The 43,958-nt window shown below is 65.6% G+C and carries 43 protein-coding genes (1 of these 43 running past the window's edge); 28 read left to right on the top strand and 15 right to left on the bottom strand.

Features of this window, described 5'->3' with window-relative positions:
- Positions 1 to 48: 48 nt before the first annotated feature.
- A complete protein-coding gene (gene aspA, locus A9975_RS13145; RefSeq protein WP_183033140.1) occupies positions 49 to 1,476 on the bottom strand; it encodes an aspartate ammonia-lyase in 1,428 nt (475 codons plus the stop codon).
- Positions 1,477 to 1,814: 338 nt separating this feature from the next.
- Between aspA and A9975_RS13140 the strand changes: the two genes are divergently transcribed.
- The 3 genes from A9975_RS13140 to A9975_RS13130 all read left to right on the top strand — a co-directional run bounded on the left by A9975_RS13140 (position 1,815) and on the right by A9975_RS13130 (position 5,721).
- Positions 1,815 to 2,936 carry an asparaginase gene (locus A9975_RS13140; protein ID WP_183033139.1) on the top strand — a complete coding sequence of 374 codons (1,122 nt, stop codon included), beginning with the start codon at positions 1,815 to 1,817 and terminating at the stop codon, positions 2,934 to 2,936.
- Positions 2,937 to 3,137: 201 nt separating this feature from the next.
- A complete protein-coding gene (locus A9975_RS13135) occupies positions 3,138 to 4,103 on the top strand; it encodes a LysR substrate-binding domain-containing protein (RefSeq protein WP_183033138.1) in 966 nt (321 codons plus the stop codon).
- Positions 4,104 to 4,677: 574 nt separating this feature from the next.
- Positions 4,678 to 5,721, top strand: coding sequence for a rod shape-determining protein (locus A9975_RS13130; RefSeq protein ID WP_150991758.1), 1,044 nt, complete (start codon positions 4,678 to 4,680; stop codon positions 5,719 to 5,721).
- Positions 5,722 to 6,046: 325 nt separating this feature from the next.
- Here the strand turns inward: A9975_RS13130 and ggt are convergent, their stop codons facing one another.
- The 4 genes from ggt to A9975_RS13110 all read right to left on the bottom strand — a co-directional run bounded on the left by ggt (position 6,047) and on the right by A9975_RS13110 (position 11,011).
- Positions 6,047 to 7,912, bottom strand: a complete 1,866-nt coding sequence (gene ggt / locus A9975_RS13125; RefSeq protein ID WP_183033137.1) for a gamma-glutamyltransferase — start codon at positions 7,910 to 7,912, stop codon at positions 6,047 to 6,049.
- 29 nt (positions 7,913 to 7,941) lie between these two features.
- Positions 7,942 to 8,814 (bottom strand): MurR/RpiR family transcriptional regulator, encoded by an 873-nt coding sequence (locus A9975_RS13120; protein ID WP_183033136.1) that lies wholly within the window; start codon positions 8,812 to 8,814, stop codon positions 7,942 to 7,944.
- 296 nt (positions 8,815 to 9,110) lie between these two features.
- Positions 9,111 to 9,680, bottom strand: a complete 570-nt coding sequence (locus tag A9975_RS13115) for a cysteine hydrolase family protein (RefSeq protein ID WP_183033135.1) — start codon at positions 9,678 to 9,680, stop codon at positions 9,111 to 9,113.
- A 413-nt stretch (positions 9,681 to 10,093) separates the two neighbouring features.
- A complete protein-coding gene (locus A9975_RS13110; protein WP_183033134.1) occupies positions 10,094 to 11,011 on the bottom strand; it encodes an MBL fold metallo-hydrolase in 918 nt (305 codons plus the stop codon).
- A gap of 121 nt (positions 11,012 to 11,132) precedes the next feature.
- Between A9975_RS13110 and A9975_RS13105 the strand changes: the two genes are divergently transcribed.
- On the top strand, positions 11,133 to 11,582 hold the full coding sequence (locus A9975_RS13105) for a heavy metal-responsive transcriptional regulator (RefSeq protein ID WP_183033133.1): 450 nt from the start codon (positions 11,133 to 11,135) through the stop codon (positions 11,580 to 11,582).
- Positions 11,583 to 11,763: 181 nt separating this feature from the next.
- Here the strand turns inward: A9975_RS13105 and A9975_RS13100 are convergent, their stop codons facing one another.
- Positions 11,764 to 12,726, bottom strand: a complete 963-nt coding sequence (locus A9975_RS13100) for a hydroxymethylglutaryl-CoA lyase (protein ID WP_183033132.1) — start codon at positions 12,724 to 12,726, stop codon at positions 11,764 to 11,766.
- Positions 12,727 to 12,927: 201 nt separating this feature from the next.
- Between A9975_RS13100 and A9975_RS13095 the strand changes: the two genes are divergently transcribed.
- Positions 12,928 to 13,842, top strand: a complete 915-nt coding sequence (locus A9975_RS13095; RefSeq protein ID WP_183033131.1) for a LysR family transcriptional regulator — start codon at positions 12,928 to 12,930, stop codon at positions 13,840 to 13,842.
- A 21-nt stretch (positions 13,843 to 13,863) separates the two neighbouring features.
- On the opposite strand, the gene A9975_RS13090 is transcribed toward A9975_RS13095, so the two are convergent.
- From A9975_RS13090 to A9975_RS13080, 3 genes are all read right to left on the bottom strand, one after another.
- A complete protein-coding gene (locus A9975_RS13090) occupies positions 13,864 to 14,844 on the bottom strand; it encodes a tripartite tricarboxylate transporter substrate binding protein (protein WP_183033130.1) in 981 nt (326 codons plus the stop codon).
- A gap of 51 nt (positions 14,845 to 14,895) precedes the next feature.
- The gene (locus A9975_RS13085) at positions 14,896 to 15,756 is read right to left on the bottom strand and encodes an NAD(P)-dependent oxidoreductase (protein ID WP_183033129.1); all 861 of its coding nucleotides are present in this window, start codon (positions 15,754 to 15,756) and stop codon (positions 14,896 to 14,898) included.
- A 139-nt stretch (positions 15,757 to 15,895) separates the two neighbouring features.
- Entirely contained in the window at positions 15,896 to 16,609 is a 714-nt protein-coding gene (locus A9975_RS13080; RefSeq protein WP_183033128.1) for a GntR family transcriptional regulator, read from the bottom strand.
- A 421-nt stretch (positions 16,610 to 17,030) separates the two neighbouring features.
- On the opposite strand from A9975_RS13080, the gene A9975_RS13075 reads away from it, so the two are divergent.
- Positions 17,031 to 17,672: a 4-carboxy-4-hydroxy-2-oxoadipate aldolase/oxaloacetate decarboxylase gene (locus A9975_RS13075; protein ID WP_183033127.1), complete on the top strand. Its 642-nt coding sequence runs from the start codon at positions 17,031 to 17,033 to the stop codon at positions 17,670 to 17,672.
- Positions 17,673 to 17,785: 113 nt separating this feature from the next.
- Here A9975_RS13075 and A9975_RS13070 read toward each other — a convergent pair whose 3' ends face one another.
- On the bottom strand, positions 17,786 to 18,310 hold the full coding sequence (locus A9975_RS13070; RefSeq protein ID WP_220810720.1) for a TetR/AcrR family transcriptional regulator: 525 nt from the start codon (positions 18,308 to 18,310) through the stop codon (positions 17,786 to 17,788).
- 240 nt (positions 18,311 to 18,550) lie between these two features.
- Here A9975_RS13070 and A9975_RS13065 point away from each other — a divergent pair, with 240 nt between their 5' ends.
- The 13 genes from A9975_RS13065 (at position 18,551) to A9975_RS13005 (ending at position 30,712) form a co-directional block, all read left to right on the top strand.
- Positions 18,551 to 19,372 carry an alpha/beta fold hydrolase gene (locus tag A9975_RS13065; RefSeq protein ID WP_183033125.1) on the top strand — a complete coding sequence of 274 codons (822 nt, stop codon included), beginning with the start codon at positions 18,551 to 18,553 and terminating at the stop codon, positions 19,370 to 19,372.
- A 4-nt stretch (positions 19,373 to 19,376) separates the two neighbouring features.
- Positions 19,377 to 19,673, top strand: coding sequence for an extradiol ring-cleavage dioxygenase (locus A9975_RS13060; protein ID WP_174425342.1), 297 nt, complete (start codon positions 19,377 to 19,379; stop codon positions 19,671 to 19,673).
- A 20-nt stretch (positions 19,674 to 19,693) separates the two neighbouring features.
- Positions 19,694 to 20,533: a protocatechuate 3,4-dioxygenase gene (locus tag A9975_RS13055; RefSeq protein ID WP_183033124.1), complete on the top strand. Its 840-nt coding sequence runs from the start codon at positions 19,694 to 19,696 to the stop codon at positions 20,531 to 20,533.
- A gap of 43 nt (positions 20,534 to 20,576) precedes the next feature.
- Complete coding sequence (locus A9975_RS13050) at positions 20,577 to 20,921, top strand: non-heme iron oxygenase ferredoxin subunit (RefSeq protein WP_183033123.1); 345 nt, start codon at positions 20,577 to 20,579, stop codon at positions 20,919 to 20,921.
- Positions 20,922 to 20,940: 19 nt separating this feature from the next.
- On the top strand, positions 20,941 to 22,341 hold the full coding sequence (locus tag A9975_RS13045) for an aromatic ring-hydroxylating dioxygenase subunit alpha (protein WP_183033122.1): 1,401 nt from the start codon (positions 20,941 to 20,943) through the stop codon (positions 22,339 to 22,341).
- A complete protein-coding gene (locus A9975_RS13040) occupies positions 22,338 to 22,889 on the top strand; it encodes a 3-phenylpropionate/cinnamic acid dioxygenase subunit beta (protein ID WP_183033121.1) in 552 nt (183 codons plus the stop codon). The genes A9975_RS13045 and A9975_RS13040 overlap by 4 nt, the downstream gene beginning before the upstream one ends.
- Positions 22,890 to 22,891: 2 nt before the next feature.
- Entirely contained in the window at positions 22,892 to 23,695 is an 804-nt protein-coding gene (gene hcaB / locus A9975_RS13035) for a 3-(cis-5,6-dihydroxycyclohexa-1,3-dien-1-yl)propanoate dehydrogenase (RefSeq protein ID WP_183033120.1), read from the top strand.
- A 52-nt stretch (positions 23,696 to 23,747) separates the two neighbouring features.
- Positions 23,748 to 24,788 carry a nitronate monooxygenase family protein gene (locus A9975_RS13030; RefSeq protein ID WP_183033119.1) on the top strand — a complete coding sequence of 347 codons (1,041 nt, stop codon included), beginning with the start codon at positions 23,748 to 23,750 and terminating at the stop codon, positions 24,786 to 24,788.
- 54 nt (positions 24,789 to 24,842) lie between these two features.
- Complete coding sequence (locus tag A9975_RS13025) at positions 24,843 to 25,625, top strand: 2-keto-4-pentenoate hydratase (protein WP_183033118.1); 783 nt, start codon at positions 24,843 to 24,845, stop codon at positions 25,623 to 25,625.
- A 136-nt stretch (positions 25,626 to 25,761) separates the two neighbouring features.
- Complete coding sequence (locus A9975_RS13020) at positions 25,762 to 27,642, top strand: feruloyl-CoA synthase (protein ID WP_183033117.1); 1,881 nt, start codon at positions 25,762 to 25,764, stop codon at positions 27,640 to 27,642.
- 10 nt (positions 27,643 to 27,652) lie between these two features.
- Positions 27,653 to 28,612 (top strand): acetaldehyde dehydrogenase (acetylating), encoded by a 960-nt coding sequence (locus A9975_RS13015; RefSeq protein ID WP_370564525.1) that lies wholly within the window; start codon positions 27,653 to 27,655, stop codon positions 28,610 to 28,612.
- A gap of 23 nt (positions 28,613 to 28,635) precedes the next feature.
- Entirely contained in the window at positions 28,636 to 29,673 is a 1,038-nt protein-coding gene (gene dmpG, locus A9975_RS13010; protein ID WP_183033115.1) for a 4-hydroxy-2-oxovalerate aldolase, read from the top strand.
- On the top strand, positions 29,657 to 30,712 hold the full coding sequence (locus tag A9975_RS13005; RefSeq protein ID WP_183033114.1) for an FAD-binding oxidoreductase: 1,056 nt from the start codon (positions 29,657 to 29,659) through the stop codon (positions 30,710 to 30,712). Before dmpG ends, A9975_RS13005 begins: the two co-directional genes overlap by 17 nt.
- Positions 30,713 to 30,762: 50 nt before the next feature.
- Here A9975_RS13005 and A9975_RS13000 read toward each other — a convergent pair whose 3' ends face one another.
- Positions 30,763 to 31,386, bottom strand: coding sequence for a hypothetical protein (locus A9975_RS13000; RefSeq protein WP_183033113.1), 624 nt, complete (start codon positions 31,384 to 31,386; stop codon positions 30,763 to 30,765).
- Positions 31,387 to 31,511: 125 nt separating this feature from the next.
- Between A9975_RS13000 and A9975_RS12995 the strand changes: the two genes are divergently transcribed.
- The 4 genes from A9975_RS12995 (at position 31,512) to A9975_RS12980 (ending at position 34,431) form a co-directional block, all read left to right on the top strand.
- On the top strand, positions 31,512 to 32,510 hold the full coding sequence (locus tag A9975_RS12995) for a LysR family transcriptional regulator (RefSeq protein ID WP_183033112.1): 999 nt from the start codon (positions 31,512 to 31,514) through the stop codon (positions 32,508 to 32,510).
- A complete protein-coding gene (locus A9975_RS12990; RefSeq protein WP_183033111.1) occupies positions 32,507 to 32,875 on the top strand; it encodes a hypothetical protein in 369 nt (122 codons plus the stop codon). Before A9975_RS12995 ends, A9975_RS12990 begins: the two co-directional genes overlap by 4 nt.
- Before the next feature lie 74 nt (positions 32,876 to 32,949).
- Positions 32,950 to 33,327, top strand: coding sequence for a hypothetical protein (locus tag A9975_RS12985; RefSeq protein WP_183033110.1), 378 nt, complete (start codon positions 32,950 to 32,952; stop codon positions 33,325 to 33,327).
- A 72-nt stretch (positions 33,328 to 33,399) separates the two neighbouring features.
- A complete protein-coding gene (locus tag A9975_RS12980; RefSeq protein WP_183033109.1) occupies positions 33,400 to 34,431 on the top strand; it encodes a sensor domain-containing diguanylate cyclase in 1,032 nt (343 codons plus the stop codon).
- 28 nt (positions 34,432 to 34,459) lie between these two features.
- Here A9975_RS12980 and A9975_RS12975 read toward each other — a convergent pair whose 3' ends face one another.
- From A9975_RS12975 to A9975_RS12960, 4 genes are all read right to left on the bottom strand, one after another.
- Positions 34,460 to 35,371 carry an aldolase/citrate lyase family protein gene (locus tag A9975_RS12975; protein WP_183033108.1) on the bottom strand — a complete coding sequence of 304 codons (912 nt, stop codon included), beginning with the start codon at positions 35,369 to 35,371 and terminating at the stop codon, positions 34,460 to 34,462.
- Positions 35,368 to 36,024 (bottom strand): RraA family protein, encoded by a 657-nt coding sequence (locus tag A9975_RS12970; RefSeq protein ID WP_183033107.1) that lies wholly within the window; start codon positions 36,022 to 36,024, stop codon positions 35,368 to 35,370. The genes A9975_RS12975 and A9975_RS12970 overlap by 4 nt, the downstream gene beginning before the upstream one ends.
- Positions 36,025 to 36,033: 9 nt before the next feature.
- The gene (locus A9975_RS12965) at positions 36,034 to 37,386 is read right to left on the bottom strand and encodes an MFS transporter (protein ID WP_220810719.1); all 1,353 of its coding nucleotides are present in this window, start codon (positions 37,384 to 37,386) and stop codon (positions 36,034 to 36,036) included.
- Positions 37,387 to 37,768: 382 nt separating this feature from the next.
- Complete coding sequence (locus tag A9975_RS12960; protein ID WP_183033106.1) at positions 37,769 to 38,518, bottom strand: FadR/GntR family transcriptional regulator; 750 nt, start codon at positions 38,516 to 38,518, stop codon at positions 37,769 to 37,771.
- Positions 38,519 to 38,730: 212 nt separating this feature from the next.
- On the opposite strand from A9975_RS12960, the gene A9975_RS12955 reads away from it, so the two are divergent.
- The 5 genes from A9975_RS12955 to A9975_RS12935 form a co-directional block, all read left to right on the top strand.
- Complete coding sequence (locus tag A9975_RS12955; protein WP_183033105.1) at positions 38,731 to 38,898, top strand: hypothetical protein; 168 nt, start codon at positions 38,731 to 38,733, stop codon at positions 38,896 to 38,898.
- Between the two features lie 105 nt (positions 38,899 to 39,003).
- Entirely contained in the window at positions 39,004 to 40,266 is a 1,263-nt protein-coding gene (gene gabT, locus A9975_RS12950) for a 4-aminobutyrate--2-oxoglutarate transaminase (protein ID WP_183033104.1), read from the top strand.
- A 119-nt stretch (positions 40,267 to 40,385) separates the two neighbouring features.
- Complete coding sequence (locus A9975_RS12945; protein ID WP_183033103.1) at positions 40,386 to 42,113, top strand: thiamine pyrophosphate-binding protein; 1,728 nt, start codon at positions 40,386 to 40,388, stop codon at positions 42,111 to 42,113.
- A 26-nt stretch (positions 42,114 to 42,139) separates the two neighbouring features.
- Positions 42,140 to 43,393 carry a Zn-dependent hydrolase gene (locus A9975_RS12940; protein ID WP_183033102.1) on the top strand — a complete coding sequence of 418 codons (1,254 nt, stop codon included), beginning with the start codon at positions 42,140 to 42,142 and terminating at the stop codon, positions 43,391 to 43,393.
- Between the two features lie 36 nt (positions 43,394 to 43,429).
- A protein-coding gene (locus A9975_RS12935) for an aldehyde dehydrogenase (protein WP_183033101.1) crosses the window boundary here: on the top strand, positions 43,430 to 43,958 show its 5' end (the start). The gene runs 971 nt beyond the window's last position; the window shows 529 of its 1,500 coding nt (coding positions 1-529); its start codon is at positions 43,430 to 43,432; the stop codon falls past the right edge of the window.

The following is a 43,958-nucleotide window of genomic DNA, read 5'->3' as shown; positions in this document are numbered from 1 at the left end:
GGGCAGGGCGGGGCCGCGCTTCGCACCGGACGCGCCTTGCCCCCCGGATCAGCGTGCGCGGGGCGCCAGGCTCAGCGGGGTTGGCTGCGTCAGCACTTCCGGGCGCAGGATCTGGTCGAGTTCCTCCCGGGTCAGCAAGCCCTTTTGCAGCACGATCTCGTACACGCTGCCGCCGGTGGCATGGGCCTCCTGCGCCACGGCGGTGGCATTGGCATATCCGATGTAAGGGTTCAGGGCCGTCACGATGCCGATGGAGTTCTCGACCGTGGCCCGCAGGCGCTCTTCGTTGGCGGTGATGCCGTTGACGCAGCGCTCGGCCAGCGTCAGGCAGCCGTTGCGCAGATGGCTCACGCTCTTGAACAGGCTGTGCGCGATGATCGGCTCGAAGGCATTGAGCTGCAGCTGGCCGGCTTCGGCCGCGAAGCTGACCGTGATGTCGTTGCCGATGACCTCGAACGCGATCTGGTTGACCACCTCCGGGATGACCGGATTCACCTTGCCGGGCATGATGCTGGACCCTGCCTGCATGGCCGGCAGGTTGATCTCGCCCAGGCCGGCGCGCGGGCCGCTGGACAGCAGCCGCAGGTCGTTGCAGGTCTTGGAGAGCTTGACCGCCACGCGCTTGAGCACGCCGGAGAGCTGCACAAAGGCGCCGCAATCCTGCGTGGCCTCGATCAGGTTCGGCGCGGTCATCAGCGGAATGCTGGTGATCTCCTTGAGCCGCTTGAGGATCAGCGGCGCGTAGTCCGGGTGCGCGGTAATGCCGGTGCCGATGGCGGTGGCACCCATGTTGATCTCGCAGATCAGCAGGGCGGCCTCGCGCAGCCGTTCCTCGTCCTCGCCTAGCATCACGGCGTAGGTGCTGAACTCCTGGCCCAGCGTCATCGGCACGGCGTCCTGCAGCTGGGTGCGGCCCATTTTCAGGACATGCCTGAACTCTTCGGCCTTGCGCTCGAAGGCGCGCCGCAGCACGCCCATGGCATCCACCAGGCCCAGGATGCCGAACCAGGTGGCGATCTTGAGGGCGGACGGGTAGACGTCGTTGGTGCTCTGGCCAATGTTGACCTGCTCGTTCGGGTGCAGGTACTGGTACTCGCCCTTGTTGTGCCCCATCAGTTCTAGCGCGCGGTTGGCGATGACTTCGTTGGCGTTCATGTTGGTCGAGGTGCCGGCGCCGCCCTGGATCACGTCGACGACAAACTGATCGTGCAGCTTGCCGCCAAGCAGTTCCGCGCAGGCGGCGACAATGGCGTCGCAGCGGGGCTCGTCGAGCAGGCCCAGTTCGTGATTGGCCAGCGCGGCTGCCTGCTTGATGCAAGCCAGGGCCTTGATGAGCTCGGGGTAGATGGAGATGGGGGTGCCGGTGATCGGGAAGTTCTCTACCGCGCGCAGGGTGTGCACACCGTAGTAGGCATCGGCCGGGACCTCGCGATCGCCCAGGAGGTCATGTTCGGTTCTAAAGGTTCCAGCGGTCATTGCATTGCTCCTCGCAAATTTGCATCAGGGAGGAGTTGACTTTAGGTAATCCGCCGGCAGGTAGCGACCATGATGCGAATTTGTCATGGCGCGGCGCGAATTACTCATGCGGCCCCCGCGCTACCGGTAAGGCGCCCGGAGCGGCTGGAGCGCGGCGGGCGCAGGCCTCGCGGGGTGATGCTTTTTCCGCATACTTCGCCGCGAATTTTGCATCGCCCTATCAGGGCTTATACGGATACGGGCGCTTTTGGGTTGCCGTATCATCGCCCGCTCACCACCCATTATCACCATTTGGCGGGCACTTACCCAGCGCCTGATTCCAATGCATGGAGAACACCATGAAGCGTTTTGCACGTCTTAACACCCTCAGCGCCTTGCTGCTTGCCGCCAGCCTGACCGCCGGCGTTGCCCATGCCCAGCTTGCTCCTTCCGCCCCTGCCGCCGGCGCGCCGACACAGGCCAGCGAAGCCCGCAAGGCCAATATCGTGATCATCGGCACCGGCGGCACCATTGCCGGCGCGGGCGCTGCCGCCACCAATACCGCCGCCTACCAGTCGGCCGTGGTGCCGGTGGACAAGATCATCGCCTCGGTGCCGGAGATCTCCAAGATTGCCAACGTCAAAGGCGAGCAGGTCTTCCAGATCGGCTCTGAGAGCTTCAACAACGAGCGCCTGCTCAAGCTTGGCAAGCGTGTCTCGGAGCTGCTCAAGCAGCCGGACGTGGACGGCATCGTGATCACCCACGGCACCGACACCATCGAGGAAACCACCTACTTCCTCAACCTCACGCTCAAGAGCGACAAGCCGGTCGTGGTGGTGGGATCGATGCGTCCGGGCACGGCGCTGGGCGCGGACGGCGCGCTTAACCTGTACGACGCGGTGCTGGTGGCGTCCAGCCCGGAGTCCAGAGGCAAGGGCACGCTGGCGGTGCTGAACGACGAGATCCACACCGGGCGCGACGTCACCAAGACCAACACCTTCAAGATCGAGACCTTCCGCTCGCCGTTCGGCCCGCTGGGCTACGTGGTGGAAGGCCGCACGCTGTACTACCGCCTGCCGGCCCGCCCGCACACCATGCAGACCGAATGGGACATCGACAAGATCGACAAGCTGCCTGAAGTGGCCGTGGTGTACGCCTACGGCAACGTCAATCCGGCCAGCATCGATGCCGCGGTGAAGAATGGCGCCAAGGCCATCGTCTATGCCGCCACCGGCAATGGCAGCGTGGGCGACTACATGGTCGAGCCGCTCAAGGCCGCCCGCGCCAAGGGCGTGCAGATCGTGCGTGCCTCGCGCACCGGCAGCGGCGTGGTGGTCCGCAACGCCGAGCAGCCGGACGACAAGTACGACTGGCTGGTCACCGACGACCAGCTGCCGCAGAAGGCACGCATCCTGATGGCGCTGGCACTGACCAAGACCAACGACACCAAGGAACTGCAGAAGATCTTCTGGAAGTACTGAGCAAGCACTGAGCGAGCATCAGTCGGGTACTCGGCGCCTTGCGCTTGTCCGCGTGAGGCCGGGGAGGGATGTTGCAATTTCGGAATAATGTGGCGCAGAATTTGCACGGTGCTATCGGCTTTCACCGTTTTTTGCAGCGCCGTGCTGCCGTATGATGTGCCAGAGACAGCGCGTCCCCCCTGATGTTGAGTACATTCCAATATGGAAACCAAGTGGCTTGAAGACTTCCTGTGCTTGGCTGAAACGCGCAGTTTTTCGCGCGCGGCAGCCGACCGGCATATCACCCAGTCGGCGTTCAGCCGGCGCATCATGGCCCTTGAGGAGTGGCTGGGCGTCAGTCTGGTTGACCGCAGCGTGCATCCGGCAATGCTGACCACGGCAGGCTGGCTGTTCCGCCGGCTGGCCGCCGACCTGTTGCGTGACGCTTATGCCGCACGCGCGCTGCTGAGCAGCCGCCAGCCCCTTGCCGAGAGCGACAAGGTCATCCGCTTCTCGGTGGCGCACACCCTGGTCTTTACCTTCTTCCCGTCCTGGCTCAAGTACCTGCACGAGCGTTTCGGCTCGTTGAGCGCCTGCGTGCATGCGGTGAACGTGCCGGAAGGCGTGCAGCAACTGGTGGATGACGATTGCGACATCCTGCTGGGCTACCACCATCAGCAACTGCCGATCCTGCTTGACCCGAACGGCTTTCCGTTCCTGATGCTGGGCGTCGAGCGGATCCTGCCGTTCTCGGCGCCGGACAAGCAAGGGCAGCCGATCTTCCGGCTGCCGGGCACGAGCGCCAATCCCTTGCCCTTCATGGCCTACTCATCCGGCGCGTTCCTTGGCAACGTGGTCGAGATGATCCTGCTCAATGCGCCGGAGCCCTACGGGCTGCAGCGCTGCTTCGAGACCCATATGTCGGAGGCCCTGAAGGCCATGGTCGTGGCCGGGCACGGGGTGGGCTGGTTGCCGGAGAGCTGCGTCAGCGACGAGATCAAAGAGGGCAAGCTGGTGTTGGCGGGGCCTGCTTCATGGGCAACCAGCCTCGATATCCGCCTGTACCGCTCGGCGGCCAGCCCGAAGCCGCTGGTCGATGAGCTGTGGTCCTTTATCAGCCACGTGCGGGACCCGCAGTTGATGCTGATGGGCAAGACCGCGGAATCGAGCGACTGCGGGATGCCGTAAGGCGAGGTCCCGGGCCACGGTGGTTGGCGGCTCTTTTCCACGACGACGTATCGCACGTCGGCAATTCTCTTCTTTGCCTTCTTCAGGCGTTCGCGAACCTGTTCCCAGCGGGGTCGTTGCTCTGGTATGCGTGCGTGCACGGCTTGCGCCGCTGGCCGACGGACGCCGTTTTTGAGCGGGAAAACCTCTGCGCAAGGTATCATTCGTTCCCGGTGAATACTCAGGTCACGCGCTGGAGTGGTGCAAGTACGGCGCACGCCACTCATCAGGCCAAGGATGTTCCGGTTGAGGCTCGCCAGCGCTTTTGTGATCCTGGCGCTGCTTCAAATATGTGGCCTGTTCAGCGGTTGCCCGGTGGCCGATTTCGCCACCAAGCCGCATGTCGGCTATGGCCGCCCCCGGGTTTTTGCCGCTCATACCAAGTGACGGAGCGCCGGCCACCGCCGAAGGCCGCTTCGCTCGACGCGCGACGCATGCAGGCTTGCTGCATGCGCCGCTATTCATAGCCTGCTTGTCGCCAGAACTGGCGCCCGCCGGTTCGCATGCTTGCGAACCACCAGATGAAAGTTTCCTGATGTTTGGATTTCTCCGTAGCTACTTTTCCAACGATCTCGCGATCGACCTCGGCACTGCCAACACCCTGATCTACATGCGCGACAAGGGCATCGTCCTCGATGAGCCCTCGGTGGTCGCGATTCGCCAGCAGGGCGGCCCCAATCCCAGGAAGACCATCGAGGCGGTGGGCAAGGAAGCCAAGCAGATGCTGGGCAAGGTACCTGGAAACATCGAGGCCATCCGCCCGATGAAAGACGGCGTGATCGCCGACTTCCGGGTCACCGAGCAGATGCTCAAGCAGTTCATCAAGATGGTGCACGACACCAAGCTGCTGCGGCCATCACCCCGCATGATCATCTGCGTGCCGTGCGGCTCGACCCAGGTCGAGCGCCGCGCCATCCGCGAATCCGCGCTGGCCGCCGGCGCCAGCCAGGTCTACCTGATCGAGGAGCCCATGGCGGCCGCGCTCGGCGCGGGGCTGCCGGTGTCGGAGCCGTCCGGCTCGATGGTGGTGGATGTCGGCGGCGGCACCACCGAGGTCGGCGTGATCTCGCTGGGCGGCATGGTCTACAAGGGTTCCATCCGCGTGGGCGGGGACCGGTTCGACGAGGCCATCGTCAACTACATCCGACGCAACTACGGCATGTTGATTGGCGAGCAGACTGCCGAGGCCATCAAGAAGACAATCGGCTCGGCTTTCCCGGGTTCCGACGTCCGCGAAATGGAGGTCAAGGGCCGCAACCTGTCAGAAGGCATCCCGCGCGCGTTCACGGTATCGTCCAACGAAATCCTGGAAGCGCTGACCGAACCACTTAACCAGATCGTGTCGGCGGTCAAGATCGCGCTGGAGCAGACCCCGCCGGAACTCGGCGCCGATATTGCCGAGCGCGGCATGATGCTCACCGGTGGCGGCGCGCTGCTGAGCGACCTGGATCGCCTGCTGGCCGAGGAAACCGGCCTGCCGGTCCTGGTGGCCGATGATCCGCTGACGTGCGTGGTGCGGGGCGCGGGCATGGCGCTCGATCGCATGGACAAGCTTGGCAGCTTCTTCTCCTACGAGTAACGGCTCGCAGGTCGCAACGAAGAAGGCGGCTGACAAACCTGAAGCACTAGCCTGAGCCGCAGGGCGGGCCAAAGCCGCGCGCCATGACGACGGCTGTCTCTCCCTCGCCCCTCAGGGGGAGAGGGCCGGGGAGAGCTGTGGCTTAGCTAGGAGCCACTAGAAGCGAAGCCCGTGGTGTTTTACAGCACGACGGCGTAGCGAGCGCCCGCCCTCTCCCCCCGCCCCTCTCCCGCATGCGGGAGAGGGGCGCACGGCAACGCAGTCCCGGCGCTTCGAAAGCGCCGAGAGCGCCGATAGAACCAGCAGCACCATTGCGCAACCGCGCTTAATCCCCCAATGCCACTCCCTCGCGGCGCGGGTCGGCGCCGCCGGCCCAGGCCCACGTGCCATCGGGGCGCTGGCGGCGCATGATGGCCTGCGTGCCGCTGGTCATCTCGATCTGCGCGACCTCATGCCCGCGGTCTTTCAGGCCTTGCACCAGGGCCGGGCTGACCAGGCCGGCTTCCAGCTCCGTTGGCCCGTTGCGGCTGCCGAAGTTGGGCATGTTGATGGCCGCCTGCACGTCCATGTTCCAGTCCAGCAGGCCCACCAGTGTCTTGGAGACGTACTCGATGATCTGCGAGCCGCCGGGCGACCCCACGGTTGCGACCAGCTTGCCGCTGTCGCGCTCGAACACCAGCGTGGGCGCCATCGACGAGCGCGGGCGCTTGCCGGGCTGCACGCGGTTGGCGACGGGCTTGCCGTTCTCGCTCGGCACGAAGGAGAAGTCGGTGAGCTGGTTGTTCAGCACGAAGCCGCGCACCATCAGGTGCGAGCCGAAATAGCTCTCCACGGTGGTGGTCATGGAAATCGCGCCGCCGGTGTCATCCACCGCGACGATCTGCGAGGTGGACACGCGCGGCGGCGAGCGGTCCGGCGCCAGCGCGACGGTGACTCCGGGAGGCACGCCGGCCTGCGCCTTGCCCATGCTCCCCTCGCCGATCAAGCTCGCGCGGCTTGCCAGGTAGTCGCGGCTGAGCAGCCCCGCCACGTTGACGGGCACGAAATCCGAGTCCGCCACATAGAGGCCGCGGTCCGCATAGGCCAGGCGCCCGACCTCGGAAAGGGCGTGCACAGCGTCGATGCCCGGCTCGACACCGGCAGGCGTTGCTACCTGTTTCGGCGTGAGCGCGGCAAGCGCGTATTTCGGGTTCCTGGCCTCCAGCGCCTGCAAGGAGCCGAGCATCTGCGCAATCGCGATGCCACCTGACGAAGGCGGCGGCATGCCGCAGATCTTCCAGCGCTTGTAGTCGCTGCAAATGGGCTCGCGCTCCTTGGCGCGGTAATCTTTCAGATCAGCCAGCGAGAGCGAGCCGGGGTTGGCGCTGCCGTTGACCTGCTTGACGATCTCGCTGGCAATCGGGCCGGTATAGAGCACGTTTGGCCCGCGCAGCGCGATCTCGCGCAGCGTCTTGGCCAGCGCCGGATTCTTCAGCATGGTGCCGACCGGCCTGGGTTTGCCGTCCGGCGTCAGGAAGTAGGCTGCCATCTCGGGCGAGGCCGGGAGGAACTTGTCGGCGGCGATCTGCGTATAAAGGCGCGGCGAAATCGGGAAACCCTGCTCTGCCAGCGCGATGGCCGGCTCGAACAGCTTGGCCCAGGGCAGCTTGCCATGCTGGCGGTGCGCCAGTTCCAGCGCGCGCAGCACGCCGGGGGTGCCCACCGAGCGCCCGCCGATCTGCCCTTCGCTGAAGCTCATGGGTTTGCCGTCGGGGCGCATGAAGAGATTCTCGCCGGCGCCGGCGGGCGCGGTCTCGCGGCCGTCATAAGCCTGCACGCGTTTGCCGTCCCAGTACATGATGAAGGCGCCGCCGCCGATGCCGGTGGCTTGCGGCTCGACCAGCGTCAGCACAGCCTGCATGGCAACGGCCGCATCGATGGCCGTGCCGCCCGCGCGCAGAATCTTGCGGCCGGCTTCGGTGGCCAGAGGATTGGCGGCCGCGGCCATGTGCTTGTTGGCGTAAGTGGTCGTCATGCCCTGGCGGTAGCCGGACGAGACTTCCGGTGCCGCGGGCAGGGCGGTTGACGTGGGAGCGGTTGTGGCCGGCTGCGTCGAGGACACCCCGGTTTGCGTCGAGCATGCGCTTAGCAGGGCGAGCGCCAAGGCCAGCGGGCTGCCCCGGCGTATCAATGAAAACTGCTGAGTGGCCATTTCATTTTTCTCCTGAAAGGAAAGGCATTCTAGAAATCGATGCTTGCCCCCTCGGGGGTGGCAGAGCTGCGTACGGCCTCGATGGCTTCGAGCCGGCGCCTTGCCTCCTCCGGGAAGCGGGCAATGAGGGCGGCAATCAAGGTCTCGCATTGCGCCAGCGCGGGTACCTTGGTATCGAACGGCGAGCCGGTCTGCACAAAACTGCTTAGTGTGGCCGTGGCGAAGCCGGCAATCGGTGACTTCCACTCGTCGGTAAACAGGATGATCCTTGCGCCCTGGCGATGCGCCGCGGCGGCAAAGTCGATGACGCTTTTCTGATAGCGGCGGTAATCGAAAACGACCAGCGCATCGTTTGGCCCGATGTCGACCAGTACCTCGTTCGCCCGCTCCAGGGCAGGCTCGACGAGGCGGACCTTGGGCCGGATATGCGTCAGGTGCGACGCGAGCCGCGAGGCGAGGAACAAGCTCGATCGTCCGCCGGTGCAGAACACGGCGGACCGCGCGTTGCCAAGCAACTCGACGGCGGTGTTGAAGTCCTCCGGCGAAGCGTGCTGCGCCACGCGTTCGACCGACATCGCCAGGCTTGCCAGCGAACCCTTCTGGAAGTCTTCTCCGAGTGCGGCGTCGCCCGGCGCGCCGAGCCGGGACAGCGGCGAATTCATTGCCTCGTCGACCTCCGCCAGGAGCGCTCGCTGAAATGACGGGTAGCCGTCGAATCCCAGCTTCACGACCATCCGGTACACCGTCGGATCGCTGACCCCGGCTTGCCCCGCGAGGTTGGAGATGGAGGTCAGCGCGGCACTCGGGTAGCTGGCGAGCAGCGTTTCCACTACCTTCAGCTCCGACGTGGTGAAGCCGGCGGCCTGGTCTGCCAGCATTTCCCTGATTGATAACCTGGCCAACCCGCTCTCCGAAAAAGGGACTGCCGGGCCACTATGCGGTGCGGCAGCGTGATGTAATAGATATTACATTTCGTGAAACAAAGCGGAGAATATCATTTGGGTAGCTCGGCAAAAACCGCGTAGAAACCCTCGGTTTCGCCTGACGGATGCTGTGTGGATTGTTTTTCAGTGAAGCACCCGGCTCAGCCCTCAGGTCTTTTTGTAGCGTACGTTACAAAGTGCCGCCGCGGGCCGCTTCGGACAGCGCACGACGACCTTGTCGCCATCCACGAACACCGGACGAACGCATTGCGAGGCTAGCGACGCGGCGTTGAATGTTGTACGAACAGGCAGTCCGCCGCGTTCACCAGTTGCACGAACGGCCCGCCCAACGTCCGGTTGTGATGCGCAATGATGGCCTGCGCCGGCAGCACCGGCGTGTCCATGCAGGTATGTCCGTCCGCGACCAGCACCGGCCTGAAGCCTAGCTCCGCGGCGGCACGGCAAGTCGTGTCGACGCAGTACTCCGTCTTCATGCCGACAATGACCAGCTCGGCAACGCCGGCATCCGCCAGCCAGCCTGCCAGCCCGGTTCCGGCAAAGCAGCTGGGCCGGGCTTTATCGAACACCGTGTCCGCCACGGCATCCACCGCAAGCTCGGGAAGCAGTTGCGACAGCGCGCTGCCGGGCTCCAGCGGAGATCCCAGCGGGCCGGTGTGGCGCACGGCAAAAATGGGTGCGCCCGCTTCGCGGGCTTTAGCGATGAGCGTGTTGATGGTGGCGAGGACGCGCTGCCCTTCATAGGGCTTCTGCGGACCGTTGAACATACCGACCTGCATGTCGATGATCAACAGGGCGGAACGTCCGGGGCTTGCACTGCTTGGCATGGTGTTTCTCCTGTGATGCCAGCGCGGGCGCAGAAACCAAAAGGCCCCGTCCATCGCTGGCGGGGCCTTGGGGTGAAGACTTGAGCGGCTTATTCCTGGCTCATGGTCCGACCACACGACCCGCCATCAGCGGTCGTGGTAGTGGTAGTGGTAGTGGTCGGGGTGTTGCGAGCCGGGAAGTGCATCTGCGGATCATGCAGCAGGCCCGGCTGGGCGTCAATATCCGGCGTGGCTTCAACGCGCCAGCGCACGCTGGCGAATGTCCTCGAAATCCGCCGGCGGGGCGTGCCGCGTCAGGCGCGGCCCGGCCTGCGAAACCTGCGCGGGCACGTCATCGAATCGGTCAGCAGCGCCTGATGCAGGTGTCAGGAGAGTCTGCACGGAATGGGGAAGGCGCCGGCCTGAACGTCACCTCATTCCACCCAGGCTGGGAAGTATCCCAGTGACGTCTGTACCGGCCCATCGTGCGCCGGAACCACGACAATATCCGGATGCCTGCCCGCCAGCGCGCGAATCTGATCCACGGCATCCTGGGTTTGTTCAATGTCGCCATCCACCAACCAACGTGCTGCCCAGAACTTCGGGCTGCCAAGCTTCAATGCCTTCGCATTCCAGACTGCATCGCCCACCAGGAAGTACTGTGCACCGGAGTCGACAGAGATGAACATGCCGATCGAACCGGGGGTATGACCGAGAAGAGGAACGAGCACGACCGTGCCGTCTCCATAGAGATCCCGGCTGTTCGCGAACCCTTTGTATGACACCGGTTCGAATGCCAGGCTTTTCCATTTGATCGATTGCGCGCTGACTTGCGAGGGCCAGCTGCCGCCGACGCCAGCGGTAGGGCGCCTGATCACCGACAGCTCCGCGGGATGCACCAGCACCGTGGCATTCGGGAAGTCGCTAATGCCGCTGGCATGATCCCAGTGACTGTGGCTCAGGATAATCGTTTGAACGGGTTCCATGCCGGCGCGCAATAGCTGGTCGATCACCGGGGCCACCGGATTCTCGTACTTGAAAAACAGGCTTTGCCACCAAGGCATATCTTGCCGATATTGATCGGCCACCTTCGAGCCCAGCCCTGCGTCAAACAGCAGCGTGTCCGTGCCGTGTTTCACCAGGAACGCGGAGAAGTTACTGCTCACCTTGCGCGTGAAGCTCCCGCCGGAGTAGACCAAGGCCTCGGTAACGGATAGCTCCGCGGTTCTGATGATCGCAAAAGCTACCTTGGGTTGGCCCGAAGTCGATGGGCTGCCTGGTGCCGAGCCATTGTCGGCGATAGCAGGCATGGCAATAGCAGACAGCAGTAGAAGAACAAGCATACGAAACATGGCGTCACCTTTGTCGATGGTTCCGGGATCCTGTGGAGTGCATCCCACGCGCACCTTAAACCTTGGTGTAGACTCCAAGGTCAAGACAAATCAGGGACGTCGCGTTTGACGGGGGCCACAGGTGAACATCAGCGAGTTGGCGAAGGCAGTTGGCACAACTACAGATACCCTGCGTCACTACGAAAAGGTGGGACTGTTGGCGCCGCCCGCTCGGCTGGGCAATGGCTATCGTTCATACGACACCCAGGCCGTTCGGCACATTCAATTCATCCGTAGCGCGCAAACGCTCGGGTTCTCGCTTGCCGAGATTCGGGAAATCATCCCGCAATTGATTGATGGCAGGTTTGGCCGGGCCGAGATAGAGCAACGCTTGAGCGCCAAGATCGGACAAATCGATGCCCATATCCAGGCGCTTCAGTCCTTGAGAATGGAGTTGGTCGCAACGGCCAACTCCTTATCTTGTCCTCCGGGGGCTCCGGTCACCATGGCATCCGCGACTAAAGTTCCCGTGATCCATAAGGACAAGTTGCATACGGAGAAGAGAATCTCACCGCGCCCCGGCAAGCGATGACACCGTCGGACAAGGCGCGTTCTCCTCGACTCTCGCGATGAACTTCTCGATGGTTCTCATGTTCCGACCACACGACCCGCCATCAGCGGTCGCTGTAGTGGTCGTGGTCTTGAGGGCAAGGAAGTGCACGCGCATTGCCGGATGCTGCAGGCCGGGCGGGACGTCAATATCCCGCCCAGCCTCAGCGCGCAAGCGCACGCCGGCGAATGTCCTCGAAATCCGCCGGCGGGGTGTGCCGCGTCAGGCGCGGCCCGGCCTGCGAAACCTGCGCGGGCAGGTCGTGCTTGAGGAGCTTGCGCAGCGTGGCGGCAGCGCCGAGCAGGCCGGGCAGGTGCATGCCGGTGTCATAGCCCATGCAGTCGAACAGATGCACCATGTCCTCGGTGGCGACGTTGCCGGTGGCGCCCGGCGCGTAGGGGCAGCCGCCGATGCCACCAAGCGACGTGTCGAAGCGGCGGATGCCGGCTTGCACGGCGGCCACCGCATTGACCAGCCCCATGCCGCGCGTGTTGTGGAAATGGGCGGTGAAACCGAGCCTGGGAAAGCGTGCCTGCGCGGCCTCGCACAGGGCCTGCACCTGGTTGGGGTACGCCATGCCGGTGGTGTCGCATAGCGTGATGCCGTGCACGCCCAGCTCGGCAAAGCGGGCGACCCATCCAAGGACAGCTTCGGCCGCGATCTCGCCTTCCATCGGGCAGCCGAATACGCAGGACAGCGAGACGTTCACCGGCACGCCGCGTTGCGTGGCGAGCGCGATCACGTCCTGCAACTGGCTAAACGATTGCTCTTGCGTCATGCGCAGGTTGGCTAGGTTGTGGGTCGCGCTTACCGACATGACGAGGTTGAACTCGTCGGTGGCGGACTCCAGCGCGCGCTGTGCGCCGCGCACGTTCGGCACCAGCGCGGTGTACACCACGCCGGGCGCGCGCCGGATACGGTGCATGACCGCCTCGGCATCCTTGAGCGCCGGGATGGCCTTGGGCGACGTGAACGACGTGACTTCGATCTTGGCGAAGCCCAGGCCGCCCAGCGCGTCGAGCAGGGCGACCTTGTCATCCGTCTCGATGAAATCGCACTCCATCTGGAAACCGTCGCGGGTCGCCACTTCATTGAACTGCAGGCGGATGCCTTGGCCGTGATGCATGCTTGCACTCCTTTTGCGGGTTGCGGATGACGCGCCGGCCAGCCACCGGCGGCTTGATCCTGGCTGTGTTCGCCAAGCCATGGTGCCGCCGTCATGGCTCGGGCCGTTCCCGCCACTCTATGGGCGCGGCGCCGCCGGCGGAATTGCGATCTCCACAATCCGGCTTCGCAAAACGCGAAGGACCCGCGCTAGAATGCGCCAATGACCTGGCCCCTCAATCCCGCCCGAGTAGATTTCGTGACGCTGCGCCTGTTCTGCGCGGTCGTGCAGACCGGCAGCATTACGCAAGGCGCGGCCGCCTGCCACCTGGCCTTGTCGGCGGCCAGCCGGCGCTTGTCGGATTTCGAGGAAACCACGGGCTTCCAGTTGCTGGAGCGCACGTCCAAGGGGGTGACGCTTACGCCAGTGGGCCATATGGCCATGCAGCATGCCATGCGCCTGTTCCAGGGCTTCGAGCGCTTCAGCGCGGAGCTGCAGGACCATTCACGCGGCTTGCTGGGCCATGTGCGGCTGTGGGCCAATATGTCCGCCCTGACGGAGTTCCTGCCTGCCAGGCTTGCCACCTTCCTGGCGCAGCATGCGGGGGTTCATGTGGAAGTCGAGGAGCAACTCAGCGGCGATATCGCCCGCGCGCTGGTGGACGGCCTGGCGGATATCGGTGTGTTCTCGGAAGGCACGCCCACGGATGGCCTGGACATCAGCGATTTCCAGACCGACACGCTGGTGCTGTTGTGCTCGCGCCGCCATCCCCTTGCGCGCAAGCGGCGCGTCGATTTTGCGAGCTGCCTGGAGTACGACATGGTCGGGCTCAATCGCGGCAGTGCGCTGCTGGAGCTGACCTCGCGCGCGGCGGAGCAGGCCGGGCGGCCGCTTCGGCTTCGCATCCAGGTCCGCAGCTTCGACGCAATGTGCCAGATGATTGCGGCCGACCTTGGCGTAGGCGTCCTGCCGCAAGCCGTGTGCCGCGCCCAGGCCAAGGCGCTGGGGCTGCATAGGGTCGGCCTGTCGGACGATTGGGCCAGCCGGCGGCTTCTGCTGGCAACGCGCTCGGGCGTGCCCTTGTCAACCGCCGCGCGGGTTCTCGGGGAGCATCTGCGGCAGGCCGGCGTGCCCTGACCGGATCCGCGCCTGGCAGGCTTATTCCACCTTGGCGCCCGATTCCTTGATGATCTGGCCCCAGCGCGTGGCCTCGCTCTTCATGTAGGCCGTGTATTGCTGGGGCGTGCCGCCAAGGATGTCGGAACCCTGGGCGATCAGCTTGGCGCGCACCGCCTCGTCCTTCAAAGTCCTGTCAGTCGCTTCCCGCAGTTGCTTGACGATGGACTCCGGCGTTCCCTTTGGCACCAGGATGCCTTGCCACGCGCCCATTTCCAGCGAGCTCATGCCGCTCGCTTCCTTGATCGTCGGGATCTCCGGCAGCAGCGTCGAGCGCTTGGCGCCGGTGATGGCCAGGGCTTTCAGCTTGCCGCCCTTGATCAGCGGTTGGGCGTCGCTCAGCGGCAGGAACATGAACTGCGTGGAGCCGGCGATCAGGTCGGTGATCGCGGGCGCGCTGCCCTTGTAGGCGACATGGGTCACCTGGATGCCGGTTTCCTTGGCAAAGAGCGCGCCGCCGAGATGGAGCAACGCGCCGGCACCGGATGACGCGTAGTTCAGCTTGCCGGGGTTTGCCTTGGCGTAGGCCACCAGTTCATGCACGTTCTTCACCGGCAGGCCTGGCGTGGTGACCAGGACCAGCGGCACGATGGCGGTGAGCGAGACCGGCACGAAGTCCGCGAACGTATCGAATTGCACGTTCTGGTACAGCGCCGGGGCCAGCACCACGGCGGAGGTGCTGTAGAAGATGGTGTAGCCATCGGCCGTGGCGCGCTTGGCCTCCGTTGCCGCGATGTTGCCACCGGCGCCGGGCTTGTTGTCCGGCACGACGGACGTGGACAGCTGCTTGCCGAGGCCCTGCGCGACGATGCGCGCGTTGATGTCGGCCGAGCCCCCGGGCGGGAAGCCGACGATCATCCGGATCGGCTTGCCGGGATAGGTGTCCGAGGCCAGCGCGGGCGTGGCCGCGATGGCGGGCAAAACAATGGCCGTCGCCAGCAATGCATGGGCGAGTTTGTACATGGTGTCTCCTTTTTATTTTGAAAGCGGATTCGGGCGAAGCGAGGGGGCCGGCTATGGCTGGTTGGACAGCAGCCAGCCAAGCGCGTCCTGGATCGTGGGGTTGTCCTGGATGGGATGCGCATCCAGCGCCGTGGCCGTGGCCCTGAAGCGCGCTTCGACACCGGGCAGGACCAGTGAGGGAAGCCCGGCGCTTGCGAGTTCTTTTTGCGCTTCCACCACCTCGTGCGTGCGGCGCCGGGCGTGGATGGTGTGGGTGCGGACCAGCATGTCGATAAAGCCGGCCAGCGGCGCTTCATCGATGTCGCGCAGCACGCCATAGAGCTTGTCGCGCACGCCTTGCTTCTCGGCGGCCATCAGCAGCTCCACGGACAGGGCCTCCATGCCCTTGGTGAAGACGCTGCGCAGGATCTTCAGCGAGATCGCATCACCGGCCACGCCGCCTTCCACGGCTTCGGCCTTGCCGCCGGCCGCGTTGACCAGCTTGCAGAATTCGGGGGCGGATGCCCCGGCGCAAAGCAGCGGGGTGCGATGCAGCGACAGCGAGATGGCGCCCATCACGGCCACGTCGACATACGCAAGCCCGGCTGCGGATGCCGCGGCGGCGGCCTTGCGCTTGTCCTCGGGGCTGGCGGTCGTCAGGTCCGCGTAGCTTGCGCCGGCTTTCATGTGCGCATGGCAGCTGCCCGCCACGGCCAGCGCAGCCGAGCCGAATACGCAGGACAAAACCCAGTCGGCCGAGGCGAGCCCGGGGCCGGTTTCCGCATGGACAGGAAGGCCCCAGGCGGTGGCGAGTTCCTTGCCCGCGGGCGAGAGGTGGGTGTCGCAGAGGTGGAGCTGCACCCCCGGCAGGCTTGCCAGGGCAGTGGCGTAGCAACGGCCGACTTCCCCCAGGCCAATGATTGCGATGTTCAAGACTATCTCCTGGCTGATTTCGGCCAAGAGTACATAAAAAAAACAGTCGCAACAATCTGAAATGACTAACCTGCGGGTATACCTTTAAGATTTCAGCCGATCTTGCGAGTGTTTTCGCGGGATCGTGCTGGATTTGTACTCAATTTGTTTTGTCGGTGGCTTCGTCGCCGGCGTCGGCATCGTGCTGCAACCCCGCCGGCGCCGAGTCCAGGCGGCGGCTCATGAAGCGCTGGTTGGAGATATGGAGGTGGACCGACATAAGCTGCGCGGCCAGCTCGCCGTTGTGCAGCTCCATCGCCAGCACGATGTCCTGGTGATGATGCAGGCTGCGCCTGAGGTCATCGAGTTCATAGAGGAAGAACGAGCGGACGATGACCGGCATGTCGATCATCGTCTCCAGCATGGACTTCAGGCGGTTGGAGCCGGATGCCTCCAGCAGCAGGCGGTGAAAGGCGCTGTTCGCCGCCTGTATTTCCGCGATGGCGTCATCCCCTTTGGCGCCGGCTTCGATCACGGCGGCCATGCGTGCGTTGCAAGCCTTGAGCGCGGTGATGGTCTGCGCATCCGCCCGCTCGGCGGCAAGCCTGGCCGCGTACGGCTCCAGCAGCGAGCGCAGGCTGAACATCTCCTCGATGTCCCAACGCGTCCAGCCCGCGACAAACACGCCGCGGCCGGTCTGCGCCACGGCCAGCCCGTCGTCGATCAGGCGCTTGAGCGCGGCCCGCACGGGCGTCCTGCTGACGCCCATTTCCTCGGCGATGTGTTCTTCCTTCAGCTGTGTGCCCGCGGTGTAGTGACCTGCCACGATGCGCTTTTTCAGCTGCTCGTAGGTCTGTTCGCTTCCTTTTTTCATAGCTGGCTTTGTTCTTTCCGGGGCGTGCCCATGCCGGGCGGCGCGCGATGTCCTCGGCGCGACTGGGATGCAAATTGCGCGCAAGCGTGCACACCATGCGCGGCGGCAATCGTATCAGACCACGTGTCGGCCCCGGAAAACGCCCCTTGGGGCGGCGGGCGGGAATGCCCATTGTTTGGATGAGGTGGTTAGCGCACCTTTCGTTGCTTCATGTATTCAGTTTGTATTGATCCTTGCTGCAGGCTGGGTGGTTTTCTGCTTTATTAGCTGTATTTTTCTTGTTCAATCCTTTCCTTGCCTTTGATTGTACTTTTTTTGTATTATCGGGGGATCGCAAGCGCGTTGCAGGCGTGCGCGGGCAAGCAGGCGGCCGCAAGAGCCCCCTCTACTTCAAGACACCAAAGGAAACGAAAGGAAAGCCATGACCATCTCCCCGGAACAGATCACGCGCCTGAAGGCGCTCGGCGCGGCCACGATTCACGAGGCGCAAGGGCAGAAGGGCGCGGTCGACGTTGGCCTCAAGCCGCTGGACCCCACCTTGCGCATGGCCGGGCCGGCAGTGACGGTGGACCTGCGTCCCAGCGACAACCTGATGATTCACTACGCGCTGACCAAGACCAGGCCGGGCGACGTGCTGGTGGTCGACGCCAAGGGCTTTCTCGAAGCGGGCCCATGGGGCGACCTGCTCACGCTCGCCGCGCAGAAGCTCGGTCTGGCCGGGCTTGTGGTCAACGGTTCGGTACGCGACGGCAACGCCATCATCGAGATGGGGTTCCCGGTCTTCTGCCGGGGGCTGTCGATCAAAGGCACCAACAAGCATCAGCCAGGCCGCGTGAACGTGCCGGTGAGCCTTGGCGGCGTGGTGGTGAATCCCGGCGACATCATCGTGGGCGACCGCGACGGCCTGGTGGTGGTCGATGCGAACGAGGTAGACAGCGTGATTGCCAGGAGCGCCGACCGGGAGTTGAAGGAAGCGAAGATCCGCGAAGAGCTGGAGAAGGGCAAGACGATGGTCGAGCTGCTCGGGCTGGGGGACACGTTGCAGCGCTACGGGCTGGTTTGACGGCGGGCAGTGCTGCGCGGCGGCAAGTATGCCGCAGCGGCTCGGGGCAGCATAGGGTCGCAGTTAGGGGGCACAGTCAGGGGGGGGGGCACAGTTGTGCCCCTTTTTGCCGTTCAAGGCGCCAGCAGCAGGCGCTCGATGCAGGCCCTGCGTTCTTCCTTCTGCGCCGCGGTGCCCTGGTGGGAAAGGAGGGACTCCGACAATTCATAACTGTATAGTGCGAACGCCCTGGCGCGCGCCTCGGGGATGTCGAACCCGAGTGCGCTGAAGCACTGCGAGATATAGGACAGGCGCTTGGCATCCACCTCGTCGAGCACCTGGCGCACCCGTTCTTCCCGGCGGGCCCAGGCGCGGATGGCAAGCTCCGTTGACGCCGCTTCCTGCGCGGCGGTACCCCGGAACGGCAACGTGAGCAGATCCCGGACCAACTCCCGGGGCGGCAGCCCGCGGCGCTCGAAGCGGTAGATGATCTGCTCGGTGGCCTCATCGCGCCATGCGGTCAGCATGCGCTGCAGCAGGTCTTCACGATCCTTGAAGTGCCAGTAGAAGCTGCCGCGTGTGACTTCCAGTTCCTTGGCCAGCACTTCGACGCGCACCGCGTCTACGCTGCGGCTGACCAGCAGATTGCGGGCAGCCATGATCCAGTCTTCCGGCGTAAGTTGGTTGCGAGGGGCTGCGGAACTTGTCCCCGTGCCTTTGGGCATAGTGCCTCCAATAAATATGATGAGGATTGTACTTCCCCCGTTCAATACACATATGTACGGTAAGATTCTAGGCATCTCCGGGGGTAAACACCGATAAATTCGGCGGAATACTCGCTTGACCGGATTCATTTCCCTTCCTACCATACACATACGTATGTGTATGGAGAAATTGAGATGAGTCAGCATGAAGGCGTCGGCTTGACCTTGACCGCCGCGGAACACCAAACCAACTACTTTGACCAGGGCACGGGCAAGCCGCTGTTCCTGCTGCATGGCTCGGGGCCGGGCGTGTCCGGCTGGTCGAACTGGAAGGGCGTAATGGGCGAACTTGCCAAGACCTTCCGCGTCATCGTTCCGGACATCGCCGGCTTCGGATTTACCGAATTCAAGGAAGGCACGAAGTACGACATCAAGCTGTGGGTGCGGCATCTGGTCGGCATCATGGACGCACTGGATATCGAGAAGGCTTCGTTTGTCGGCAACTCCTTTGGCGGCGCGCTCTCCGTGGGGCTGGCCGTGTTCGATCCGAAGCGCGTCGAGCGCCTGGTGCTGCTGGGCACGCCGGCAGGGGAGTTCGAGCAGACGCCGGGCCTGCGCTCGGCATGGGAGTACGAGCCGTCGCTGGAGAACATGGAAAGGACAATGCGCCTGTTCCCTTTCGACCAGTCGATCATCACCCCAGAGATGGTGCAGTCCCGCTACGAGGCCAGTGCGCGTCCCGGCGCACAGGATGCGTTGCGCAAGCTGCTGCCCAAGCCGAACGCGGAAGGTCCGACCCTCGTCAAGGGCTTCCCGCCGGCTGCCATCGCCAAGATCGAGGCGCCTACGCTGGTGTTGCACGGACGCGAAGACCGCGTGGTGCCGCCAGCATGCGGCCAGTTGCTGGCAAGCACGATCCCGCAGGCGGACCTGCACCTGTTCGGGCAATGCGGGCACTGGGTCCAGACCGAGCGGCGCGCCGATTTCCTGAACCTGGTCGGCAACTTCTGCGCATAAGACCATGAGCCGCAACGTCCTCGAAAAGGTCCTTCACCAGCTCACGGTGGATCGCTCGGCCAAGCAGCGCTTTCGCGACGATGCCGATGCCTACCTGCGGCGCTTTGCCCTCAGTGAGGCCCAGCGGGCCATGTTGATGCAGTTCGATGTGCTTGGCCTGCAGCAAGCGGGTGTCAACCCGATGCTGACCATGGGCTTCTGGCAGGAGCTGTCCCCGGAGCGCGACATGCGCGCCTACATGAAGAAGCTGCGCCCGGTCGGCTCGGCCGAGACGTTGCACAGCGCGGCCTTGAAACGCTAGGAACAGGAGCAGGAACAAAGATGGGAAAGATCGTAGGTGGCTTCCTGGTGCCCCATGACCCGGTGATGTTCGTCGCGCCCGAGGCGCCGGCACCCGCGGTGCGCGAGCGCATGTGGAACGCCTTCAAGACTTGCGCGGCGCGGCTGGCCGGGCTGGCGCCCACCAGCGTGGTGATCGTGGGCGCGGACCACTACATGCTGTTCGGCACGGCTTGCCTGCCCAGCTACCTGATCGGCACGGGCGATGTCGATGGCCCGCTCGATGCCATGCCGGGCCTCAAGCGCGGCGTGATACCGAACAGCGAAGCGCTGGCAGCGCATATCGCTGCCGAAGGCCACGCGAACGGGTTCGACTGGGCGGTGGCGCGCGCGCTGACGGTGGATCACGCCATCGGCATTCCGAACCAGCTGATGGTGCAGCCGATGCGGGAAGCGGGCTACGCCGTGGGCACCATCCCGGTGTACCTCGCCGCCGGCGTCGACCCCTATATCCGGATAGCGCGCGCCATCCAGGTCGGCCGCCAGATCCGCGATGCGGTTAGCGCCTATCCCGAGGATGAGCGGGTTGTGGTGATCGGCAGCGGCGGTATCAGCCACTGGGTGGGCACGGCGGAGATGGGCCGGGTCAACGAGGTTTTCGATCGCGAGATCCTGGCCTATGCCGAACGCAACGACCTGCAGGCGCTTGCTGCGCTAAGCGACGAGTACATCCTCGCCAACGGCGGCAATGGCGGCATGGAGATTCGGAACTGGGCCTGCGCCATGGGCGCGCTGGAAGGCGCGCGCGGCGAGACCATCGCCTACGAGGCCGTCCCGGAATGGGTGACCGGCCTGGGCTTTGTCCAGCTGCACCTGCAGTGACGCAATATCCGGCGCTTGCGCCGGGCAAGAAGGAATGACAGCGATGAGCAATAAAGTTCTCCTGATCCAGCGTGAAGCGCTGGCGCCGGGCCAGGTGTGCAAGGTCGAGACATCGGCCTGCCCGCTGGCGGTCTACAACATCGACGGCGAGTACTTCGCCACCAGCGATGTTTGCACGCATGCCACGGCATCCCTGTCCGAAGGCGAGATCGTCGATGGCGACCTGATCGCCTGCCCGGTCCACGACGGCCAGTTTCATATCCCGACCGGACAGGCCGTCGGGTTCCCGTGCACGGTCGACCTGCGCACTTACAAGATCATCGTCGAGGCTGACCAGATCTACGCCGATCTCGACGAAGAATCCGAAGCGGCGTCGTCGGCTATCTGAAGCCATTGAGAGAGTGAACATGACACACGACTGCAGCGGCAACTGCGAACGCTTGCGCAAGGATCCCGCCAGCGCGCCCCTGCGCGACCTGGATCGCCTGTTGGACCTGAACGCTGGCAGGCTGTCGCGCCGCGTCTACTGGGACCAGCGCATCTACGAGCAGGAACTGGAAAAGATCTTCGCGCGCAGCTGGCTCTTTCTCGCGCATGAATCGCAGATTCCCAAGGCTGGCGACTACGTCACCACCTATATGGCGGAAGACAACGTGATCGTGGTGCGGCAAAAGGATGCTTCCATCCGTGCCTTCCTGAACACCTGCCCGCATCGCGGCAACAAGCTGAACTTTACCGACGCGGGCAACGCGCGCAGCTTTGTCTGCAACTACCATGGCTGGAGCTTTGGCATCGATGGCGCCTTGCGTGGCATGGCGGGGCAGGAGCTGTTCGAGGCCAGCGGCATGGACCGCTCGGAACACGGGCTGCACCCGGTTGCCAAGGTGGCGAGCTACAAGGGGCTGGTGTTCGGCAACATGGATCCGGACGCGCCTTCGCTGGAGGACTTCCTGGGCGACTTCCGCTACTACCTCGACGTCATGCTGGACATGGACGGCGAGGGCACGGAATTTATCGGCAGCTGCGTCAAGTCGGTGATCAACTGCAACTGGAAGGTCCCGGTCGAGAACTTCATCGGTGATATCTATCACGCGCTGTGGACGCACGACTCCGCCGCGCGCGCCATGCTTGGCGGCCCGGTGGCCGAGGTCTTCAAGGATCCGGATTCGTACCATGTCAATGTCAACGGGCACGGCTGGGAATTCAACCTGGATGTCGTCGGCAATGCCGCGACCCTGGGCGACAAGGAGATCCGCAAGTACCTGTACGGGATCCAGCCCAAGGTGGCCGAGCGGCTTGGCGAGTTCCGCTCGAAGATGATCGGCTCGATTTCCTCGGTCAGCGTCTTCCCGAACCTCTCCTTCCTGCCGGGGCAGAACACCTTCCGCGTCTGGCATCCGCGCGGCCCGGGCAAGATCGAGCTGCACACCTGGACCATTGTCAACAAGAGCGCGCCACAGGACATCAAGGATCGCTGGCTGAAAGGCACCATGCTGACGTTCTCGCCCTCCGGCGTATTCGAGATGGACGACGGCGAAAACTTCGAGTTCTCCACCCGCACCAATGCCGGCTTTGTCACGCGCCAGCAAGACCTGTACATGGGCCTGGGCCTCGACTCCCGGCTGGAGGGCAGCGAGCTGCCTGGCAACGTCTATCGCAACCAGGTAAACGAAGCCAACCACCGCGCGTTCTACCAGCGCTGGCTGGACCTGATGCAGGCGCGCGCCTGGGATGAAGTTCCGGTGCGCGATAAGCCAAGCTTGCCTGAGAGCGCGTTCGTCAACGACAGCCTGAAGGAGGTCGCATGAGCGCGCTCCCGCAACGGCTGCCGCAGGCCATGGCGCTGCAGGCGGTGGACCTTGCCACCGCCCATCGGGTGCAGCAGTTCCTCTATCGCGAGGCGCGCCTGCTCGACAGCGAGGCATGGAGCGACTGGCTGGCACTGATGGCGGACGACATTCACTACTGGATGCCGGCCATCGAGAACCGCCGCCGCGCGGACAAGCTGGGAGCCTACGGCGTGGGGCGTGGCGCGTATTTCGACGACAACCACTTCGACCTGGAACGCCGCGTGGCCCGCTTCAGGCAACCCTCCGCATGGGCCGAGGACCCGCCGACCCGCCATGTGCACGTGATCAGCAATATCGAAGCGTACGCGGGCGCGGCCGATGACGAGTTCATCGTGCATTCGGTCTTCGTCAACTACCGCAGCCGGGGCGAGGCGGACAACGATCTGTTGCTTGGCCGGCGCGAGGACGTGCTGCGCGCCCATGGCGAGGATTTCCGGATCGCCCGGCGCAAGATTGTCATCACGCAGTCCCTGCTGATGTCCAAAAACCTCAATACCTTCTTCTGACCATGGGCTGGCTCGATAACGATGTGGCGTTGGTGACCGGCGCCAACTCAGGCATTGGCCTGGCGGTCACCCGCAGATTCCTGGCCGAGGGCGCAGCCGGCGTCGGCGTCCTGGTGCGCAACGCGCAGAGCGCTGACGCCATGCGCGCAGAGTTTGGCGACCGCGTGGCGATCACCGTGGGCGACGTGCGCTCGGAAGACGCCAATGCGCAGGCGGTGCAGGCCACCGTCAAGGCCTTCGGCAAGCTCGACACCCTGGTTGGCAACGCTGGCGTATGGGACCACTTCGCCACGCTGCGCAAGCTGGAGCCGGGTGTGGTCAGCGCGACCTTTCGCGAGGTGTTCGACGTCAACGTGCTGGGCTACCTGCTGGCCGCCCATGCTGCCGCGCCCGCACTGCGTGAGAGCCGCGGCAGCATGATCTTCACGCTGTCCAACGCCAGTTTCTATGCCGGCGGCGGCGGCCCGGTCTACGTGGCCTCCAAGCACGCCTGCGTGGGCCTGATCCGGCAGCTGGCCTACGAGCTGGCGCCGGAGATCCGCGTGAACGGCGTGGCCCCCGGTGGCACCGTAACGCCGCTGAAGGGCCCGGAATCCCTTGGCAAGCACGAGGCCCGGCTGTCAGAGATCCCCGGCTTCTCGGACGCCGTGGCCAACGCGATGCCGCTGGGCTTCATCGCCCAGCCGGAGGACCACACCGGGCACTACGTGCTGCTGGCCTCGCGCAGCAATTCCCCGGCCACCACGGCCGCCATCCTGCAAAGCGACTGCGGCTGGGAAGTCCGCGGGCGGCCAGGCCGGCGCTAGCCGAACAGCAAGAGACAAGAACGAAACATGAACAAGACATGAACGAGACAAGATGAACGCCCCCAACGCATCGCTCAACGCCGCACCTAACGCACCCCCTCGCGCCTCGCATGCTGCCGTGCGCAGCGTCTTCGCCCGCGCGCGCCTGCCGGTCATGGGCGCGCCCATGTTCCTGGTCTCCGGCCCGGAACTGGTGGCCGCCAGCCTGAAGGCCGGCATCGTCGGCACCTACGCTGCCCCGAATGCGCGCAACCTGGCCGCGCTCGATGCGGCGCTGGCGCAGATCGCAGCCGAGGCCGCCCAGCACCCGCAAGCGCCGTGGGCACTGAACATGATCGTCCACAGCAGCTATGACCGCTTCGAGGCGGAAATGGCACTGGTGGAGCGGTATCGCCCAGGCATCGTGACCACCGCGCTGGGCAGCCCCCGGCGCGTGCTCGAGCGCGTGCACGGCTACGGCGGGCTGGTGATGGCGGATGTCATCTCGCCGGCGCTGGCCCGCAAGGCGATCGACGCTGGCGTCGACGGCCTGGTGCTGGTCACCAGCGGTGCCGGCGGCCACACCGGCACCTATCACCCCTTCGCCTTCCTGGCGGAAGTGCGCCGCTTCTGGGACGGCCCGATTGGGTTGGCGGGCGCCATATCCAGCGGTGCGGAAATACGGGCCGCGCAGTTGCTGGGCGCCGATTTCGTGGTGGTCGGCACCCGGCTGATCGCAACGCGGGAGAGCATGGCGGCGCCCGCTTACCGCGACATGCTGGTGGCCAGCCATATGGAGGACCTGGTCCAGTCCACCGCCGTATCGGGCGTGATGGCGAACTGGCTCAAGCCGACGGTTGCGGCGGCGGGGTTCACCGCCGACAAGCTCAAGGAGGAGAAAAGGATCGATTTCTCCGGCGACATTGCCTCGGCGCCGAAGGCATGGCGGGACGTGTGGTCGGCAGGCCATGGTGTCGGCGCCATCGATGCGGTCGGCTCGGTCGAGGACGTGGTCACGGCGCTGGCTGACAGCTATGCCGCCTGCCTGGCGGCAGAAGCCGAGCAGACCCTGCAGTTGCTGCCGAAGTATCGCGCGGCCCGGGCCGCCGCCTAGCCTGGCGGACAAGCAGGCAATGACCAGACAACAAGCATCACGAGGTAGACGACGATGAAAGATACCCCCATCCAGCAGGCGGCCGAGGCTCTGTACCAGGCCCGCCGCGAGCGCCGTCCCATCGCCAGGGTCTCGGAGACCTTCGGCATCGACGGACTCGAGGCGGCCTATGCCGTCGCCGCCGCCAACACGGGACGCGCGCTGCGCGAAGGCCGCGTCATCAGCGGCAAGAAGATCGGCCTGACATCGAAGGCCGTGCAGGCGCAACTAGGTGTCGACCAGCCGGATTTCGGCGTGTTGTTCGCGGACATGGAGTTCCTGTCCGGCGCGGCCATTCCCTCGGGCTCACTGATCCAGCCGAAGGCGGAAGGGGAGGTCGCCTTCGTCATCGGCCGCGATCTTGACGGCGAAGCGATGACCTGGGGGCGATTCCTCCGTGCCATCGAATTCGCATTGCCCGCCATCGAGATCGTCGACAGCGCCATCCAGGACTGGAAGATCACGCTGGTCGATACGGTGGCAGACAACGCGTCCTGTGGCCTCTACGTGCTCGGCACCGATCCGAAGCGCGTGACCGACCTGGCGCTGGCCGATTGCGCGATGCGTTTCACGCGCAATGCCGAACCGGCGTCGGAGGGCAACGGCGCCGCCTGCCTGGGCCACCCGCTGCATGCCGCCTGGTGGCTGGCACGCACCATGGCCGTGATGGGCGAGCCGCTGCGGGCTGGCGACGTTGTGCTCTCTGGCGCGCTTGGGCCCATGTTCAAGATCGGCAGCGGCGACGCGCTGCATCTGGAGATCGAAGGGCTGGGGCAGGTGCGCTGCCACGTGGATTGACGCTAACGCCCGTCGCAAGAGCGGGCGATTCGGAGACAACAATGGGAATCAAATACGCCGCCGCAATTGCGGCGGGGATCATGGTGTCCGCGTGGGCCGCAACGGGCTGCATCCTTGCCAAGCTGGAGGAGGGCACATGGACGCAAACCAATTGACTAGCACGTCCGCCGTCGGCCGCCGCGCCGCCGGACCGGATGTCGGCCTTCGGCTGGCGGCGCCCAGCATTGTGCGCACCGACCTGCCCGATGGCAGCTTTGTCTTGCGCTCCTCGGTACCGCTGGAAGATTTCGATCGCTGCATCGGCGATTGGCTCGCCCGATGGGCGGCCAAGGCGCCTGCGCGCGTCTTCCTGGCGGAGCGCCGGGATACGGGCTGGCATACCGTCAGCTACGGCGAGGCCCATGCCACGGTCCGCAATATCGGCCAGGCGTTGCTGGATCTCGATATTGCGGCGGAAGATCCCGTGGTCGCGCTATCGGACAACAGCGTGAACCTGGCGCTGCTGTCGCTGGCTGCCATGCACGTGGGACTGCGCATCGCTGTGGTGTCGTCAGCCTATACCAGGATGAGCAGCGATCACGCCAAGCTGCACGCCATCCTCGCCCGCCTGCATCCCGGCCTTGTCTATGCGGAGGACGCCGCCTTGTACGGGGCGGCGATACGGCGCGCCGGGCTCTCTTGCCCCGTGGTCTATGCGCAGGGCGCGGCCGGCGGTGAGCTGCCGTTCTCCGCGCTGTGCGCGGCCAGTGCCGGGCCCGGCGTGGACGAGGCGCTGCGCAGCATCACGGGCGCCACCATAGCCCGCATCCTGCTGACCTCCGGCTCCACCGGGGCCCCCAAGCTGGTGCCGAATACGCACGAGATGCTGTGCGCCAACCAGCAGATGATCGCGCAGTGCTGGCCGTTCGTCGATGAGACGCATCCCGTGGTGCTGGACTGGCTGCCGTGGAGCCATACCTTCGGCGCCAACCACAATTTCAACCTGGTGCTGCGCAATGGCGGCGCCCTGTACATCGACGACGGCCGCCCCGCGCCGGGCCTGATCGAGCGGACCATCGAGGGCATCCGCCAGGTTCGCCCGACGCTGTTCTTCAATGTGCCCAAGGGCTATGACGCGTTGCTGCCCTACCTGGAGGCGGATGAAGCCCTGGCCACGGCGCTGTTCGAACGGCTGGACATGCTGTTCTTCGCGGCCGCGGCCCTGCCGCAGAAGACCGCGGAGCGCCTGCGCGCGGTGGCGCGCGGCGCCCGGCATCGATCGTTGTTCTTCACGACGGAGTGGGGTTCGACGGAGACTTCGCCGGTGGTGACTAGCGCGCATTTCTCGTCCTCGGACCCGCGCAATATCGGCGTGCCTGTTCCCGGCGTCGAGTTGAAGTTCGTGCCGAGCCAGGGCAAGCACGAGTTGCGGGTGCGCGGGCCGTCGATCTTCGCTGGCTATCTCGGCGACGAGGAGAAGACGCGCGCCGCGTTCGACGAGCAAGGCTTCTACCGCATGGGCGATGCGGGGCGGCTCGCCGATCCGGCCGACCCGAACAGTGGCGTCATCTTCGATGGCCGGGTGTCCGAAGACTTCAAGCTGACGACGGGCACCTGGGTATCGGTCGGCTCGCTGCGCGTGCGCGCGGTCTCGGCGATGTCGCCCTATGCGCTGGATATCGTCGTCACCGGCCACGATCGCGATGAAGTCGGCCTGCTGGTGTTTCCCAGCGCGAAGCTGCGTGCGCTTGCCAACGACCAGGACGGCACGCTTTGCGGCAAGTCGCTGGGGCTGGTGCCGGCGGTGCGCCGCGCGCTTGGCGCGCTGCTGGCCGATCTTGGCAGGGGTGCCGGGTCTTCCCAGCGGCCGGCGCGCGCGGTGCTGTTGTCCGCCGCGCCGGCGATCGAGCAGGGCGAAATCACCGACAAGGGCTACATCAACCAGCGAGCGGTACTGACGCTGCGCGCCGGCGATGTGGACCGCCTGTATTCGGACTGCGAGTCCGTGATCTATCCAGACAGAATCTCCCAGGGCTAACGGAAGCAAAATCATGACCCAAAAACTGAAGGCCGCGATCGTCGGCTCCGGCAATATCGGCACGGACCTGATGATCAAGATCCTGCGCCATGGCAAGCATCTCGAAATGGGCGTGATGGTCGGCATCGACCCCGCCTCGGACGGCCTTGCGCGCGCCGCCCGGCTTGGCGTTGCCACGTGCGCGACGGGCGTGGCCGGCCTGGTCGACATGCCGGCGTTCGCCGATATCGACATCGTGTTCGATGCCACCTCGGCTGGTGCCCATATCGAGAACGACAAGCTGTTGCGCGCACGCAAGCCGGGCATTCGCGTGGTCGACCTGACGCCGGCCGCCATCGGGCCGTATTGCGTCCCCGTGGTCAACCTCGACGCCAACCTCGATGGCCGCAACGTCAACATGGTCACCTGCGGCGGGCAGGCCACCATTCCCATCGTCGCGGCGGTTGCCTCGGTGGCACAGGTCCATTACGCGGAGATCGTGGCATCGATCTCCAGCAAGTCGGCCGGACCGGGAACGCGCGCCAATATCGACGAGTTCACGGAGACCACCTCCCGTGCGCTGGAAGTCGTGGGTGGCGCCCGCAAGGGCAAGGCCATCATCGTGCTCAATCCGGCTGAGCCGCCGCTGTTGATGCGCGACACGGTGTACACGCTGTCGGAGTTGGCGGACACCACGCGCATCGAGGCGGCGGTGGAGGCCATGGTGGCTCGCGTCAACGCCTATGTGCCCGGCTACCGGCTCAAGCAACGGGTGCAGTTCGAGCGATTCGACGAAAGCCAGCCGCTGAACATCCCGGGTGTCGGGCGCATGAGCGGGCTGAAGACCACGGTCTTCCTCGAAGTGGAGGGCGCCGCCCACTATCTTCCCGCCTATGCCGGCAACCTGGACATCATGACGTCGGCAGCGCTGGCCACCGCCGAGCAACTCGCGCGGCGCGAGCTTGCCGCGCGCGAGGCCGCGGTAGCGTAAAGAACCCCAAGCCAGGACAAAAGATGGAAACCAAGCTCTATATCTCCGATGTGACGCTGCGCGACGGCTCGCACGCCGTGCGCCACCAGTACAGCATTGCGCAGGTCAAGGCCATTGCGCGCGCGCTGGACGAAGCCAACGTCGATTCAATCGAAGTCGCGCATGGCGACGGCCTGCAAGGCTCCTCGTTCAACTACGGCTTCGGCGCGCACAGCGATGTGGAGTGGATCGCCGCCGCCGCCGAATCTGTCACCCGCGCCAAGATCGCCACCTTGCTGCTGCCGGGAATCGGCACCACGCACGACCTGCGCGCCGCCTATGATGCCGGGGCTCGCGTGGTCCGGGTGGCAACGCATAGTACCGAGGCGGACATTTCCCGCCAGCATATCGAGTACGCCCGCGAACTCGGCATGGATACCGTGGGCTTCCTGATGATGAGCCATATGACAACGCCGCAGGCTCTCGCCCGGCAAGCTAAGCTGATGGAGAGCTACGGCGCCACCTGCGTCTATGTGGTGGACTCCGGCGGCGCACTGACCATGAACGACGTGCGCGACCGCTTCCGCGCCTTCAAGGACGTGCTGGATCCCGCCACGCACACCGGCATGCATGCGCACCACAACCTCAGCCTGGGCGTGGCCAACTCCATCGTCGCGGTCGAGGAAGGCTGCAACCGGATCGACGCCAGCCTGGCCGGAATGGGCGCCGGCGCAGGCAATGCGCCGCTGGAAGTGTTCATCGCCGCGGCCGAGCGCCAGGGCTGGTCGCATGGCTGCGACCTCTACAAGCTGATGGACGCCGCTGACGACCTGGTGCGCCCGCTGCAGGACCGTCCGGTGCGGGTCGACCGCGAGACGCTCGCCCTGGGCTATGCAGGCGTGTATTCGAGCTTCCTGCGGCACGCGGAAACGGCGGCCGCCCAGCATGACCTGAAGACAGTCGACATCCTGGTTGAACTCGGCAAGCGCCGCATGGTGGGGGGGCAGGAAGACATGATCGTGGACGTCGCCCTGGATCTGAAGGCACGGCAACTGGAAGCGCAAGATGGCGCCCGACACTGAAGCGCAGCTGGCGCGGCCCGCGCACCAGTCCGAGCCGGGAGTGACGCTGACCATCGCGCCCGCGGATGTCCAGCTGCGGTGTGCACCCGGCGCGTCGCTGCTGGATACCGCCGTGTCGCAAGGCTTCTTCCCGAAACACAGTTGCCGCCGGGGCGAGTGCAATGCGTGCGAGGCACGGGTGATCGCCGGGGAGGTCGCTTACCCTGCCGGCTTCATCCCGGAAGGGGTGCGGCCGGGGCACTGCCTGACCTGCGTGGCGCGGCCGGTGACCGATGTCATCATCGAAGCGCCGGAAGTCAGCGCCATACCCGGGCGCCGGGTGGTGCAGGCGCCCGCGCGGGTGGCACAGGTGCGCCGGGTGAGCCCGGACGTGGCCATCGTGTCGCTGCACGTGCAGGGAGGAGCGGATTTCTCGTTTTCCCCCGGCCAGTATATGGACGTGATCCTGCGCGACGGCACGCGGCGCAGCTATTCCATGGCAAACGCGCCGGATGCGCAGGGCACGATCGAATGGCATGTCCGCGCGATGCCCGGCGGGCGGTTCTCTCCGCATGTGTATGAGAAGCTGAAGCAGAGGGACGTGCTGCGGCTGGAAGGGCCCTTCGGGGCGTTCACCCTGCAGGATTCCGATGCCCCGGTCATCCTGCTGGCATCCGGCACGGGCTACGCGCCAATTGCCTCGTTCATGCGTAGCCACCACGAGGTGCTCGCAAGACGAGGCGCCACGCTTTATTGGGGCGGCCGGCGCAAGGAGGACCTCTACGCGTGGGACGACGCGGCACACTGGGCCGCTTCCAGCGAGCGCTTGCGTTTTGTACCCGTGCTGTCCGAGCCGGACGTCCCGTGGACAGGGCGCACGGGCTTTGTGCACGAGGCGGTCGCTTGCGACTTCCCGGATCTCTCGGCGTTTGAGGTGTACGCCTGTGGCAATCCGCTGATGGTGGATGCAGCCAGCCACGTGCTGACGCGCGACAACGGGCTGCTTGCGGGCCGGTTCCATAGCGACGCGTTCATCACGGCAATCAAGCCGGCAAGATAGACGCCGCGCCTTTTGTCGGGAAAGCGCGGTCGGGCTTGGATCAAGAAGTATCAGGACAAGTCAAGACAAATTGCTGCGAGCGGCTCCGGCCGCCGCTTGCCGTCCACCATGCACTCCAGCGCGTGGAAGTCCGGCCAGAGCGCCTCCGGCGATCCTGACAGCACGGCGGATCCCCCCGCCTGGCGCGGCGCATCGTCATACGCCGGCTGGACACTGGCTGTGTGCATGCCGACGGCTTGCGCGGCGCGCAGGCTGCTCGGCGTGGCGCCGACCAGCAAGGCGCGGTGCGCGGGCACGTCGGCGGTGCGCAGGATCAGCCGGTAAAGCTCGATCTCGGTTTCCCGGGGCAGCAGCGCGTCCGCCGTGGCGACGACTGTAAAGCGGCCCATCCAGTCCGGCCCGATGGCGCTATCGAGCAGGATATGCAGCGTGCGCGATGCGACCGGCGCGGCAAGCGCCAGCCGCGCGCCGCCCAGCTCCGCGCTGCGCATGAGCTGCATGGCCTGGGCACGGATTTCGGCCGGCTTGCCGGCACGCGCGCCGGTGCAAGCATCCTCATGCGAGTGGAGCCGGGCGTCGCGTTCTCGCGGTGCTGCGCCAAAGCCGGACTTGCGCAGTTCGTCCGCGCGGATGAGTACATCGTCCAGGGTAAGCACCAGCAATTCCAGCGACATTTTTCTTCTCCCTATGCACTACGTTTCGATACGCGGACGCGATTGCGTTTCCGGTCAGGGCACTATAAGGTAGCCGCTTCATATTGAAAAATTGGTTTATAAAACCGACCAATAGGTTTTCTACTATGAATCGCACCACCACCTTCCGGCAGCTCAACGCCATCGATGCCATTGCCCGCCTGGGCGGCGTTTCCCGCGCGGCGGAGGAATTGCACATCACGCAGCCAACGGTGTCGCTGCAGCTCAAGCTGCTCGAGGAAGCGATCGGGGCGCCGCTGTTGCAGCGCGCGGGGCGGGGCACGCAGCTCACGCCCGCCGGTGAGGTGATGGCGGGCTACGCCGGTCAGATCCTGCGGCTGTGGCGCGAAGCCACCGAGGAGGTGGCGGCGCTCAAGGGCAACCTGGCCGGCACGCTGCGGGTCGGCGCCATCACGACGGCGGAGTACCTGCTGCCCTCGATGCTGGTGGCATTCACCGCGGACCAGCCCGACGTCAAGATCAAGCTCCATGTGGGCAACCGCGAGGAGATCGTGCGGATGCTGGCCATGCATGAGATCGACCTTGCCATCATTGGCCGGCCGCCCACGGACATCCGCACGCACGCGACGCCGTTCGCCAAGCACCCCATGGCATTCATTGCAGCGCCGGACCACCCTTTGATGGCGCGCCGCAATCTCACGCTGCAGGACCTGGTGGAGGAGAACCTGCTGGTGCGCGAGCGCGGCTCCGGCACGCGCAATACCGTGGAGCGGCTGTTCAGGGAGGCCGGCCTGCGGCTGCCCCTGGGCTCCGAGCTGTCCAGCAACGCGGCGATCAAGCGGATGGTGTCGGCCGGGTTGGGGGCTGCATTTCTCTCCCTGCACGCCTGCACACTGGAATTCCAGGCCGGGCTGATCGGGCTGTTGCCGCTGCAAGGCAATCCCATCGAGCGCGACTGGTACGTACTGAACCTGCCGGGCGTGCGCCTGCCGCGCGTGGCGGTTGCCTTCCGCGGCTACCTGGTGGAGCAAGGCCAGGCGGAGATCAACCGGCAGCTGGAGTCCTTTGATGTGATACTGCGCCGCCTGCACACGCGCGCCCGGCGCCAGCGCAGGGCAACGCCTGCACAAGGGGAGCCATCATGAGCCCCGGCACGCCGATGCGCCGGGCCATGGCGGCGCTTGCGCTCGGGCTGGCATGCACGGCGGCCCAGGCCCGCGGGCCGGAGGTGCCGTACAATCCGCCTCCCATTCAGGATCTGGCGCAGATACAGCAGGCTGCCGCGGCGTTCGTGGCTGCGCAGAACCAGCAAGCGGGCACCCGCTGGGTAGCGGGCGAGCCGAACAACAAGGTGCTGGTGCCCCGCTGCGCCAAGGCCCTGGGCGTGCGATGGGCGCCGAAAAGCCAAGGGCTGTCCAGCCAGAGCGTAGCGGTGAGCTGCCCGCGCACCGCAGGCGGCTGGACCCAGCACTGGGAGGTCTTCGTCCCGGTGAGGCAGGCCGCACGCTGATGTGCTGATGTACTGACGCGTTGGCCCTCTGGCGAATTGGCAATCCCTTGGTTTGGGCAATCACTTAACAAGACATGAAGAAAAAGTCTCTTCTAGTTGCCGCCGCGGCAATCGCCATCCTGGCTTACCCCGCATATCTCTATTGTTATTACGGCGTGGCCTATGGCGGCAAGGCGTACAGCCCCAACGGGGCCTTCTACTATCAGAAATACAAGCTGGCCAGCTGGCGTAGCTGGGTGCCGACCATGGCCTTTCCGGGACAAGGCTCGGACAAGCTCTACTATGTGAACGGCTATGTGCGGGTGTACACCGCCGACGGGAGGCAGATCGGCCAGGCATCGGCGTCCGGCGTGCCGTTGGCGGAGGTGTTCTGGGCTGGCGATGCGCTGGTGGTGATGGACGGCAGCTCCGATCAGGATGGCCCCATCATGCTGCCGGGGCGCTCGGACTGACCGGCGCAAGGCATTCAAGTTTGCGGATGGCTCGCCGTTAGGAGGGGCACCTGTTGATTTCGAAAGTAGATCTTGCGCCTCGCCACTGAATACGACCGCCCCGCCAGCAGGCTGCTGCCGGCCGAGATTGACGCCAGCGGGCAGCATGCCGAGCCGTCCGTCATCGACTGGCTGCTGCACGATGACCAGGTGATCCGCGAGTGCTTTCGTCATGCCGCCGCGATCCTGAAGAATGCGACGGGTGCCGCCATGACGGCGGTTACGTTGCTCGACGAGGAGCACCAGCACTATCGGGCCGCGGTGGGCATGCCGCTTTCGCCCATCTCGCGAAAGCATTCGCTTTGCGATCATGTGGTGCGGCACGGCGACCTGTTCGTGCTCGAGGACGCGCTGGCCGATCCACGATTTGGCGAATGCATGCTGGTCAGATGCTTCCCCTTCGTGCGTTTCTACGCAGCGATCCCGATCAAGGGGCCCTGTGGCACGGTCGTCGGTGCGCTCTGCGCGATGGATTCGGCGCCGCACCGCATCACCCTGGCGCAGTGCGAGGTCTTCAGGCACCTGCGTGCCATGGTCGAGAACGACCTGAAACTGCGCACTGCCACCGCGATCGATCCGCTCACGCAACTGTTCAACCGGCGCGCCATGCTGGAGAGCGTTCGCCGCAGATGGCATGAAACGGCCGACGGAGAAGAAATCGGCGCGGTCATGGTCGATGTCGACTGGTTCAAGCGATACAACGACGCCTACGGGCATCCGGCGGGCGACACCTGCTTGCGCGAGGTCGCATCGGTGCTGCAATCGATTGCCGATGCGCATCGCATGCTCGCCGGGCGCCTGGGCGGGGAAGAGTTCGGGCTGCTTCTGTGCGGCGCGCCACGGCCAGCGCTGGAGACGGCGCTGGAAGACCTGCGCCTGAGCGTGGAGCGCTTGAAGATCGAGCACCGCGGCTCGCCGTTCGGCAGCGTGACGCTGAGCATCGGCGCATCGCTGGCGCGCAAGAAGGGCGCCGTCGAGCCCGGGTCTCGCGAGGGGTTCGCGCTTGCGGACCGCGCGCTCTATATGGCCAAGGCCGACGGCAGGAACAAGGTGGTCATCATCTAGATGGGCAGCTTGCTGACTGGCTAACCCGCTAACTGGCCGCCGTGCCTGCGCAGGCCTGTGCCCATTGCACGAACCCGGCATGGCGCGCCAGCAGGCGGCGTGCCGTGTTGTAGTCCGGCGAATCGACGCGCGGGCCCTGCGCGGGCTTGCCGTCGCGCACCGCCTCATACCTGCCAACCGTGTCTTGCGCCTGCGCGACCTGCTGCGCCGATGGCGTCAGCGCGGCGTGTATCGCGGCGACCTGATGCGGGAACACCGTGCATTTCGCCTTCAGCCCGATCCGCCTGGCCCACGCGAGGTCCTCAGCCAGCGCCGTGGCATCCTGGTAGTTGAACGGACAGTCGATCGGCACGCAGCCTGCTGCAATGCAGTCCACCAGGAAGCGCGCGCGCACATGATGCAGCTCGACGCCGTCCGGGCCGCGCACCGCATCGAGATCCGCGCTCAGGTCTTCCGCCGCCAGCAGGCAGGCACTGACGCGCGGGCTGGCCGACAGGATGGCTGGCGCGGCAACGATGCCCCGCGCGGATTCCAGCGTCGGCACGATCTCGGTGTGGCCATGCGGCAAGCCAAGCTCGCGCTCAAGGCCGGTGATCAGCTGGTCGAGCGCCAGGATCTGCGCGCCCGACTCGGTGTGCGGCAGCAGGATCGCCGCGGGCGCGCCGGGCAGCACGCCGCGCAGATCATCCAGCCCGTCGCCATCCAGCTTGTTGACGCGCACGGCGCCGACAATGCCGCGCGCCCGGCATTCGCCCATCAGGGCGGCGATCCGCGCGCGCGCCGCGGGACGGTCCGCGGGGCTGGTGAACTCCTCCAGGTCGGCGACCACCACATCCGGGCCGCTCTCCAGGGCCGCGTGCTGGCGCACGGGGTCCAGGCCGGGCACGAACAGCCAGCTGCGCCGCAGTCCTGGCGGCCGTCTTTTCGCTTGGGTGCTCACGGCGTTTCTCTCGTGGCGGGCGCGTGTCCATCGCCCTGGAACAGCACGGCACTGGCCGGCTCACCCGCCTGCAGGCGGGCCAGGATCGCCGGCTCGGCTTCATCGGAAGCCAGCGCCTGGCCGATGATGGCGGCGGCGACATCCGGCGCGAGGAACAGCACGCCGTTGTCATCCGCCAGCACGATATCTCCCGGGTTGACGGTGACACCGCCGCAGATCACCGGCTCATTGACGGCGCTGCCGCCGTCGTCGATGCGCTTGGTGGTCAGGACGCTGGTGCCGCGCGCGAATACCGGCATCCCCATGGCGCGCAGCTCCAGGATGTCCGTCACCACGCCGTCGACGATGATGCCCCTGGCGCCGGCGCACAAGGCCGCGGTGCCGGTGACGGCGCCAACGGGGGCATGCGCATGGTCGCCGCAGGCGTCGATCACCAGCACATCGCCGGGCGTGAGGCTGGCCAGCGCCCGGTTCACGGCAATGGCGTTGGGCGTGGCCAAGCGCAGCGTGACGGCACGGCCAACGACCTTCACGTTGGGCGCGAGCGCGCGGATCTCGTGGCTGGCAAAGCCGTCTTCAAGGAAATGCCCGAGCGTGGGGAAGCTCACGCGTTCAAGCTGGCGCAGCAGCGCCGTGTCAAGTTTGGCTGGCATGGCGCTCACTCAGGACAGCGAGGTGGCAGCGTCCACCCCGGTGGCCGCCGCCGGGGCATGCCTGCCGAGCGTCTCGGCCAGCAGCAACAGCGCAGCGGCGGAAATCAGCGCGGAGCCGATCATGTACCAGGCAACGGAGGAGCCGCGGCCCGTGGCGGACAGCAGCGCGGTGGTGATGATCGGCGTGGCGGCGCTCCCCAGCAGCCCGGACAGCATGTAGCTGATCGACAGGCCCGAGTAGCGCACCTTGGTGCCGAACAGCTCCGCCAGGAACGTGGCGATCGGGCCGTAGTTGGCCGCGAAGGCGCTCATCATCAGCAGGTAGCCGAGCAGGGCGAACGAGAACACCTTGGTGTCCAGCAGCCAGAACAGCGGGAAGGCAAGCAGCGCCTCGGCGATGATGCCGCCGATGATCACCGGCTTGCGGCCCACCTTGTCGGACAGCAGGCCAAACAGCGGCAGCAGCACGATGCACAGCGCGCACGAGATCAGCGCGATGGTGAGCATCTGGTTGCGGGAGAAGCCGAGCGTCTGCGTGCCGTACGTCAGCCCGAACGCCACGATCAGGTTGAAGGCCGTGCCCGTCGACATCGTCGCGATGCCGCCCAGCAAGACCTGTTTCCACGATTTTGTCAGCACTTCCGCCAGCGGGATCTTCACCTGCGCGGCGGTGGCCTTGACCTTGCTGAACGACGGCGTTTCCGACGTGTTCAGGCGGATGTACATGCCCACGCCCACCAGCAAGACGCTGGCCAGGAACGGAATGCGCCAGCCCCAGGACAACAGCGCCTCATTCGACAGCACGGCATTGCAGAGCAGGAACGCCAGGTTGGCGATCAGCGTGCCGGCGGGCACGCCGATCTGCACCCACGATCCGTACAGGCCGCGCTTGTCGGCCGGGGCGTGTTCCACCGCCATCAGCACCGCGCCGCCCCACTCGCCGCCCAGGGCCAGGCCCTGTATCACGCGCAAGGTGAGCAACAGGATGGGCGCCCAGATACCGATCGAGCGGTAGTCCGGCAGCAAGCCGATGGCAAAGGTGGCCGAGCCCATCATGATGAGCGAGATCAGCAGCATGGACTTGCGGCCGACCTTGTCGCCGAAGTGGCCGAACAGCGCGGCGCCGAGGATGCGGGCCAGATAGGCCGATGCGAAGGTGCCAAAGGCGAGCAGCGTGCCGGTGAGCGGGTCGAAGGCCGGGAAGAAGACCTTGTTGAAGACCAGGGCCGAGGCCGTGGCGAAGATAAACAGGTCATACCACTCGACCGTGGTGCCGATGACGCTGGCCGCGGCGATCTTCTTCATGTTGCGGGGCGCTCGCCCGGCTTCGGGCTGGTGGGTAGGGGCGTGGTCGGGGTTCATGAGGCTTTCCAGTAATGCGGGCAGGCTTGGGCACGCGTGAGGTAAGGGGCCGGTGCTGGGTGGTGCTTTGGATGTTTTTGTTCGGGTGGTCAGACCAATAAAGCGTAGATGACCGGAAAATTAAGTGTAATAGGTAGTTGTTCTAGGTCTGGTGGGCGGGTGGTCCGGCCTGTTGTGGCGAATTTCACCACTTCGGCTTCGTTAACGCAAGCCACGTGCCAGCAACAAAAGTGACTAAATGGCACTTTTTGTTAATGTCTGCGCGTGGATTCGGTGCGAAAGTGGGCGGCTTGAGGCGCCGGGTCGGGCCTGGCTTGCACCAGCGATGTGCGCCCGGGCCCGGATTGCCCGGGCCCGGCTAAGGGGCTGTCGTCTGTCCTGCCTACTCGGCGATGTCCTCGGACAAGCGCGACACGATCGCCAGCAGATGGAACGACATGGCGTGCCGCGCCCGGATGGGGTCCCGCGCCACAATCGCGCTGACGATGCGGTCGTGCTCGCCAACCGCCGCGCGCCAGGCCGACGCATCCACAAAATGCTTGTCGAGCCGCTTATACAGGGGGCTGGCCTCGCACAGATCCCATACATGGGTGACCACCGATGCCAGCGCCGCATTGCCGCAAGCGTCGGCGATGGCCTGGTGGAAGGCGCGGTCATGCGCGAAGTCGCCAGCTTCCGGCGACTGGTCGGGGTTCATCTTCCGGTGTGCCTCTTCGATGGCGGCGATCTGCTCCGGCGTGCCTTGCTGGGCTGCCAGCGCCGCGCATTCCGGTTCGAACAGCGTGCGCGTCTCGATCAGCTCGAACGGGCTGGCTTCCAGCGCCGCGCCCAGGCGGGCATCGATCTCGGCCGCCGGATCGGGCGCGGCGCCGTTGGCGGCCGCTTGTCCGTTCTCCTTGGGGTCCAGCACGAATACGCCGCTGCCGACGCGCACCTCGATATAGCCGCCGATCTCGAGTGCGATCAACGCTTCGCGCAGCGTGGAGCGCGCGACGTTGAGCTGCTCGGCCAGCTCGCGCTCCGCGGGCAGGCGCTCGCCGGGGGCGAACTCGCCCGCGCTGATTTTCTTGGCAATCTGGTCGGCGATCAGCCGGTAAAGGCGCTGCGCTGAAACCGCTTGAAGTAAGGACATGAAGGCAAGGCCGCTGCAAATTGACTGATGGTCTGATCAATACAGCAAAACCCGGTGTCTGTTCAAGGGGCAGGGCGGGTTTCTCCCGGCTTTCCGGGGCGCCAGCGGGAGTGGTCCGGCCAATTGGCCTCGGATTGGCAGCAAGCCGGGCATGCACTCCGGGTGTACCGGTCATCTTTCCCGCGCATCGCAGCGCGCGTTCTGGGCAAAACGTGAAGCAATCGCTCTCAATTGGACTGACCACCCAGTCAAAAAATCAAAAGATTTGGCAATTTTTCTATGAAAGCCATAGAATTGGTCCGGCCACCGGTTGGATTTCAAATGCGGCGGCAGAAAAGAGGCTTTGGCACCATGCGGAGGGCCGCACTGGTCTGACCTGAAGCCTGACCCGAAGCGCTTTCCCCCGATTTCCCGGCCGGCCCCTCACGGTGCCGGCCGCCCAGATCCAGACAAGACAGCAGGACACCAATGCAATGGAGCATGCAATGAAGAACGCAGACCTGGTACGCCGCAAAGACGCCGCCACGCCCCGTGGCGTTGGTGTGATGTGCAACTTCTATGCCGAGCGCGCCGAGAACTCAGAGCTGTGGGATGTCGAAGGCAACCGCTACATCGACTTCGCGGCCGGCATCGCCGTGCTCAATACCGGTCACCGCCATCCGCGCCTGGTGCAAGCCATGCAGGCGCAGATGGAGCGCTTCACGCACACCGCCTACCAGATCGTTCCCTATGCCAGCTATATCGAACTGGCCGAGAAGATCAACGCCCGCGCGCCTGGCGCGTTCGCCAAGAAGACCGCGTTTTTCACCACCGGCGCCGAGGCCGTCGAGAACGCCATCAAGATTGCCCGTGCGGCCACCGGGCGCCCTGGCGTCATTGCCTTCTCCGGCGGTTTCCACGGCCGCACCATGATGGGCATGGCGCTGACCGGCAAGGTCGTGCCATACAAGGTGGGGTTTGGCCCGTTCCCGGGCGACGTGTTCCACGCGCCGTACCCGTACGGGTTGCATGGCGTGAGCGTGCAGGATTCGATCAACGCCCTGCACCAGCTGTTCAAGGCGGATGTGGACCCGAAGCGGGTCGCGGCCATCCTCTTCGAGCCGGTCCAGGGCGAGGGTGGTTTCAACGTGGCGCCCGCCGAGTTCGTGCGCGCGCTGCGCGGCATCTGCGACGAACACGGCATCCTGCTGGTGGCCGATGAAGTGCAGACCGGATTTGGCCGCACCGGCAAGCTCTTCGCCATGGAGCACTACGACGTCACGCCGGACCTGACCACCATGGCCAAGAGCCTGGCCGGCGGCATGCCCTTGTCGGCCGTTTGCGGCCGGGCCGAGATCATGGACGCGCCGGCCCCCGGCGGGCTGGGCGGCACCTACGCCGGCAACCCGCTGGCGGTGGCCTCGGCGCTGGCGGTGCTGGACGTGCTGGAAAGCGAGAAGCTGATCGAGCGCGGCGCCGCGCTTGGCCAGCGGCTGCGGGACAAGCTGGATGGCCTGAAGTCGCGCGTGCCGGAAATCGGCGAGGTCCGCGGCGTGGGCGCCATGATTGCCGTGGAGTTTCGCAAGGCCGACGGCAGCCCCAATCCCGAATTCACGCGGCAAGTGCAAGACCGCGCGCTGGAGCGCGGCTTGCTGCTGCTCTCCTGCGGCGTCTACGGCAACGTGGTGCGCTTCCTGTTCCCGCTGACCATCCCTGACGCCGTGATGGACGAAGGGCTGGGCATCCTGGAGGCCGCGCTCCTGCAGTAACTGCCGGCGCGCGAGGCCAAGTCATAGCCCAAGCCCGCAAACATCGCATTCAAGACTTCGAAGGATCGCCGCACTCAAGCTGAAGCGGGCGGCGATCGCAAAAAACGGAATTCACGACCATGAACAAGCAATCGCCGCAAGCATTGCCGGCGCGCACTGAGCGCAACGGTGGCCAGATCCTGATCGACCAACTGATTATCCAGGGCGTGAAACGCGTCTTCCTGGTGCCGGGCGAAAGCTACCTGCCTTGCATCGATGCGCTGTACGACCATCAGGACAAGATCCAGCCCATCGTGTGCCGGCAGGAAGGCGGGGCGGGTTATATGGCCGAGGCGCAAGGCAAGCTGACCGGCGAGCCCGGCATCTGCTTTGTCACGCGCGGCCCCGGCGCCACCAACGCCAGCATCGCCGTGCACACCGCCTACCAGGATTCGACCCCCATGATCCTGTTCGTTGGCCAGGTCGGCAACGATTTCTACGAGCGCGAAGCGTTCCAGGAGGTCGACTACCGCCGCATGTTTGGCCAGATGACCAAATGGGTGGCGCAGATCGACCGCACCGAGCGCATTCCCGAATTCATCGCACGCGCCTTCGCGGTGGCCACCAGCGGGCGGCCCGGCCCGGTCGTGTTGGCGCTGCCCGAGGACACGCTGTGGGGCAAGGCCACGGTGGCCGACGTGCCACGTTACCGCCGTGCCTATAGCGCGCCGACGCCTGGCGCCATGGCCTCGCTGGCCGAGCTGATCGAGCAGGCGGAGCGCCCGTTCCTGCTGCTGGGCGGATCGGGCTGGACGCCGCAGGCGTCGCGGCAGATGGAAGGGTTTGCCGAGCGCTTCGCGCTGCCGGTCGGGGTGGCCTGGCGCCGCCTGGAGTGCTTTGACAACCATCATCCGAATTTTGCCGGGCACGTGGGCTGGGCCATGCCCGAGTCGCTGCGCAAGCGCGTACAGGAAAGCGACCTGCTGATCGCGGTGGGCACGCGCATGGGCGAGGCCACCAGCGAGGGCTACACGGTGGTGCAAAGCCCGCTGCCGAAGCAGAGGCTGGTCCATGTGTACCCCGACGCCAATGAGCTTGGCCGCGTGTTCCATCCCACGCTGCCGGTTGCCGCGGACGTGGTTTCGTTTGCCGCCGCGGTGAGCGAACTCACCCCATCGCGTTCCCCGGGGGCGCGCAACGCCGGGCATGACGCCCACCAGGTCTACCTGGCCGAGCAGGAACCCAAGGCCGCGCCGGGCGCCCTCAACCTCAACGTGGCTGCCTGCCACCTCCGCGACAACGTGCCGGAGGACACCTGCATTACCGTTGGCGCGGGCAACTACGCCTTGTACCCGCATGCCTACTACCGCTTCAAGGGCGTTGGCACCAGCCTGGCGCCGACCGTGGGATCGATGGGCTACAGCCTGCCGGCGGCCATTGCCGCCAAGCTCGAGAACCCCGATCGCACTGTGATCTGCTATGCGGGCGATGGTTGCTTCCAGATGAACCTGCAGGAACTCGGCGTTGCCATGCAGTACCGCGTCGGCATCGTCGTGCTGGTCTTCAATAATGGCATCTGGGGCACCATCCGCGCGCACCAGGAGCGCGAGTTCCCGGGCCGCACCGTGGCGCTCGGCTTCGACAATCCGGAGTTCAGCGAACTGATCCGCGCCTATCGCGGGTATGGCGAGATTGTCGCCAGCGATGAAGCGTTCGGTCCTGCTTTTGCGCGCGCCCTTGCGTTCGCCAACACCCAGCAACTGCCCGCCTTGCTGGAACTGCGCTATGACGCGGACGGTATCGCGCCGGGCATGACCTTGTCGCAGATCCGCTCGGACGCACTCGCCCGGCAAGCGAGCGCGAAGTGATGGCCATGACGGCAAGCAGAGAGAACATGAGCATGCTGGCAATCAATGGCGAGCGCCTGTGGCAGTCGCTGATGGACCTCGCCGCGATCGGCGCCACGCCCAAGGGCGGCAATGCGCGCCTGGCGCTGACGGCGCTGGATGGTCAGGGGCGTGACCTGGTGACCGGTTGGATGCGCGCAGCCGGGCTGAGCGTGACGGTCGACCAGGTCGGCAATATCTTTGCCCGCCGGGCAGGGCGCAACAACGCGCTGGCCCCGGTCATGACCGGCAGCCATATCGACACGCAGCCCACCGGCGGCAAGTTCGATGGCTGCTATGGCGTGCTGGCCGGCCTGGAAGTCATGCGCACCCTGAACGACCACGGCATCACCACCGAGGCCCCGCTCGAAGTGGCCATCTGGACCAATGAAGAAGGCTCCCGCTTTGTCCCGGTGATGATGGGTTCCGGCGTGTTTGCCGGCGTCTTTCCGCTGGAGACCGCGCTGTCGGCCACCGATGTGGCGGGCAAGCGCGTGGCGGATGAACTGGCGGCCATCGGCTATGCCGGCGACGCGGAAGTTGGCCGCAAGGTTGGCGCCTACTTCGAAGCCCATATCGAACAGGGGCCGGTGCTCGAGGCGGAGGACAACGTGATCGGCGTGGTGACCGGATCGCTGGGCCTGCGCTGGTACGACGTCACCGTGACCGGCATGGAGGCGCACGCCGGCCCCACGCCGATGCCGTTGCGCAAGGACGCGCTCTATGGCGCCACGTTCCTGATGCAGGAAGTGATCCGCATCGCCAACGACTTCGCGCCGCACGGGCGCGGCACGGTGGGCGTGGTCAAGGTCCATCCGTCGTCGCGCAATGTCATTCCCGGGGCGGTGACGTTCACGGTCGACCTGCGCCACCTCGACCCGGCGCAGCTTGCCGGGATGGATGCGCGCTTTCGCGCGGCTTGCGCCGCCGTCGCGGACGGCACCACCACCGGCGCGGCCCTGGATGTGGTTGTGGAGGACGTGCAGTACTTCGCGCCGACGCCGTTCGCGCCCGAGCTGATCCGCCACGTGCGCCAGGAAGCCGCCGCGCGGGGCTACAGCCATCAGGACATCGTCACGGGCGCAGGCCACGACGCGGTCTATATCGCCGGCGTGGCGCCCACCGCGATGATCTTCGTGCCGTGCAAGGACGGCATCAGCCACAACGAAATCGAAGACGCCAAGCCGGAACATCTGGAAGCCGGGGCCAATGTGCTGCTCGGCGCCATGGTGGCGCAGGCGAACGCGAACGCAAGCGCCTAAGCGGGCCGAAATCCCAACGAATGCCAGGAATCCACGATGAGTGACTTGAGAGATCTCGCCTATTGGCGCAAGCAGGCCGCAACGGTATCGATCCGTTCGCAAGCCTATATCGATGGCCGCTGGGCCGACGCCGCCGACGGCGCCACCTTCGAGACCATCAACCCCGCCACCGGCAAGACGCTCGCCAGCGTCGCGGCCTGCGGCGCGCAGGACGTCGACCGCGCGGTAGCCGCGGCGCGCAAGGCGTTTCAGTCCGGCGTCTGGTCGGACTTGCCGCGCAGCGCCAGGAAGGCCACGCTGCTACGGCTGTCGCACCTGATCGACACGCATCGCGAAGAACTCGCGCTGCTGGAAACGCTCGACATGGGCAAGCCCATTGCCGAGACGCTGCTATACGACATCCCCGAAGCCGGCCGCACCTACGCCTGGTACGCCGAAGCCATCGACAAGATCTACGACGAGATCGCGCCGACGGGCCCCGGCGTGCTGGCCACCATCACGCGCGAGCCGCTGGGCGTGGTAGCGGCGGTCGTGCCCTGGAACTACCCGCTGCTGATGGCCAGCT

It is taken from the genome of Cupriavidus sp. UME77, assembly GCF_014170355.1.
GTDB lineage: Bacteria > Pseudomonadota > Gammaproteobacteria > Burkholderiales > Burkholderiaceae > Cupriavidus > Cupriavidus basilensis.
Note: the sequence above shows the minus strand (reverse complement) of the source record. Positions and strands in the feature narration are given on the sequence as shown.

Bases quoted from the DNA above. Each gene is read 5' to 3' on its own strand.
- aspA (WP_183033140.1), bottom strand. From the start codon at position 1,476: ATGACCGCTGGAACCTTTAGAACCGAACATGACCTCCTGGGCGATCGC.
- A9975_RS13140 (WP_183033139.1), top strand. From the start codon at position 1,815: ATGAAGCGTTTTGCACGTCTTAACACCCTCAGCGCCTTGCTGCTTGCC.
- A9975_RS13135 (WP_183033138.1), top strand. From the start codon at position 3,138: ATGGAAACCAAGTGGCTTGAAGACTTCCTGTGCTTGGCTGAAACGCGC.
- A9975_RS13130 (WP_150991758.1), top strand. From the start codon at position 4,678: ATGTTTGGATTTCTCCGTAGCTACTTTTCCAACGATCTCGCGATCGAC.
- ggt (WP_183033137.1), bottom strand. From the start codon at position 7,912: ATGGCCACTCAGCAGTTTTCATTGATACGCCGGGGCAGCCCGCTGGCC.
- A9975_RS13115 (WP_183033135.1), bottom strand. From the start codon at position 9,680: ATGCCAAGCAGTGCAAGCCCCGGACGTTCCGCCCTGTTGATCATCGAC.
- A9975_RS13110 (WP_183033134.1), bottom strand. From the start codon at position 11,011: ATGTTTCGTATGCTTGTTCTTCTACTGCTGTCTGCTATTGCCATGCCT.
- A9975_RS13100 (WP_183033132.1), bottom strand. From the start codon at position 12,726: ATGCATCACGGCCAAGGCATCCGCCTGCAGTTCAATGAAGTGGCGACC.
- A9975_RS13095 (WP_183033131.1), top strand. From the start codon at position 12,928: ATGACCTGGCCCCTCAATCCCGCCCGAGTAGATTTCGTGACGCTGCGC.
- A9975_RS13090 (WP_183033130.1), bottom strand. From the start codon at position 14,844: ATGTACAAACTCGCCCATGCATTGCTGGCGACGGCCATTGTTTTGCCC.
- A9975_RS13080 (WP_183033128.1), bottom strand. From the start codon at position 16,609: ATGAAAAAAGGAAGCGAACAGACCTACGAGCAGCTGAAAAAGCGCATC.
- A9975_RS13075 (WP_183033127.1), top strand. From the start codon at position 17,031: ATGACCATCTCCCCGGAACAGATCACGCGCCTGAAGGCGCTCGGCGCG.
- A9975_RS13070 (WP_220810720.1), bottom strand. From the start codon at position 18,310: ATGGCTGCCCGCAATCTGCTGGTCAGCCGCAGCGTAGACGCGGTGCGC.
- A9975_RS13065 (WP_183033125.1), top strand. From the start codon at position 18,551: ATGAGTCAGCATGAAGGCGTCGGCTTGACCTTGACCGCCGCGGAACAC.
- A9975_RS13060 (WP_174425342.1), top strand. From the start codon at position 19,377: ATGAGCCGCAACGTCCTCGAAAAGGTCCTTCACCAGCTCACGGTGGAT.
- A9975_RS13055 (WP_183033124.1), top strand. From the start codon at position 19,694: ATGGGAAAGATCGTAGGTGGCTTCCTGGTGCCCCATGACCCGGTGATG.
- A9975_RS13050 (WP_183033123.1), top strand. From the start codon at position 20,577: ATGAGCAATAAAGTTCTCCTGATCCAGCGTGAAGCGCTGGCGCCGGGC.
- A9975_RS13045 (WP_183033122.1), top strand. From the start codon at position 20,941: ATGACACACGACTGCAGCGGCAACTGCGAACGCTTGCGCAAGGATCCC.
- A9975_RS13040 (WP_183033121.1), top strand. From the start codon at position 22,338: ATGAGCGCGCTCCCGCAACGGCTGCCGCAGGCCATGGCGCTGCAGGCG.
- hcaB (WP_183033120.1), top strand. From the start codon at position 22,892: ATGGGCTGGCTCGATAACGATGTGGCGTTGGTGACCGGCGCCAACTCA.
- A9975_RS13030 (WP_183033119.1), top strand. From the start codon at position 23,748: ATGAACGCCCCCAACGCATCGCTCAACGCCGCACCTAACGCACCCCCT.
- A9975_RS13025 (WP_183033118.1), top strand. From the start codon at position 24,843: ATGAAAGATACCCCCATCCAGCAGGCGGCCGAGGCTCTGTACCAGGCC.
- A9975_RS13020 (WP_183033117.1), top strand. From the start codon at position 25,762: ATGGACGCAAACCAATTGACTAGCACGTCCGCCGTCGGCCGCCGCGCC.
- dmpG (WP_183033115.1), top strand. From the start codon at position 28,636: ATGGAAACCAAGCTCTATATCTCCGATGTGACGCTGCGCGACGGCTCG.
- A9975_RS13005 (WP_183033114.1), top strand. From the start codon at position 29,657: ATGGCGCCCGACACTGAAGCGCAGCTGGCGCGGCCCGCGCACCAGTCC.
- A9975_RS13000 (WP_183033113.1), bottom strand. From the start codon at position 31,386: ATGTCGCTGGAATTGCTGGTGCTTACCCTGGACGATGTACTCATCCGC.
- A9975_RS12995 (WP_183033112.1), top strand. From the start codon at position 31,512: ATGAATCGCACCACCACCTTCCGGCAGCTCAACGCCATCGATGCCATT.
- A9975_RS12990 (WP_183033111.1), top strand. From the start codon at position 32,507: ATGAGCCCCGGCACGCCGATGCGCCGGGCCATGGCGGCGCTTGCGCTC.
- A9975_RS12985 (WP_183033110.1), top strand. From the start codon at position 32,950: ATGAAGAAAAAGTCTCTTCTAGTTGCCGCCGCGGCAATCGCCATCCTG.
- A9975_RS12970 (WP_183033107.1), bottom strand. From the start codon at position 36,024: ATGCCAGCCAAACTTGACACGGCGCTGCTGCGCCAGCTTGAACGCGTG.
- A9975_RS12965 (WP_220810719.1), bottom strand. From the start codon at position 37,386: ATGAACCCCGACCACGCCCCTACCCACCAGCCCGAAGCCGGGCGAGCG.
- A9975_RS12960 (WP_183033106.1), bottom strand. From the start codon at position 38,518: ATGTCCTTACTTCAAGCGGTTTCAGCGCAGCGCCTTTACCGGCTGATC.
- gabT (WP_183033104.1), top strand. From the start codon at position 39,004: ATGAAGAACGCAGACCTGGTACGCCGCAAAGACGCCGCCACGCCCCGT.
- A9975_RS12945 (WP_183033103.1), top strand. From the start codon at position 40,386: ATGAACAAGCAATCGCCGCAAGCATTGCCGGCGCGCACTGAGCGCAAC.
- A9975_RS12940 (WP_183033102.1), top strand. From the start codon at position 42,140: ATGAGCATGCTGGCAATCAATGGCGAGCGCCTGTGGCAGTCGCTGATG.